Source organism: Photobacterium sp. HL06, from assembly GCF_059552575.1.
The window spans coordinates 3572289-3629959 of sequence record NZ_CM183914.1; the positions used below are offsets into that span (position 1 = coordinate 3572289).

Consider the following 57671-nt stretch of genomic DNA (forward strand, 5'->3'; position numbering starts at 1 on the left):
GCATCTGCTGCAGATCGCACAGAGCTAACCATGGTACCAAAGTTCTACCCTACCTTTGTTCGCAACTTTAACCCATTCCTTCAAACTCAGTTGGATACCGTTCAAGATTTTATTTATGAGCCACTAGTTGTATTCAATGAGCTGAAAGGCAACGAGCCTGTTATGCGTCTGGCGAAAGACTACTACATGTCCGATGACCTGATGAAGGTAACGTTCGAGATCCGGGACGGGGTAAAATGGTCTGACGGAAAGGCATTTACTGCCGAAGACGTCAAGTTCACTTTTGAACTACTCAAAAAACACCCAGAGCTAGATCGTACCGGTATCAACGCACGCCTTAAATCTATTAAGGCATCGGGTGATAAAGTGATCTTCTCACTAACCGAAGCGAACTCAAATGTTCCATATTTGATTTCCGAAGTGTCTGTCGTTGCAAAGCACGTCTGGAGCAAAGTTAAAGACCCAACACGTTACACCAATAAAAATCCGGTTGGTACCGGTCCGTTTACCGAAATCGATACCTTTACACCACAGCTATACACCCAGTGCCGTAATCCAAATTACTGGGATAACAGCAACCTGGATGTAGATTGCCTTCGCCTGCCTCAGATCGCAGGTAACGACCAGTTCCTCGGCCAGGTCTTGAGCGGTCAGTTCGACTGGACATACTCTTTCATTCCAGATGTTGACAGCACCTATGCGGCAGCCAGCCCGGATAATAAATACTGGTACCCAGCAGGTGGCAGCCAGGCATTCGTGTTGAACTACAATTCGCCAAAAGCCGGTAACAATGAAGCGATCAACAACATTGACTTCCGTCGTGCCTTCTCTATGGCGATTGACCGTCAAACAATCATCGATATTGCTTTCTACGGCGGCGGAGTGGTCAATGACTACGCTTCTGGCCTGGGTCAGGCATTTGCGTCTTGGTCAGATAATGCGGTCTATGAAAAATACAAGCCGTTCATGACCTACAACGTTGATAAAGCAAAAGCATTGCTGAAAAAAGCAGGTTTTAAAGACACCAACGGTGATGGTTTCGTAGAGACTCCAAGCGGCAAGGAAATTGCCTTTACCGTACAGTCACCAAACGGTTGGACCGACTTTAACAACACCGTTCAGCTAGGTGTTGAAATGCTTCAGGAAATCGGCATCCAGGCGAAAGCCAGCACGCCTGATTTCTCGGTCTACAACCAGGCAATGCTAGATGCAACCTATGATGTTGCCTATACCAACTACTTCCACGGCGCAGACCCATATACCTATTGGGATAGTGCTTACCACTCCCGCTTCCAGGCCAATGAAGGCATGCCACGCTTTGCGCTTCACTACTGGAAAAACGAGAAGCTAGATAACCTACTGGCAGGCTTCTACAAGACCGCGGATCGCGAAGAGCAGCTTAAGATGGCACACGCAATCCAGAAGATCATCGCAGAAAATCAGGTTACGATCCCTGTGATGTCTGGTGCGTATACGTCTCAGTACAACACTGCGCGCTTTACTGGCTGGTGGAACGAGAAGAATCCGAAGGGCCGTCCAATGCCTATCACCAATACTCAAGAGCGTCTGCTACAAGTACTTGACCTAAAACCTAAAGCATAATTAATGCGTTACTTGCGGTGCGCCCGTTGCGCATCGCCTCTTCTTCCTCCCCCTTTTTTGTCAATGATGGCCACAGGTCAGGGGAAGGTGTGTCTTAAATCTGGTCAACAATATGAACTGGATGATTAAGGTGTGAGTTATGGGATTTTTTCTACGACGTCTGAGTTTTTATTTTATTGCACTGCTGTTTGCAATAACAATCAACTTCATAATACCCCGGGCAATGCCAGGTGATCCCGTCACCATGATGTTCGCCAATGCTGCAATGCAGGTCACCCCTGAACGCATCGCAGCCATGAAGGAACTGCTGGGCTTTGTTGATGGCCCTATTTATCAACAATATTTTATCTACCTAAAAGGGATCCTGGCCTGGGATCTGGGAATTTCGATCCAAACCTTCCCCCAGACGGTAAATGAAATCATGGGCAATGCAGTCGGCTGGTCACTATTCCTTGCCGGTACAGCTGTTGTTCTGGCGTTCTGCATCGGCTCTCTGCTTGGTATCTTTGCCGCCTGGAAACGTGGCAGCCGATATGATGCCTTCATCTCGCCGGGCATGATGGTGGTGCAGGCCGTACCGCCAGTCGTGGTCGCGATGTTAGTCCTCTATACTTTCGCAATTGGTGCCAAGTGGTTCCCTTCAACCTATGCCTATACCGCAGGAACGACACCGGACTGGAGCAGCTGGGCATTCTACAAAGACATTGCCTATCACGCCGTGCTGCCACTGTTCTGTGCCACCATCATCCAGATAGGCGGCTTCCTGATCAACATGCGCAACAACATGATCAACCTGCTCAATGAAGACTATATCACGATGGCAAAAGGCAAGGGCCTGAGCGAAAACCGCGTCGTCTTCAAATATGCCGCCCGTAACGCCATGCTACCGAGTGTCACCGCACTATCGATGGCTATTGGTATGGCTATCGGTGGCCAGCTTATCATCGAAATGATCTTCAACTACCCGGGCCTAGGTACTGTACTTCTCAATGCCATCAATGCGCGTGACTACCAGGTTCTTCAGGGCCAGCTCCTGATTATGACTATCTTCATGCTGTTTTTTAACTTTTTGGCCGACATCCTTATCGTGGCACTGGATCCTCGCCTACGTAAGGGAGGGAAATAAGAATGAAAGGATTATTCAAACTACTACGCAATAACGGCAAGGCCCTGGCAGGACTAACGATTATCACCTCGTTCATCTTAGCAGCAATACTGGCACCTTTGCTGACCGAGTTTGCACCAAATAAAAGAACGGGCAATCCGCATGAATACCCGGCAATGATTGTTAAAGCTGCGCAGAACAATCCGGACGGCTGGATAGCGGAAAACCTGGCTGACAGCCGACGGACGCTGCTTATGTCCAAAAAAGCCGAGCATACCCTGGGCACAACCCGGATGGGACGGGACGTTTGGTCCCAGGTTGTCTATGGTGCCCGTACCTCTCTGGCTGTCGGTTTCGGTGCAGGCTTTATGGTGTGCTTCCTGGCAACAGTGATTGGGGTGTCTGCCGGTTACTTCGGCGGGCGTGTCGATGACATTTTATCAGCCGCTATGAACATCATGCTGGTGATCCCCCAGCTGCCACTGCTGTTTGTTATTGCGTTATTTATAGGTCAGACCGGCCCGCTAACTATTGCCATTGTCATTGGTATGACCTCCTGGGCCTGGGGGGCACGTGTTGTCAGGGCGCAGACCTTGTCGCTCAGGGAGAAGGAGTTTGTCAAAGCCGCCGAGGTGCTGGGCGAATCCTCATGGCGCATCATTATGGTCGAAATCCTGCCAAACCTGATCTCAATTGTGGGGGCCAGCTTCATCGGCTCGGTAATGCTTGCCATTGTGACAGAAGCCACCCTGTCCTTCCTGGGGCTAGGTGACCCCAATATCGTTAGCTGGGGGATCATGCTTTATAACGTCCAGACGTCATCGTCCATGCTGGTCGGCGCCTGGTGGGAACTGCTTACTCCTTGTCTCGCCCTGACATTCATCGCTATCGGCCTTTCACTGCTTAACTTTGCTGTCGACGAAATCGCTAACCCGCAGCTGCGCTCCCACAAAGGCATGCGCCGCTGGAAAAAGCTAGCCCAGCAAAACCAAAAACAAACCAAAGCGGTTGTGACACCACAGCCAGCCCTTGAAGGGGGAGAGAAATAATGACCCAGCCACAAATCTCCATTCGCAATCTGTGCGTCGACTATATTACCGATGCCGGTGATGTCCGGGCCGTTAACAACGTCAGCTTTGATATTGGCAAGGGCGAAATTTTCGGCCTGGCCGGTGAGTCGGGCTGCGGCAAGTCTACCGTTGCCTTCTCGCTCATGCGCCTGCACAAGCCGCCTGCATTTATTACCGGTGGTGAGGTTATCTTCGACGGTCACGGCGATATTCTCAAATTCAGCGAGTCACAGATGACAGCCTTTCGCTGGAGCGAGGTTTCCATGGTATTCCAGAGCGCCATGAACGCTCTGAACCCGGTACTGACCTTGGAAGAGCAATTTTGCGATGTCATTATGCGCCATACCAACCTGTCATACCAACAAGCCGTCAAACGCGCAAAAGGGTTGCTGGAAATCGTCGACATTCACCCAAGCCGCTTGCGTGATTACCCGCACCAATTTTCCGGCGGCATGCGCCAGCGCCTGGTTATCGCGATAGCCCTGGCCCTGAACCCGAAAATGATCATCATGGACGAGCCAACAACGGCACTGGACGTGGTGGTGCAGCGCGAAATTCTGCAGAAAATCTATGCCCTGAAGGAAGAGTTTGGCTTCTCGATCCTCTTCATCACTCATGACCTGTCGCTGATGGTCGAGTTCTCCGACCGCATCGGCATCATGTACTCCGGAGAGCTGGTCGAGGTCGCCCCATCAAAACAGATCCTCGAAACCCCGTACCACCCATACACCGATGGGCTCGGGAGCTCTTTTCCACCGTTAACGGGGCCAAAAACCCGGCTCACCGGTATTCCAGGCAATCCGTTGAATTTACTTGAAGTTCCACAGGGCTGTCGTTTCCAGGCCCGCTGCAGCAAAGCCCACGAGGCCTGCTTCAGCCAAGCAACCCAGCTACAACAGCTAGAACCCGGTCGTTTTTCCAACTGCCACCTTTTCACCCAAAGCAGTTAATAAATAAAAGAATATCGAGGAGGTAACTATGAGCATACCCGTTGGACAACCGATCATTGAAGGCAAGAACCTGATCAAGGACTTCCAGGTCAGCAGCAACTCGCTGAAGAAACCCATGATGCGCGCTATCAACGACGTATCATTCAAAATGTACAAAAGCCGCGGTTTGGCCGTGGTAGGCGAATCCGGTTCAGGGAAATCAACCACCGCAAAAATGATCGCCAAAATGTACCCCCCGACAGGCGGGAATATCGAATACTACGGCCGTGATATTGCTGATATCAGAAAGAAAAAAGACCTAATGACCTATCGTCAGGGGGTCCAGATGGTATGGCAGGATCCGTTTGGTTCACTGAACCCGACCCATACGATTTTCCACCACATTGCCCGTCCTTTGCTGATCCACAACAAAGTGGCCAAGGGCAACAAGAAAGAGCTTGAAGAAAAGGTATACAGCCTACTGGAACAGGTCGGCCTGATCCCCCCCAAGGAGACAGCAGCCAAGTTCCCCCACCAGCTATCCGGAGGCCAGCGCCAGCGTGTCAACCTGGCCCGCAACATTGCCGTCGGTGCCGAGGTTGTCCTGGCAGACGAGCCTACATCAATGCTTGATGTTTCTATTCGTGCCGGGGTGCTCAACCTAATGGAAGAGATGAAGTTCGAGCGCGAAATGGCCTTGCTGTATATCACCCACGACATCGCTACGGCCCGCTATATTGCCGAAGATCTGGCCGTGATGTATGTCGGCCACATGGTGGAATGGGGTGATACCGAGGAGATCATCCATGATCCCCAGCACCCTTATACCCAGCTACTGGTCTCAGCCGTGCCGGATCCTAGCAAGTCGATCCACGAGAAACTCAAGGGCAACAAAGGCGAGATCCCGCTCTGGACACCAGACAGCCTTGGCTGCCCATTTGCTGGCCGCTGCAGCCACGCGACAAACAAATGCCGTGAGCAGCTTCCGGCTGTAACCCAGCTGTCAGATAACCATTTCGTGCGCTGTTACCTGTACGAAAACTAATTGGAGGATAAATGCAGCTGTTAACGAACCACCTTGGGTATGAGCGTTTTGGTGCCAAGCAGGCCATCCTATTAGCAGAGCCAGAGCTGCCGGTTACCAGCGCAGAGGTTATTCGCTGCCATGATGCCCACCCCATGATGCAGCTGCCTCTCAAGGCCTGTGGTCCGGTTGCGCAATGGCATATTGGCAATACCTATTCGGTTGATTTCACTGCACTCACAGAGTGCGGTGAATTCCGTATCCGTATTGGTGATACCTTATCTTCGCCGTTTGCTGTGGCCGAGGGGCTATTAATGCAACGCACTTTCAGTGATGTTCTGCACTATTTCAAATCGCAACGGTGCGGCGGGATTTTTGAGCACGCCGATCAACACGTGCCGATCATTGGTAGCAGTGAAACTGTTGATGTACGGGGTGGCTGGTATGACGCCTCCGGTGATGTCAGTAAGTATCTCTCCCACCTGTCATACAGTAACTACCTCAACCCCCAGCAGACCCCTATGGTGGTCTGGAACATGCTCAAAGCCTTTGAAATCCTGGAAGATGAAGAGAGCATCACAGGCTTTACCCGTATCCGGCTGATGGAAGAAGCGGTGCACGGCGCAGACTTTTTGCTGCGGATGCAACATTCGCAGGGTTATTTTTATATAACGGTGTTCGACACCTGGAGCAAATCTACGGGGCAACGCGAGATTTGTTCGTATTCCACCCAGGGCGGTATCAAATCTGATGATTATCAGGCCGCGTTTCGTCAGGGCGGCGGCGTTTCGATTGCGGCCCTGGCAGCCGCGGCTCGCCAGCTAAAAGCAGAAACGGCAACCCTGCTGGGGCTAGATATTGACAGCAAAAGCGACGCCTACCTGCAAGCGGCAGAAAAAGGCTACTGGCACCTAGTCGATATGAACACCCAGTACCTCAATGACGGTACGGAAAATATTATTGACGAATACTGTGCGTTACTGGCGGCTGTAGAGCTTTTCCGGGCAACACACAGCAATCGCTATCTAGAAGAAGCCAGAAGCTGGGCAGGGCGCCTGGCTTCCCGGCAAATGTCTGATCATAGCCAACAGAATTTCTGGTCAGCCAACAAGAATGGTAGCCGACCTTACTATCATGCCTGTGAGGCTGGCCTACCGGCTATCAGCTTAATGCAATATGTTGCCATAGAAGCGGATCAAAAGCGGCAGCAAGAACTAACCCGAGTACTTACCAATGCCCTACAGTTCGAGCTCAGTATCACCCAAGAGGTCAACAACCCGTTTGGTTATCCGCGCCAGTATGTCAAACCCACAGATGACGAAAAGTTCAGCGCCTTCTTCGTCCCCCACAACAATGAGAGCGGCTATTGGTGGCAAGGTGAAAATGCCCGCTTGGCGTCTCTTGCAACCATGGCTTACCTGGCCCAAGAGCATGGCCTCGAGGCTTCACTCAAAGCCGAGCTGAAAAGCTATGCGCAGAAGCTAACCGATTGGCTACTGGGATTAAACCCCTTTGATATCTCGATGCTGGACGGGCATGGCCGAAATAACCCGGACTACCTCCCCGGTCTCGGCTTTGCCAATGCCAAAGGCGGGGTATGCAACGGTATTACTTCCGGCTTTGATAATGAGCAAGATATCGCCTTCAATCCCATTCCGTACAACGATGACATATTGCAAAACTGGCGCTGGGGCGAGCAGTGGATCCCTCATGGCGGTTGGTATTTGCTCGCGATAACGGCACAGTTTAAGGAGCGACACTTTGGCTAGAACAATCAAATATTTTGTCGGTGTTGATGGGGGCGGTACATCCTGCCGGGCCCGGATCTGCAATGTCGATGGCCATTGCCTGGGCGAGGCCAAAACAGGCAGCGCCAATATCTTGCTGGGTGGCAATGTTGCCATGGCATCCATTCAGGATGCCATTGCCACGGCGGCAGCCCAGGCACAGCTAACAGATACGGATTACGGCCACATGTCAGTCGGGTTGGCCTTGGCAGGTGCCGAGCAAAAGCAAGCCTGGTACGACTTCATGGCCCTCCCCCACCCCTATGCCGCCATCACCTTAAATACCGATGCCTATGGCGCATGCCTGGGCGCGTGGCAGGGTGAAGAAGGTGCCATTTTAATTGCCGGGACAGGATCATGCGGGATCTTGCTAAAAGACAATCACCAGCAGGTTATTGGCGGGCGAGAATTTCCAATCTCAGATCAGGGGGGCGGTGCCGTGATGGGACTTCGCCTGATCCAACAGGTACTGCTCAGTGTCGATGATATCGTGCCCCATACCCCATTGGCCCAGCATGTAATGAACCACTTCAACCACGATGTCGATGCCATCGTCAGCTGGTCTAAGACTGCCCGGCCTTGTGATTATGGCCAGTTCTCGCCGGCAATTTTTTCCCATGCCGCAGATGGAGACAGCCTAGCCGTTGACCTGCTAAAACAAACTGCAGACGACGTAGAAATGTTGCTCTCGGCCTTAATCAAACGGGGGGCAGAAAAGATTTGCCTGATGGGCAGTATCGGCGAACATATCCAGCCCTGGCTGGCACCTCCGCATAGAGCCCGGCTTGCCCTTCCTCAGGGGGATGCTATGGATGGCGCAATCACAATGGCGAAAGGTTGTCACAACCTTTACCCGCTTTAAGGGGTGATTATGAGCTACCGTCTCGATTTGACCGTAATCAGCAAAAGCGAACAACAATCACGCTTTGCCCTGACCTTGCACAACCTCAGTGATCAGGCGCTGGAAAAATGGTCGTTGCATTTCACGATTGGCCGCTGGATCCAGGCAGAGACGCTGTCTAATGGTCAGCTCAAACAACTGGGCAGCTACTGCACCCTTACACAAGGCAACTCAACGTCATTAAACCCAAACGCCCATTTCTACACCGAGTTCACCATTAACACCAAGCCTTTCACCCTATACGATGAAGGGATCCAGGAAGCCTTTTTGAACACATCACCAGACGGCTGCTTCATCAACCCCATACCGGTAAAAGTGACGACGATAAACCTCGATCAGCCTGCTACTGAGCAGCCGCTTGCGATGCTGTTGCCTGAAGCGAAATCAATAAACCTGATCCCGATGCCGGAATCACTCACCCGGCTACCAGGGGAATTTAAGTTAACCTCACATACGGCGATCACTCCCCCCACGGATAAAGCCTGCGGCAGTGCACGCTGGCTCCGGGCTGAGCTAAGCCGCCTGTTGCATGAAGATATTCCGCTCAACCAGGAGGGTAATATCAGCTATCAGCTCCATGAAGGCCTTGCTGATGGTGCCTATTGCATGTTGGTTGAACATAATCATATCTGGCTTCAGGCCAGCTCAGAATCAGGCTTTGTTCATGCAACCGCGACACTGCTGCAACTGATCCCGGCAAAACCAACCCACCAGGTACAGGCGGCATACACCATTCCGATGGTTGAGATCCAAGATCAGCCTAATTATCAATATCGGGGCATGATGCTCGACTGTGCCCGGCATTTTCATCCGGTGAAACGGCTAAAATACCTGCTCGATCACCTGGCCCGCTATAAATTCAACACCTTTCACTGGCACCTGACTGACGACGAAGGCTGGCGTATCGAGATCGACGCTTACCCAGAACTCACCCGGATAGGAGCCTGGCGCGGGCCGAACGAAGTTATACAGCCCCAATTTACAACCATCAGCCGACGTTATGGCGGCTACTACAGCAAACAAGAGGTGCGTGAGCTGATTGCCTACGCCAGCGACCGCGGCATTACAATCATTCCAGAGATTGATATCCCCGGCCACTGCCGAGCCGCAATAAAGTCACTGCCCGATTTGCTGGTTGACCCAGATGATCGTTCGCAATATCGCAGCATCCAGGGCTATCCGGACAACATCCTGTCCCCGGCACTAAAAGGCACCTATACCTTTATATCCAATGTATTAGATGAAATTTGCGAGCTGTTTCCTGCCCCCTACGTCCACATTGGAGGCGATGAGGTACCAAAAGGAGCATGGACTGACAGCCAAGCCTGCCAGACATTGATGGAACAACATGGCTATCAGGATCCTTCCGAACTACAAGGGCACTTATTGCATTTTGCCGAGGAGATATTGCAAGCCAAAGGCAAGCGGATGATGGGCTGGGAAGAGGCAACCGAAGGCAACAAAATCAGCAAAGATACCCTGATCTTTTCATGGCAAAACGAAGAGGCTGGCTTGGCCTGCGCCAGAGAAGGCTATGACGTCATCATGCAGCCAGCACAATATACCTACCTTGACATGGCACAGGGATACTCGGCCGATGAGCCCGGTACGGACTGGGCCTGCAAGCTTCCCCTTGATTCGGTCTATAGCTACAAGCCCTTGTCATCGCTGGAGGATGACGATCCGGCGCACCAGCATATTCTGGGTATCCAAGCCGCGCTGTGGTGTGAACAGGTCAACAGCCAGAGTCGTTTCGAATACATGATTTACCCGCGCTTACTGGCCGTCGCCGAATTGTGCTGGACCAAGCCAGAAAAAAGAAGCTGGAAAGACTTTAAGGCCCGCCTGAGCGGCCAACTTAAGTACCTAGATAAAGCCGGCATTAATTACCGTCGCTGTGAATAAGCACTCACAACAAGTAAAAAATATTTAAAAGGATTGAAGATAATGAAATACGGTTACTTTGATAACGACAACAGAGAGTATGTGATCACTCGCCCTGATGTCCCGGCGCCTTGGACCAACTATCTGGGTACAGAGAAATTCTGTACGGTTATTTCACATAATGCGGGTGGTTACTCATTTTACAACTCACCGGAGTATAATCGCGTAACGAAATTCCGGCCAAATTCATCCTTTGATCGCCCTGGCCACTATGCGTATCTTCGCGATGATGAAACGGGTGATTACTGGTCAATCTCATGGCAACCAGTAGCCAAAAGCCTTGATGAAGCCCGTTATGAAGTCCGTCACGGCCTTTCTTATTCTAAATTCAAATGTGAATACAACGGCATTAATGCATCAAAAACCTTATTCGTACCTAAAGGCGAAGATGCTGAGGTATGGGATGTTGTCATCAAAAATGATAGTGACAAGCCACGTACGATCAGTGCATTCTCCTTTGTTGAGTTCTCATTCAGCCACATTGAATCTGATAACCAAAACCATCAGATGAGTTTGTACTCCGCAGGTACATCTTATGAAAAAGGGGTGATTGAATACGACCTTTTCTACAATACCAATGAATTTGAAGGCTTCTACTACCTAGCCTCAACGTTTGAACCTGATAGCTATGATGGTCAGCGTGATTCATTCCTTGGTCTCTACCGAGATGAATCGAATCCTATTGCGGTTGAACAAGGTCAATGCTCAAATTCAGCGCAAACCTGTTATAACCATTGTGGCTCTCTGCACAAGCAATTTGTTATTCAGCCAGGGGAAGAAGTTCGCTTCGTTTACATTCTTGGCTTAGGTAAAGGTAATGGCGCGAGACTGCGTGAGAAATATCAAGATCACGCAAATGTCGATGCAGCTTTTACTGATATCAAAGCACACTGGGATGAGCGCTGTGCCAAATTCCAGGTGAAATCACCTAACGAAGGTTTAGATACCATGCTAAACACATGGACACTTTACCAAGCTGAAACGTGTGTTGTATGGTCTCGTTTTGCTTCCTTTATCGAAGTCGGCGGTCGTACCGGTCTTGGCTATCGCGATACCGCACAAGACGCAATGGCAGTCCCTCACAGTAATCCAGAAATGACCAGAAAACGTCTTGTTGATCTATTACGTGGCCAAGTAAAAGCAGGCTATGGTCTTCACCTCTTCGATCCGGACTGGTTTGATCCAGAAAAAGCCGACGTTGAACCCTCTAAATCACCCACGGTTGTGCCAACCCCGAGTGACGAAGATAAGATCCACGGTATCGAAGACACCTGCTCTGATGACCACTTATGGATCGTTCCAACGATTTGTCGCTATGTCATGGAAACGGGTGAGACCAGCTTCTTTGACGAAGTCATTCCTTTCGCTGATGGCGGTGAAGCAACTGTTTATGAGCATATGAAAGCTGCCCTTGATTTTACAGCGGAACATGTTGGTCGTACTGGTATCGCAAAAGGCTTACGTGCTGACTGGAATGACTGCTTAAACCTAGGTGGTGGCGAGTCTTCAATGGTTGCTTTCCTGCATTTCTGGGCTATCACTGAATTCATTGAGCTCGCTAAATTTCTAGGCAAAGAAGAAGATGTTGCACGCTACCAAGACATGGCAGGCGGAGTGAAGCATGCTTGTGAAACTCACCTATGGGACGAAGACGGCGGTTGGTACATTCGTGGTATTACTAAGAATGGCGACAAAGTAGGTACTAACGTACAAACCGAAGGTAAAGTTCACCTAGAATCTAACACTTGGGCTGTGGTTTCTGGAGCGGTAACTCAAGAGCGTGGTGAGAAAGCCATGAACGCTGTCGATGAGTACCTTTACTCTGATTTTGGCTTGCACCTAAACGCCCCATCGTTTGCGACACCGAATGATGATATTGGTTTTGTCACCCGTGTATACCAAGGCGTTAAAGAGAATGGCGCTATTTTCTCTCACCCGAATCCATGGGCATGGGTCGCTGAAGCGAAGCTAGGTCGTGGTGACCAGGCGATGAAATTCTACGATGCACTGAACCCATACAACCAAAACGACATGATTGAAACACGCGTCACAGAACCTTATTCGTACGTGCAGTTCATCATGGGCCGCGATCACCAAGATCACGGTCGTGCTAACCATCCATGGCTAACTGGCACATCTGGCTGGGCTTACATTGCGACCACTAACTACATTCTAGGCGTACGTTTAAGCTTTGATGGCTTGATTGTGGACCCATGTATTCCAAAAACATGGCCTGGCTTTGAGGTGACTCGTCAGTGGCGTGGAGCTACGTTCAATATCACAGTCGAAAACCCGGCCAACGTAAGCAAAGGAGTTGCTTCGATTACACTAAATGGTGAAATCATTACTGGCGCAATTCCAGCACAAGCGGAAGGCTCGGAGAATACAGTTACTGTGGTAATGGGTTAATACTTTTTTAGGGGAGACTTTCTCCCCTTATTTTGAGATTGAGAGAAATAGGAGTTCCACATGATCAAGTTTGGAACAGGCGGCTGGCGTGCCCTTATCGGTGAAGAATTCACCAAAGCCAACGTACAATTGGTAGCACAGGCTGTGGCCAATATCATGATTACAGAAAAGGTAACCGGTAACGGCTTTGTGATCGGTTACGACCGTCGCTTCTTATCCGACAAGGCCGCAGAATGGTTTTCAGAAGTACTGGCCGGCAATGGTATTCAGGTCAGCTTTATTGATAAGTACGTACCAACCCCAATCGTAATGTTTAAATCAAAACAAATCGGTGCCACTTATTCGGCGTGTATTACCGCATCCCACAACCCTGCAGACTACAACGGTATTAAGGTCTTTATTGAAGGCGGTCGTGATGCTGATGAAGTGATCACCCAAAAGATCGAGGCGCAAATAGCCAATCTTTCAGAGGCCGATATCCAGCAGGTTGAATTTGACAGTGCGCTGAATGACAAGCTAATACAGCTTATCAATCCGATGAACGAGTTTGTGGATTCAATCATCGACTTTATCGACGTAGAAGCCATCAAGCAAGCCAACTTACGCGTGCTGATCGACCCTATGTTCGGCGTCGCTAAAAATGCGTTGCAGACGGTATTGATCTCTGGCCGCTGTGATGTTGACGTGATCAACGATAGCCAAAACCCGGCCTTTGGTGGCCTAATGCCATCCCCAAATGCTGCCACCCTCTACCGCCTGAAGCACATGGTTGCTCATGAGGGCTATGATATTGGCATTGGTACCGATGGTGATGCTGACCGTCTAGGCATTATCGATGAGAAAGGTAACTTTATTCACCCAAATGAAGTACTGCTATTGCTCTACTACTACATGCTTGAGTACAAAGGTTGGAAAGGCTCCGTGGTTCGCAACATCGCCACCACCCACCTGCTTGATAAAGTGGCTGTAGCATACAAGGAGAAGTGCTTCGAGGTCCCCGTCGGCTTCAAGCATATCAGCTCGCAAATGGAAGCTGACGATTCCCTGATCGGCGGCGAAAGTTCTGGCGGCCTAACGATTCGTGGCCATATCAAAGGTAAGGATGGGGTCTTCGCATCCAGCCTGCTAGTTGAGATGATCAGTACCACAGGCAAAAAGCTGTCAGAAATGCTTGATGAGATCTACAGCAAGTATGGCTATGCCTACACCGCAGAAGGCGATTGCACTTTCAAGGCCTCCGAACGCCAACGCCTCTTTGATAAAATTTATGTTGAGAAAGAGTTACCTGCTTTCAACTATGAGATCGAGAAAGTTAGCTACGCCGACGGCGCCAAAGTTTATTTCAAAAATGGTGGCTGGGCACTGGCTCGGTTCTCGGGTACAGAACCTTTACTGCGCCTGTTTGCTGAAATGGAAAACCAAGAGCAGGCCGAGGCAATCATCCAGCAATTGAAGGATTTCTTGCAGCTATAGCAACCTTTCGGCCTTTCTTACCAGCCATACTCACTGCCGACATGCTGGTGTGAAATAGGAAATGTTGAGTTCATTGGTAACAAGCGGCATAGCTGTTATATTTCGCAAACCTATGGTTTCAGGTTTTCGCGGCAAGGGTAGCCAAGCTACCCTTTTTTCTTATTCTCTTGCAGCACACCCTTCTAGCCGGATACTGTCCCACTCCAACATAGCTTCATCACCCTTGGTATAAAGGTAGGTATTCCCCTCTAAATCTCGATACTGCGCCCCCGAAGCAGACCGCCGCCGATCTAACTCTCTTGTGTTATTCAAATAATGGACTATGGCTGACTCGGCTGTCGGATAGGTCAGGGTAAAATATTGCCCGGCCTGGCAATCATAAGTGATCTCAGCCGGAAAGTAGCTTTGGTCAGTCGTGCACGCAGTAAGTAAACCGATACTTACTGTCAAATATATCTTTCTCATCATGATATCCCTCGTCGGGTTTACTCATTGATAAGTCTAGCAATAAGAGCATAAATCAGAATGCAAAGGTGTACTAGAAGCGAGAAGTGTATGTCTATAACCTTTCAAAAAGTCAGGCTATCTCTAGTCTGAGATACCTTTAACGGAGTTCTGTTTTTTTTGAGCCATCGACAGCTAGCCATACTAAAAAGTATGAAAAACAGACTCAAACCTCTTACGGGGCACACATAGGGGACGACTAGTCGAGGCTTCTTAATAAGTGGCGGAACTGCGGGGACGCTCAGTCTGAGGTCGCAGACGACCGGGACTCATTTGCCCTTCGGGCAAACTTAAACCTACAGATGTAAAAAAGCCCAAGTCTTTCGTCGGGGACGCCTAGTCTTGGGCTTAATATAAGTGGCGGAGCGGCGGGGACGCCCAGTCCGGGCTTGCGTTCAAGCGGGACTCGAACCCGCGACCCCCGGCGTGACAGGCCGCTGCTTTCAAGGTAAATAGGCTAACCAACTGAACTACCACTCTTGTACTGACATACAAAAAATCCCCAGCATTTCTGCTAGGGACTTAATGATTGGCGGAGTGGACGGGACTCGAACCCGCGACCCCCGGCGTGACAGGCCGGTATTCTAACCAACTGAACTACCACTCCGCACTAAATTTAAAGCCTGGCGATGTCCTACTCTCACATGGGGAGACCCCACACTACCATCGGCGCTATTACGTTTCACTACTGAGTTCGGCATGGGATCAGGTGGGTCCATAATGCTATGGTCGCCAAGCAAATTCTGTTTTATCTACCGCCAAAAGGCGATAAATAGCAATCTGGGAAAGTTAACTAGCTGTTCTCAGCACCATTCAAGTGCTTCGTGGAGTCCATACCTACATGGATGTAGGCAATACTGATAATCGTCTTGGTCCGGCATTCCGGGAACGATTTCAGTGAAAAACCCCTTGGGTGTTGTATGGTTAAGCCTCACGGGCAATTAGTACAGGTTAGCTCAATGCCTCGCAGCACTTACACACCCTGCCTATCTACGTCGTAGTCTCCAACAACCCTTTAGGATACTTATAGTATCAGGGATGACTCATCTCAGGGCTCGCTTCGCGCTTAGATGCTTTCAGCGCTTATCGATTCCGAACTTAGCTACCGGGCAATGCCACTGGCGTGACAACCCGAACACCAGAGGTTCGTCCACTCCGGTCCTCTCGTACTAGGAGCAGCCCCCTTCAATCATCCAACGCCCACGGCAGATAGGGACCGAACTGTCTCACGACGTTCTAAACCCAGCTCGCGTACCACTTTAAATGGCGAACAGCCATACCCTTGGGACCGACTTCAGCCCCAGGATGTGATGAGCCGACATCGAGGTGCCAAACACCGCCGTCGATATGAACTCTTGGGCGGTATCAGCCTGTTATCCCCGGAGTACCTTTTATCCGTTGAGCGATGGCCCTTCCATTCAGAACCACCGGATCACTATGACCTGCTTTCGCACCTGCTCGAATTGTCATTCTCGCAGTCAAGCGGGCTTATGCCATTGCACTAACCTCACGATGTCCGACCGTGATTAGCCCACCTTCGTGCTCCTCCGTTACTCTTTGGGAGGAGACCGCCCCAGTCAAACTACCCACCAGGCACTGTCCGCACCCCCGATAAGGGGGCGACGTTAGAACATCAACACTACAAGGGTGGTATTTCAAGGACGGCTCCACCATATCTAGCGACATGGTTTCAAAGCCTCCCACCTATCCTACACATGTAGGGTCAATGTTCAGTGCCAAGCTGTAGTAAAGGTTCACGGGGTCTTTCCGTCTAGCCGCGGGTACACAGCATCTTCACTGCGATTTCAATTTCACTGAGTCTCGGGTGGAGACAGCGTGGCCATCATTACGCCATTCGTGCAGGTCGGAACTTACCCGACAAGGAATTTCGCTACCTTAGGACCGTTATAGTTACGGCCGCCGTTTACCGGGGCTTCGATCAAGAGCTTCGACCGAAGTCTAACCCCATCAATTAACCTTCCGGCACCGGGCAGGCGTCACACCGTATACGTCATCTTTCGATTTTGCACAGTGCTGTGTTTTTAATAAACAGTTGCAGCCACCTGGTATCTGCGACTCCCAGTAGCTCCATCCGCAAGGGACTTCACCGCCAGGAGCGTACCTTCTCCCGAAGTTACGGTACCATTTTGCCTAGTTCCTTCACCCGAGTTCTCTCAAGCGCCTTGGTATTCTCTACCTGATCACCTGTGTCGGTTTGGGGTACGATTGCTTACAACCTATCGCTTAGAGGCTTTTCCCGGAAGCATGGCATCAATGACTTCACCGCCGTAGCGGCTCGACATCGGGTCTCAGCCTTAAGTATTCCCGGATTTACCTAAGAATACAGCCTACACCCTTGAACCAGGACAACCGTCGCCTGGCCCACCTAGCCTTCTCCGTCCCCCCATCGCAGTTATAAGCAGTACAGGAATATTAACCTGTTTCCCATCGACTACGCCTTTCGGCCTCGCCTTAGGGGTCGACTTACCCTGCCCCGATTAACGTTGGACAGGAACCCTTGATCTTCCGGCGAGGGAGTTTTTCACTCCCTTTATCGTTACTCATGTCAGCATTCGCACTTCTGATACCTCCAGCAAACCTTACGATTCACCTTCAACGGCTTACAGAACGCTCCCCTACCCAATGCAGTAAACTGCATTGCCGCAGCTTCGGTGTATAGCTTAGCCCCGTTAAATCTTCCGCGCAGGCCGACTCGACCAGTGAGCTATTACGCTTTCTTTAAATGATGGCTGCTTCTAAGCCAACATCCTGGCTGTCTGAGCCTTCCCACATCGTTTCCCACTTAGCTATAACTTTGGGACCTTAGCTGGCGGTCTGGGTTGTTTCCCTCTCCACGACGGACGTTAGCACCCGCCGTGTGTCTCCCGGATAGTACTTACTGGTATTCGGAGTTTGCAAAGGGTTGGTAAGTCGGGATGACCCCCTAGCCTTAACAGTGCTCTACCCCCAGTAGTATTCGTCCGAGGCGCTACCTAAATAGCTTTCGGGGAGAACCAGCTATCTCCAGGTTTGATTGGCCTTTCACCCCTAGCCACAAGTCATCCGCTAATTTTTCAACATTAGTCGGTTCGGTCCTCCAGTAAGTGTTACCTCACCTTCAACCTGCCCATGGCTAGATCACCTGGTTTCGGGTCTAATCCTAGCAACTTATGCGCCCAGTTAAGACTCGGTTTCCCTACGGCTCCCCTATACGGTTAACCTTGCTACTAAAATTAAGTCGCTGACCCATTATACAAAAGGTACGCAGTCACACCACGAAGGTGCTCCTACTGCTTGTACGTACACGGTTTCAGGTTCTATTTCACTCCCCTCACAGGGGTTCTTTTCGCCTTTCCCTCACGGTACTGGTTCACTATCGGTCAGTCAGGAGTATTTAGCCTTGGAGGATGGTCCCCCCATGTTCAGACAGGATATCACGTGTCCCGTCCTACTCGATTTCACTAAAAGCGCGCTGTCGGCTACGGGGCTATCACCCTTTACTGCTGTGCTTTCCAGCACATTCGCCTAACATGCAACTAGCTTAAGGGCTAATCCGGTTTCGCTCGCCGCTACTGCCGGAATCTCGGTTGATTTCTATTCCTCGGGGTACTTAGATGTTTCAGTTCCCCCGGTTCGCCTCGCTACGCTATGTATTCACGTAGCGATACTGGCTTATGCCAGTGGGTTTCCCCATTCGGAAATCCCAGTCTCAAGTGGCTTTTACTGCCTAAACTGGGCTTATCGCAAGTTAATACGTCCTTCATCGCCTCTGACTGCCAAGGCATCCACCGTGTACGCTTAGTCACTTAACCATACAACCCCAAGAGGTTTCGTATGGTCAACAACCAAGGTTTGTGTGTCTGATAAGGACACAATTGGTTTTTCGCCGGACTCTACACAAGACACTTGAATGTGTTTGCTTGAGAACTCGTTCTTCATAAAGAAGAACATTTTTAATTCAACCTAATGGTTGAATTTACTAGTCAGCTTTCCAGATTGTTAAAGAGCATAACGCAAAAAGCGTTAATCAATAACCGGAGTCATTCATTAGCGCTTTCGCTGTTCTTTTACATATTAACCAAGCAATCTGTGTGGACACAGCATAAAACAGCAAGTCTTTAGGTAAGGAGGTGATCCAGCCCCAGGTTCCCCTAGGGCTACCTTGTTACGACTTCACCCCAGTCATGAACCACACCGTGGTAAACGCCCTCCCGAAGGTTAAGCTATCTACTTCTGGTGCAGCCCACTCCCATGGTGTGACGGGCGGTGTGTACAAGGCCCGGGAACGTATTCACCGTAGCATTCTGATCTACGATTACTAGCGATTCCGACTTCATGGAGTCGAGTTGCAGACTCCAATCCGGACTACGACGTACTTTGTGGGATTCGCTCACCATCGCTGGTTGGCAGCCCTCTGTATACGCCATTGTAGCACGTGTGTAGCCCTACTCGTAAGGGCCATGATGACTTGACGTCGTCCCCACCTTCCTCCGGTTTATCACCGGCAGTCTCCCTGGAGTTCCCGCCATTACGCGCTGGCAAACAAGGATAGGGGTTGCGCTCGTTGCGGGACTTAACCCAACATTTCACAACACGAGCTGACGACAGCCATGCAGCACCTGTCTCAGAGTTCCCGAAGGCACGAAACCATCTCTGGTAACTTCTCTGGATGTCAAGAGTAGGTAAGGTTCTTCGCGTTGCATCGAATTAAACCACATGCTCCACCGCTTGTGCGGGCCCCCGTCAATTCATTTGAGTTTTAATCTTGCGACCGTACTCCCCAGGCGGTCTACTTAACGCGTTAGCTCCGAAAGCCACGGCTCAAGGCCACAACCTCCAAGTAGACATCGTTTACGGCGTGGACTACCAGGGTATCTAATCCTGTTTGCTCCCCACGCTTTCGCATCTGAGCGTCAGTCTTTGTCCAGGGGGCCGCCTTCGCCACCGGTATTCCTTCAGATCTCTACGCATTTCACCGCTACACCTGAAATTCTACCCCCCTCTACAAGACTCTAGTCTGCCAGTTCAAAATGCTGTTCCGAGGTTGAGCCCCGGGCTTTCACATCTTGCTTAACAGACCGCCTGCATGCGCTTTACGCCCAGTAATTCCGATTAACGCTCGCACCCTCCGTATTACCGCGGCTGCTGGCACGGAGTTAGCCGGTGCTTCTTCTGTCGCTAACGTCAAGGCATGCAGCTATTAACTACACACCCTTCCTCACGACTGAAAGTACTTTACAACCCGAAGGCCTTCTTCATACACGCGGCATGGCTGCATCAGGGTTTCCCCCATTGTGCAATATTCCCCACTGCTGCCTCCCGTAGGAGTCTGGACCGTGTCTCAGTTCCAGTGTGGCTGATCATCCTCTCAGACCAGCTAGGGATCGTCGCCTTGGTGAGCCGTTACCCCACCAACAAGCTAATCCCACCTGGGCTAATCTTAGCGCGAGAGGCCCGAAGGTCCCCCTCTTTGGCCCGTAGGCATTATGCGGTATTAGCTATCGTTTCCAATAGTTATCCCCCACACTAAGGCATATTCCCAGGCATTACTCACCCGTCCGCCGCTCGCCGCCCAACAAATCCCCCGAAGGTTCAATGTTGTCGCTGCCGCTCGACTTGCATGTGTTAGGCCTGCCGCCAGCGTTCAATCTGAGCCATGATCAAACTCTTCAATTAAAGTTTTGTTGTTCCTTTCGGAACGGCTCAATGAATACTGATTGAGTTCCTAGTGACTAGAAGCTAGTTCCTAGAAGCTCGAATTGACTGTGCCGACTGCTCTTTATAAATAAAGAAACTATCGTTTTGGTCACTCAGTTCATTGATAAATCTTTCGACTTAACTTTTTCACGAGTGCCCACACAGATTGCATGGTCAAATTGTTAAAGAACAAACTGACTGGTTAGCGGCTTAAGTTGCCGTGCTCCGTGTCAGTGAGGTCGCATTATAGAGAGTTCGATCACATTGGCAAGGGGCATTTTGAAATAAAACCGTCACCTTCGCTCAAATGCTCAACTAACAAACAGAACCGAGTATTATGTCTAATTTTACCCCTTCAGCTGCACCTCTATTTCCTTTCACATTAACCTTTCCCAATAAAAAGTTAGTCTTGATGCTCTTTTACTATGGCAAAACGTATTGCCAACGCCCCAATTGCAAACAAAACAAAAGGAATGGCTGCTGCGGTATACTCAACCCAAACCTGCTCAGCTAGGCTTTTAGCTAGGATCAAGTGCCCTAGCACTAATAAAGCAGCACACAATACAGATACGACAAGCAACTTAACTTCTTGGCTAACGCTTCGATTTTGCATATTCCCGACTCCTTGTTCTACAGAGCCACCATAGGAACACAATGAAAGTAGACAGATGTAGAACAGTTAAGGCAATAAACAATTAGAACAGCCGTTTTTTCAACTACGATCACACCGCTCTGTTAAATACTGTGCCAGTTGATACAAAGCAGCTCTGTTTTGTTCGTTCCATGGATAGGCACAATTTATTCTCATACAGTGCTTATATCGATTGTCCCCTGAGAACAAAGTGCCCGGCGCAATGCTGATCCGATACTTATCCAGTAATTCGGTTAACAGCGCGGAGGTATCGATTTTCTTCGGTAATACAACCCACAAAAAATATCCGCCATCAGGCCTTGTTACTTTTGTGCCTGCAGGAAAGGACTGCTCGATAGCGTCCAGCATCTGCTGCTGACGCTGTTCAAGGGTACGCCGAAGACGGCGTAAATGATTGTCGTACCCTCCGTGCTGAATATACTGAGATAAAGCAAACTGATTGGGGGCACCGACAGATAAAGTCGACATAAACTGTAGCTCTTCAATCTGTCTGGCGTAGCGGCCTGCCGCTACCCACCCCACGCGGAAACCAGGTGCCAAGCACTTAGAAAAAGAAGAGCAGTGTAATACCAGCCCTTGGTCATCCATTGCCTTGATTGGCAATGGCTTGTTACTGCCAAAAAATAGCTCGGCATAAACATCATCTTCAATCAGGGGAATATTATGCTGTGCCAGTACGTTATAAACCGCTTGCTTTTGTTCAGCTGCCATTGTTGCACCGAGCGGATTCTGAAATTTGCTCATCAACCAACATGCCTTGACGTCATTTTCAGCAATAGCGGCCTCTAACGCAGCAGCTGATATACCATCCCGGGGATGGGTTGGGATCTCAACCGCTTTTAGTCTTAGCCTCTCTATGGCCTGAAGGGCACCGTAAAAAGCAGGAGATTCGATAGCTACCGTATCTCCCGGTTGAGTCACCGCCGCCAAACTCAGCCCTAGAGACTCCATCGCACCGGATGTAATAACGATGTCATCTAGGGAAACCTGAATGCCATCCCTTAAGTAGCGCTGGGCAATCACGCGCCGAAGTTCCAGGCTGCCTGGAGGCAAATCAACGATACCGCTATTCACCGGCATTGTCTTGATAGTCTGGCCAAGCGTCCGCCCCAACTGTTTTAACGGAAATAATTCAGGGTCAGGAAAAGCCGAACCGAAAGGGATCACATCCGGTTGCTTACAGGCCCTAAGCACTTCAAAGACATGTTTATTGATGTGTATTGAACGATTGGCCACCTGCGGGGTGATCTGCTCCGGCTCTGACAAGCGGTTAAAATGGGCAGCAACGTAATAACCAGCCTTCGCTTTTGCGTATATCCAGCCTTCTGCTTCCAGATACTCATACGCCTTCAATACCGTCATCACACTGACAGACTGCGCTTTGCTCATAACCCTGACCGAAGGTATACGCTCCCCGGGCAACCAGATCCTTTGCCGAATCTGTTTCTTCACATTTTCCACAATGCTGCCGTATCGGCTATTGGCTGATCGCGATGACAAAATCCCTATTCTCTTTTGTGCTACCAGGAAGCTGAAATACTAACGGCTTATAGGCAGGCTGTCAGAGTCTTATCCAATAGTTTATCTATTAAGTGTGATAGAGGGTTGAAAATCAAAGTCGAGGCTGGAGTGACAGGAGAAGTTCCAATACAACAAAGCCCCAGCTTTCGCTGAGGCTTTGTTATTGAATCTTGGTGCCCGAGGACGGACTTGAACCGTCACTCCCGAAGGAAACGGATTTTGAATCCGTCGTGTATACCAATTTCACCACTCGGGCAGATGCAGCTTATTATACGTATACACAATTGATACACAAACACTTTCCTTCAATTAGGCGGCACTATATTTTCAACTGGTCACTCTTTCGCCGGTTTGAGTCTCTCTATTTCCTGCTCTCGCATCCGAAATTTTTGTAGCTTTCCCGTCACAGTCATTGGAAAGGTCTCAACAAAGCGAAGGTATTTGGGCGTTTTGAAGTGTGCAAGTTGCCCTTGGCAGTATTGCCGAATGTCACTGTCAGTCATGCTCTCCCCGGCATGCAGTTGGATCCAGGCAACGATTTCCTCGCCATAAAATTCATTAGGAATACCAAACACCGCCACTTGCTCGATTTTTGGATGAGAAAACAAGCACTCTTCAATCTCTCTGGGGTAAATATTCTCCCCGCCACGTATGATCATCTCTTTAATACGCCCGGTAATTCTCACATACCCTTCACCATCCATTGTTCCCAAATCACCAGAGTGCAGCCAGCCATGTTGATCTATCGCCTCCCTGGTTCCTTGCTCATTACCATAATAGCCCTGCATCAAGTGATAACCACGAAAGCAGATTTCACCGATATCACCTAGCGGAACGGTTGCGCCAGTTTCAAGATCAACTACCTTCACTTCCTGATGGGCTAAGTTTTTGCCAACTGTTTGGGTTCTGCGTTCCAGGCTGTCATCGCGGTAGGTAAGGTGGGTCAACGGCGACGCTTCCGTTTCGCCATAGCCAATCAATATTTCGCGGCAGTGCATATCTTCCATTACCCGCATCATTAATGACGGCGGACACGGCGCACCTGCCATAATCCCCGTACGCAGGCTACGCATGTCATAACGGTGAAAGTCGGCATGCTCCAACTCAGCAATGAACATGGTTGGCACCCCATGTATTGCCGTACATTTCTCACTATCAATCGCTTGTAATACAGCCTCTGGATCAAAGTGCTCCGACGGGATCACAAGACAGCCCCCTACAGACAAGCACAGCAAATTTGCCAGTACCATGCCAAAACAATGATAAAAAGGAACAGGCACACATAATCGGTCCTGCTCACTAAAGTGCATTGCTTTGGCAGAAAAATAGGCATTATTCAAGATATTATGATGACTTAACACCACCGCCTTCGGAAAGCCCGTGGTACCCGAGGTATATTGAATATTGATGGCCTCATCGCAATCTAAGCTGGCGCTCACCTTGTCAATATCCTCCCCCCGCAAGGTACGTCCGCTTTTAATAACATCCGTCCAGACTTTAAAACCTGCCGCTGGGCGTACTGTTTGTTCCGGGCAATGAGGATCGTAGACAATCACCGAATGTAAATACGGGAAGGCTTCATTGTTTAATGGTACCTCGCTCTTCTCAAGCTCTGGAATAAGTTCTGTGAGCATCGATAGGTAATCGCTGCCCCGAAACGAAGGAATGACAAATAGCCCCTGAACTTCTGAACACTGCAGCGCATAAGCCAGCTCCCGTTGACGGTAGGCCGGATTAATATTCACCAACACAACCCCGAGCCTTGCTGTCGCCATTTGTAGCAGTAACCATTCCAGGTTATTGGTCGACCAAATACCGATCCGATCCCCTTTGTGAAAGCCAGAGCCGAGCAACCCTTTGGCCAGCGAATTGATCTCCCCGGATAATGCACGATAGGTTAACCGCTTGTGCTGAACCTGTGAGACAACGGCTTCTCGATCCGGATATTGACGCACAATATCCGCAAAATGCTCAGGAATGGTTTTACCCAAGAGTGGCTCGTCACCACCGCGATGAAAGTAACTCTTTGCCACCGGTGCCATAATACCTACCTCATACCAGCAACCTGCCACTCAAAGAAAATGAGGGGCAGTCGAAAACAGAGAATAACGTCGATATGACATGACTTTGGTTAAGCGCTCTTTGGCTAGTGCCACAGCAGCATCACGAGGCAGCATCGCTTGCTCGCCTACTCGCTTAAGCACCTGCTCGGTATTGCACCGAACTTTTTCCTCTATCGCCTGAAAGGCCGCAGCCTGTGTTGCGCCATGGTATTCCATCGCCGCGCAAATAACCCCTCCCGCATTGGCAATAAAATCAGGCACACATAACACGCCATGTTGATGCAGGTAGGTCTCAGCAGCCAATGTACAAGGAATATTCGCCCCCTGGATAACAGCCTTGGTATTCATACGATGCACATTGCCTTTATGGATCACATCAGGCCTGGCCGCCGGGATCCAAAAATCACACTCGATTTCAACCAGATCGTCGCTAGGTATTTGAACGGCATCACTATACTCGGCAACAGACTTACCTTCGCCCTTAAGGGTGATAAGCTGCTCTATATCCAGGCCATTTTCATTGCAAATCGCGCCCTGGGAATCGGATACTCCCACCAGCAACGCGCCTTTTTCGGCTAAAAAGCGGCTCACATGCTTACCAACGGCCCCAAATCCCTGAACAACAAACCGGGCACCTTCAACAGTAAAGCCACATTCATTAGCTGCAACACCAACAGCTTGAACCAAACCCCATCCGGTCGCCCCCAGCTCATCGAGAGGGATCCCGCCGAGCTCATGTGGCAGTCCTACTACCCGGCCGACTTCATCCCGGATCCAAGCCATACACTCTTCATCCACCCCCATATCAGGGGCAAAAATATAGCTTTCCTCATTACGAAGGCCTTGGGCAAAAGCCCGGATCAAGGCTTCCTTATCTTGTTTATTCATTTTGGGATCGGCACAGATCACTGCTTTTCCGCCACCGTGAGGCAAACCCGCCGCGGCATTCTTAAACGTCATCGCCCGGGCAAGACGCAAACACTCTTCTGTCGTCACATCAGCAGCCATCCGAATACCACCGATAGATGGCCCAAGAGCCACATTGTCAACAACCAAAACCGCCTTTAAATCAACGCTAGGCTCATATAAATGAATGATTTTAAATGGTCCAAATTGATCTGAGTATTGAAAGTTTGCGTCCACGATATATCCCGCCAAGGACAGTTTGCCATGTATAAAACATAGCTATAGTTGGCGTAATTGGGCGGTGTAATAATTAGAAAAGCCCCTGAGGTGGCTAGCCCCTGACAAGCTCAGCTTCTGTCACACTGTTGCGCACTCGTAACTCAGGTTCAAAATGACGCTTAACCTGACAAGCTTGATTGTTGATTTGGCAAATCAACAATTCAACAGCAGCCCGGGCCATATCGCTGATTGGGAAATGCACAGCAGACACTGTCGGATAAAAACTGGCACAACGATCGATACTATCAAAGCTAAACAGTGAAATTTGCTGCGGGACTTTCACATTATGTTCATAGAAAAACTGCAACGCCCCTACGGTCATCTCTTCACTACAGGAAAACAATGCCGTTATGTCGGGATCGGCTTGATACAGCTGCTTGGCTGCAATGTAACCACTTTCCCTTCCATAGTTACCTTCCGCGCTCAGTGTTGAGTCAATGGGTATACCGGCCTCTTGAAGTGCCTGTATATAGCCTTGATAACGCTGATGGCTGCTATTTCGGCTCATCGGGCCGGAAATACAAGCTATTTTCCGGTGTCCTCGCTCAATCAGGTGGCTAACTGCCATTTTTGCCGCCAGGCAATGATCGAAAGTAATACATCTGGACTCTAGCCCTTCAACGGTACGGTCAAGGAGGACAAACGGCGTAGGCTCCTGCGCCAGTTGCCGTAGCTCATCATCACTCAGGTAGCGGCTATTGAGGACATACCCTTCGCACCGGAGAGCATGAAAGCGCCGGATAGCTTCACGTTCACCATCCGCACAGTGGTGTCCCTGGGCAGTAATTAGAAATTTATTATGCAGATCAAGCTCAGCTTGTACCTGATCCATCATTTCACCAAAGAAACCACCGGTATAGAAAGTAACCAACAGACCCGTCATATTAGATGACGCTGTCGCGAGAGAACGCGCTATAGCACTAGGACGATAATTAAGATCCGCCATTGCCTGTTCGACTTTCCGCCTGGTATCTGACCGGAACGTACCTTCACCATTGATTATCCGTGATACGGTCGAACGGTGGACACCGGCCAAAGACGCAACATCTTTAATACTAGCCATGGCTTCTGTGCTACCTCCCTAACGATTTAATTAACATCACTTTTGTACACCAGCTGTTTTTCTACCCGACTATAGAGCGAAGCTTCGTAGACATAAAGCCGCCGACAGAAGATTTAGTAGTCAGGTCTCAGTTTATAGCAAGCTGCCAGTAGGCCGCATCGGTGATACAACAAGGGGGGAATGATGTGACACTGGCATCTGCTATTTTCATATTGGATAGAGGCCTATCTTCAGGGCGGCACTCAACCTAAGTGGTAATTTAATACTGGCTCATCCTACCTTTATTCAAGATAACAAGACTGAAAAATCACTGACAGCAACCCCCCATTTATCCAGAACTTCATAGAGCTTGTCATCGGTTAAGATATCAAGCTCTTTTGCTCTTGCCAGGTTATATGAACTTGCATCAATAAGGGGCTGATCAATATACGCCGGGTGAACCATGATCTCTAGCACATCACAATTGCCTTGATGTTTCTTGATGATCTGTAGCAACTTCTCCAAGCAAAGATCATTGCCGTAAAAACCGTCTTCGAAAACATACCGACAGTCATTGGCCGCCAGGCCGTGATAGCCATCCGCTCTCAATGGAACTTGGTAACCACGGGCTATTTCTTGTACGACAGGAAAAATCGCCGGGTGCGTATGGGCATGATGATGGCTATCAATGTGGCTAAGGTTAAGCCCCGTTGCAAGAAAACGATCAACTTGGGCAACAACTTCATCGGCAACCTGCTGCTGCGAGAACCCTTGCCTCTGCCAAAAACCTTCTTTGGGCAAAAACAGCCCATCGCCGCCCATCAGGCATGATGCTTCGGTCAACGGAGCACCTGCGGTCAACCGTAAATGCACTCCAACCTTCAGCAAGGGAGTCAAATTGGCCAAGTTAATGGCATGCTTTTCTGCCCCCATGCCCACCATTAATGTAGCTGAACGTACCACCCCAGACAGACAGGCCTCTACCGTTCCAAGGTTTACCCCAGGCGTCAAACCAAAATCATCGGCATTAAAAATCACATGCATAATATCACCTGAAAAAAGAGAACAATCATCCGGTTTTCCACTCGATGAACAGCTCTCTTGCTTGGTTGCTACTGGCTAAATTGAGGTAAATAGTCGTGGTTAGCTCGTAAGATATCGTCCAGGATGGCCTTGGCCCGTTTGATATCAGGTACCAGCGGGTTACTCGCCAACGCCATATAAGCCTTGTCATAGTCACCATGCACTGCAGCTTCAACCGCTAGCTGTTCATAGGCTTTGACCTGATGGATCAAACCGCTTACTGCTGGGCTTAAATACCCGACAACTAAAGGCCTAGCCCCCCAACTACCGACCACTGCACTACATTCGATCACAGCATCATCTGGCAGAGACGTAATGGTACCGTTGTTACGTACATTAACGACGTTAACCGTATTAAGGTTGTTGTAGATTGCGTCAACCAAGTTAAGTGAGGCATCGGAGTAATAAGCACCGCCGCGTTTTTCTAATTGCTCAGGTTTGCGATCAAGGTTGGTATCCTGATATAGATCAAACAGCTCTCGCTCGGTTTCCATAACTTGCTCTGCTCGCGTCCCGCCATGTTGTGCAGATTCCTTCTCTTCGGCAAGCATGGCATCTGCCTGATAAAAATATCGATGATACGGGCATGGAATCGCACCTAGCGCTTTAAGAAATGCAGGATCCCACGGCGCTTCAAAAATATTCTTCATACTGAAATTAGCCCCGTCACCGACTTTTTCCAGCACTTCCGCGGTAATATCCTTACCATCAAGCCAAGCTCGATGGGCCCATACCAAATGATTTAAGCCAGCACATTCCAACGATAGATCATCAGGCGAGCAATTCATCATCTCAGCAATCATCATCTTCATCGAGATAGGGACATTACACAGACCAATGGTTTTCACCTGGGTGTATTTCTGTACCGCTTCAGTCACCAGGCCTGCGGGGTTGGTAAAATTAAGCAGCCAAGCATTTGGAGCCAGCTCTTCTATATCTTTGCAGATATCAAGAATGACAGGAATAGTTCTGAGTGCCTTGGCAAAACCGCCAGGGCCTGTTGTCTCTTGCCCGATCACATCATGCTTGAGAGGGATACGCTCATCGTTAGCGCGAGCTTGCAGTCCACCAACCCGAAACTGAGTCATAACAAAGTCAGCATTTTTAATGGCCGCACGGCGATCCAATGAAGCTTTAATGGTGATTTCAGCTCCCACCTTCTCAACCATACGTCGCGCTAGAGCTTCGATGATATCTAGTTTTTTCTGGCCAGATTCGACATCGACAAAATGAATTTCATTTACCGGTAAGTGGTCTAGCCTTTTTAATACACCTTCAACCAGCTCGGGAGAATAGCTACTTCCCCCCCCGATAACAGCCAGTTTTAACGGAGATTTAGTCATAATCTAACCCTCCTTTTCTGACATTTTATCGTGAAGAGCAATCATCTCTGTCGCGAGTTCATGGGCCAAGATGGTCGTCATTAGGTGATCTTGTGCATGCACCATGACTAATGTCATTGGCACCTTACCTTCTCCTTGATCAGCTTCAATTAGTTGGGTTTGAGTTAGGTGAGCTCGATTAAGACACTCCTTAGCCTGTTTCAGCAGATCTTTAGCTTTTTCAGTGTCTTCTTTTCTGGCCTGAGCCAATGCTTCATAACATAAACTCCGCGCCTCACCAGCATTGACGATAATTTCCATAACAACCGCTTCTTGATCCACTTTTCTCTCCTTAGCTTAAAAAAACTGGGTTACGGATTAGCCCGCAACCCAGATAAAGAATTATGCAGTGACACCAGCGCCTTCAGGGGCTTTCGCTTTCTCTTCCGCCGCTGCGACTTCACCTTCTTGTTCAAGCAGTTGCTTTTCGAACATCCTGAAGAAAGGCAGATAAATAAACAGATCAATAATAAGAAGAGCAACAACCAAAATAACAGGACTTAAAGTCCAACCCGTGCCCCAAGAAGCACCGATAATGGCAGGTGTTGTCCATGGTGTAGTTGCAACCCCCATTCCTACGAAGCCCATATGTACCGCAGTGTAAGCAATAACAGCATTAACAACAGGCGCAAAGACGAAAGGAACAAATAGCATTGGGTTCATTACAATTGGGGCGCCAAAAATGATTGGCTCATTGATTTGGAAGAAGCCAGGTACCGCACTCATACGCCCTAGGCTGCGTAGGTGAACCGAGCGGCTGAATGCCATCAGAATAGCCAAAGCCAAAGTTGCACCCGAACCACCGATGAATATGTAGAAGTCCCAGAACGGCTGAGTGAAGATATTTGGAATTGGTTCACCTGCGACAAACGCATCAATGTTTGCGCCAATGTTAGTCAGGAAGATTGGCGACAACAAACCAACGACGATTGCGGCACCATGAATACCGGCAAACCATAGCAGCTGCGAAACTAGAAGCGCACCAATAATCGCAGGAAGACTGTTAGAGGCGCTTACTAGCGGCCTGAACAACTGCATAACCGCATCAGGGATCAGCATGTCGAACTGGCTCTGAATAAAAAGACTCAAAGGGTACAGAGTCATGAATACAATCAAAACAGGAATCAGCATTTCAAAACAACGGGCAATCGCCGGCGGTACCTGCTCAGGCATTCTGATGGTTATGTTGTGCTTTTTCAGGAAGCGGACAAGCTCCACGGAAAAAAATGCACTCAAGACTGCGGTAAAAATACCCGTTCCCCCCATATGCGCCGTCGATAGGCCGCCATCGCCAGCTGGAGCAGCAATCAAGAGGAAACTCATCAGCGACAAACAAGCACAGGTTATGCCATCCATCTTGTAAGCACGAGCCAAACTGTAGGCCACACCCAGAGAGACAAATATCGTCATTATCCCCATGGACATATTGAAAGGCATCATTATTGTGTCGAAATTATTACTCGCGAAGTCTAACCATGCCCGGGCAAATCCATTTTGCGTATCTTCGGCAAAGGGGGGAAAAGCAAATATTAAAATAAAACTACCCACGATAATAAATGGCATGGCAGTAATAAAACCATCTCGCATTGCACGAACATGCTTTTGGGAGCCTATTTTAGCTGCCATCGGTGCAATATGCTTTTCGACAACACTCATAACTCCATCGTAAAGCTTCATATAACTAATCCTTTTATGAAATATAAAATCTCTGTCCCCACATCAATAATGCAGAGAAATACGACACTCTTATTTAAAATAAAAACAAATCAACCTTATATATCAGTTGATCTCTATGAAATTTATTCTGATATTAATGATAGAGCCTGATCAAGGACTTCATCACCTTTCATCATCCCGTATGCCATAGGAGAGATAGCATCAATCTGCTTTCCGTACTGACTGGCTGTTTGCCGTAACTCTTCAAGCTGGAAACGCACTTGAGGCCCCAGTAAACAGACATCAAACTCTTGTATTGCATCTTCAAACACAGTGACAGCATGCGCTTCAATCTTGCAATCGATGCCGCGCGCTTCCGCCGCCTTAACCATTTTCTGTACCAACATGCTTGTTGACATACCTGCACTACAGCACAATAGAATTTTTTTCATCCCACTCTCCGCTTTTATTTATTACGTTTTATAACGATAAGAAAATATTAACTTAGCCCATGAAAAGTTAATAGCGCAACCGGTTGCATTGATCGTGAACAGGCTCTCACTTTATTGAGTAAATCATACTAGTCATTTTCATAAGAATAAAAACAACCTAATAAATTAACACCAAGTAATGATACCAACTTTTTCTAATTATACTTTTTGACTAATAAAAATAGATATGGCTCTAAATTTTAGTGAGAAGGAATATAAGCGACATTAATTAAAAGCCACACCAGGCACAGGTATTAATTACGCCGTTCCTTCATCGCATGTGTTGGATGATCTATCAAAATGTAACTAAAGAAGGGAGTAATAATCTGGGTTATGCTCCACCTGGTGCTTGTTGGTGGTACCTAAGGAAAACGATAAGGCGTAAGCTGGGTGTGGGTATGTGCTTGGACCGGCTCCAGATACAACAAAGCCCCAGCGTAAGCTGAGGCTTTGTTATTTTATCTGGTGCCCGAGGACGGACTTGAACCGTCACTCCCGAAGGAAACGGATTTTGAATCCGTCGTGTATACCAATTTCACCACTCGGGCAGATGCAGGTCATTATACGTATCGCGACTGGAGGCGCAAGCATTTATTCGAGACATATTACGTATTCTTGAGTGCCTGGTTTATATTTGACCAACAAGCACTTGTGGCGGTTAGTCATTGAGCAATAACAGGCTTATTTGAAGTAGAAACGGAGAAAGCGGACACTTTCACGAAGCCAGAGCTTTTTATTAGCAAATGCAAACTGATGATGCCATAGGGATGAAATGAACCCATCACGGCGCTTTATTTGCAAGACTGTATCCTGCCCAACATTAATGGTGATCTCAGGACAAATCGCTGTCAGCTGGGAAAGTGAGGCCTTTTGACCAATAGCCCGAGGCAAATGAGAGAGTACTCGCGCAGCAGCGGCAAGCGTTGTGAGCTGAGTCAGGGTCAATAGGATCTGATCTCCCTGAGCCACTAGGTGGATGAGCTCGCCATCCACCTCGATATTCATCTCACCCTGAATTGACAGATCCATCGGGCTAATCCAAGTTTCGTCCCCGGATACTGATACTGCCATTGAACTTCCAGATTGAGTGCTCCGACTTCTCACCCGCCCCGCTGGGTACACTGACCTCGACGTTATTAAAATCATAAGTCAGCTCGGCGTGGCGCTCAGTCAACTTATCATAGAGTGCACCCGCTAGATCCGGCCAGTTGGTCGTGTTTTTGCTTTCTTCAGCCATCATGTTCTCCTCATCAACTCACAGGGGCCTGAAAATTAAGAATAGCTGCAAAAACCTGATCCAGTAGCCTTTTCCCGTCGCATTTCCGGCAGAACGAAGATTCACGTTATCGGCGTTAGTTGTTACACTGCGCTCGGATGTCAGTTCTGCCGTCAACCGTGCCGGTATTTCAATCGAAGAGACATAGTTTCATGACAGCGCATTCAATAGAACAGACAAGCAACTTAGACGTGGTGAATTGATGAAACAGAAAAAACAGCAGGACGTTAAACTGACCAAACAATACCCGGGGCTTTTTCGCCGTCTAGGGGCGTGGCTTTACGACTCGTTGGCCGTTGCTGCCGTATTGATGCTTGCTGGCGGGGTAGCGATGGCATGCGCCGCTCTCTTGCTTCAAGTAGGATTGCTTAGACTCGGAGATTATCAAGATGTCAGCGCCTATCTGACCGAGCATCCGGTTGTGAGCCTGGTATACACCGCTTACCTGGCCTTGGTTATTGTGGGCTTCTTTGCCTACTTCTGGTGCAAAGGTGGACAAACAATAGGGATGCGGGCCTGGAAGTTACGCCTGCAAAACAAAGACGGCTCCAATATCCGCCTGACTCAGGCTCTGATCAGAATGGGCACCTCAGCCTTTGGCCTCGGCAACCTGCTCGCTCCCTTTAGCAAAGAGAAGCAGTCCTTTCAGGATATAATGGCAGAGTGCGAAATGGTCATGCTGCCAAAGCCAAACTAACCAGACAACAAAAAAGGAGCCAAGCGGCTCCTTTTTTATTTCCTATAACTTGCGTCTTAGCAGGTATATCGTGATAAACAGGAATACCAAGCTCGGCCCCAATGCCCCTATCACCGGGTGGAGGCGATAAACAATACTCATCGGCCCAAACACTTCATTAGAGATATAAAAGGCAAAACCAAAGATCACCCCGGACAGCACCCTGGCCCCCATGGTCACGGAACGTAACGGCCCAAACACAAATGACAATGCCAACAGCATCATAACCGCAATCGACACCGGCTGGAGCGCCTTGCGCCAGAATGCCAGCTCATAACGGGCAGCATCCTGTTTTGACTCCTTTAGGTACGACACATACTCATACACCCCGGTCAGAGCCAACTCTTCCGGCTTCACCGTCACAACCGCCAGCTTATCTGGTGTCAGTGTCGTTTGCCAGGGCAGTGTGGCATAGTCGGTATTGGTTTGCTGTACATCAGTAATGTTGGTGACGGTTACTCCCTCCAGCAACCACCCTTCTTGCTCGTCAAAGGAAGCGGTTCTCGCAAACACGGTTTGTGTCAGCTGATCTTGCTCATCAAACTGCCAGACATTGATCGCATCCAGGTTGCTCTTTTCGTGAACCCGGCCAATATAGATAAAGTCATTGCCGTCTTTGGTCCAGACCCCGCGCTGGACCGAGAGCATGCTCCCACCAGATGTCCACAGCGCGCGCAGTTCGCGGGCCGCCTTTTGTGCCTCCGGCGCCCCCCACTGACCCAGTAAAGTAACAATCAGCATCAGCGGCACCGCCGTTTTAAGCACCGACAAGCCGATATCCAGCTTAGAGAAACCAGCGGCCTGCATGACGACCAGCTCGGAGCTTGATGCCAGTGCACCCAGGCCAATCAAGGCCCCCAGCAACACTGCCATCGGGAAAAACATCTCGATATCACGAGGAACACTGAGCAGCACATAAACCAGCGCTTTCCAGAGATCATAAGTCCCATCCCCAACCTTACGCAGCTGCTCAACATATTTAATGATCGCCGACAGCCCCACCAACGTGGAGAGCGTCAGTGTCGTAGTCGCAATAATTGTTCGGCCAATGTACAAATCCAAAATCTTAAACATTAACCGCGTCTCCGTAGTTTCTCTCTCAGCTGCCTCACCGGCAGGGTATCCCAGGAATTTAACCCTACTGCGATTAAAAATATTGCAAAATTAATACTCCAGAGGCCAATCGTAGTAGGTAAAGCACCATCTTCAATCCCAGACTTTCCGGCACTGATCGCCAAAAAGTAGGTCAGGTAAATCAATACCGCCGGAAATAATTTAGCAAAGCGCCCCTGACGCGGGTTCACCGCAGACAACGGCACCACAACCATGGTCAGCAACGGTATACACAGAAATAGCGACACTCGCCACTGGAACTCAGCTTTCGCCGCCAATTCCGGCCGCTTCATCAGTTCCAGTGTTGGCAGTGCATCCCAATCGCGGCGTTTTTCACGCACAGCCCGCTGGCCAATCAGCGCCTGGTAGCTTTCAAATTCTGTAATGGAGTAGTCTAGCCGGGTCGGAAAACCTTCATAACGCATACCTGCTTGCAGATCCAGAATTTGGCGACCGTCTTCCAGTTCACTGACATAGCCACGCTCAGACACCATCACACTTGGACGCATGGTATCGCGAGCCACAACCTGGGCGACAAACACGTTATGCAGCCGGGTGCCACTGTCGGTGATGTCATTGACAAAGACGACTCCTTTGCCATCGGGGGCAGGATTAAACTGCCCCTTCACCAGCAACTCTAATCCAGAGCTGGCTTCAACCTGTTCTGTGAGCTGGGTTTGTTTTTCCACTGTCCAAGGCGCTAACCACAACGAGTTAAAAGCAGCAATGGTACCTGTAATAACGGCCAGCCACAGCGCCGCCTGGATCAAAAACTTGTTACCGATCCCCGTTGCATTCATCACGGTGATTTCGCTTTCGGCATACAAACGGCCAAAAGTCAGCAAAATCCCGATATAAAGGCTCAGCGGCAACATCAATAATGCCATTGATGGTATATACAACCCCAACATGGTCAAAATTAGATCACTGGGGATCGAACCATCAGTAGCTTGAGCCAGAATACGAATAAACCTCTGGCTGATAAAGACAAGAAAAAGGACAAAAAGTACCGCAAATTGGCTCTTTAATGTCTCACGTGTCAAATACCGAACAATAATCACGCTTTATATACCCATAGAAAACTTGTTTTTTTGCTGGAATCACTATAGTTTTTCGGTTAAGTAGTTATTTTTTAATCTTTCGGTTAATTGTTAACCTGCACTTTAATCCTATTCCGAAACTGCGGTCCAGCAAGTAAGTGCGGTATTATCTAACATTTAGCTTTAATTGTCTTTATAGGATGTAGGAGTACGCATGGAGTTCAGTGTAAAAAGTGGTAGCCCCGAGAAACAGCGAAGTGCCTGTATTGTCGTCGGCGTCTTCGAACCACGTCGCCTCTCTCCAATTGCCGAGCAACTCGATAAAATCAGCGACGGCTATATCAGCTCCTTGCTGCGCCGTGGTGATTTAGAAGGTAAGCCGGGCCAAATGCTGCTGCTTCACCATGTACCAAACGTATTATCAGAGCGTGTATTACTGGTTGGTTGTGGTAAAGAGCGTGAGCTTGATGAGCGCCAGTACAAGCAAATCATCAAGAAAACCATCAGCACCCTGAACGAAACGGGATCAATGGAAGCAGTGTGCTTCCTGACCGAGTTACACGTCAAAGGCCGTGATACCTACTGGAAGGTACGCCAGGCTGTCGAAACAACCAAAGACAGCCTCTATACTTTTAACCAGTTCAAGAGCAACAAGCCAGAAACCCGTCGCCCGCTGCGCAAGCTGGTATTCAATGTGCCGACCCGCCGTGAACTCTCTTTGGGCGAACGCGCCATCGCGCACGGCCTGGCAGTGGCCTCTGGTGTGAAAGCAGGTAAAGATCTGGGTAATATGCCGCCAAACGTAGCAAACCCGGCTTACCTGGCTTCCCAGGCCCGTCGCCTGGCTGATGATTTTGAAACCGTGAATACCAAGATCATTGGCGAGCAAGAAATGAAAGAGCTCGGCATGACATCTTACCTGGCCGTTGGCCAAGGTTCGAAAAACGAAGCCATGATGTCGGTGATCGAGTACAAGGGCAGCCAGGATCCAAATGCCAAGCCGATCGTACTGGTAGGTAAAGGCCTGACATTCGATTCAGGCGGTATTTCTATCAAACCATCTGCCCAGATGGATGAGATGAAGTATGACATGTGTGGTGCCGCGACCGTATTCGGCGCAATGAAGTCACTGGCCAAGCTAAACCTGCCTATCAATGTTGTTGGTATCTTGGCGGGTTGTGAAAACATGCCTGGCGGCAATGCATACCGTCCGGGGGATATCCTGACAACCATGTCTGGCCAGACCGTTGAAGTATTGAATACCGATGCCGAAGGCCGTCTAGTTCTTTGTGACGCACTCACCTATGTTGAACGCTTCGAACCAGATTGCGTGGTGGATGTTGCAACCCTGACCGGTGCCTGTGTTGTTGCCCTTGGTAACCACATCAGCGGCCTGATTGCCAACCACAACCCGCTTGCCCATGAGCTGATCAATGCCTCAGAGCAGGCTGGCGACCGTGCATGGCGCCTGCCGATGTCTGATGAGTACCAAGAGCAGCTGGCTAGTCCGTTTGCTGATATGGCAAACTTAGGCTCGCCGGGCGCAGGTACCATTACTGCAGGCTGTTTCCTGTCTCGCTTCACCAAGAAGTATAACTGGGCTCACCTGGATATCGCAGGTACCGCTTGGGTCGGCGGTAAGAACAAGGGTTCTACCGGACGACCTGTCCCATTGCTGGTCCAGTTCTTACTCAACCGTGCCGGCCAGGAAAACGTCGAATAAATCAGACAATAGAGGGGCCGCAAGGCCCCTTTCTTTTTGAGAACAATAACTATGACTCATGCTACTTTTTATATTATCGATGACAAACAGATCGAAGCCGATAGCGACTATCAGCTTCACTTTGCCTGCCATCAAGCAGCATTGAGTTATAAGCAAGGCCACAAAGTCTACCTGCTAGCTAGCAGTAAAGAGCAAGCAGAACAAATAGATGAGTACCTGTGGCAGCAAGAACCGGATAACTTCGTTCCGCATAACCTGATAGGTGAAGGCCCCCGCGGCGGTTCACCGGTTGAGGTTGGCTGGCCAGGTCTGCGTCATAGCGGACGCCGGGGGGTGCTGATTAATTTGAGTCAAGATGCACCAAATTTTGCTGTTACCTTCTCACAAGTGGTAGACTTCGTCCCTTGCGATGAAAAGCTCAAGCAGCTGGCCCGTGAGCGCTACAAGGTATACCGCCTTGCTGGCATTCAATTACAGACCGCCGCTGCCCCTGAGACGCCCTAATTCCCGTATAGATCCTTCTAAGAGCGCTATGGAAAAGACATACAACCCACAATCAATCGAACAGGCGCTATATCAGCGCTGGGAAGAGGCTGGTTACTTCAAGCCTCATGGTGACACATCTAAAGATGCCTACAGCATCATGATCCCGCCACCAAACGTCACAGGCAGCCTGCATATGGGCCACGCGTTCCAGGATACCATCATGGATACCCTGATCCGCTGTGAGCGTATGAAAGGCAAAAACACCCTTTGGCAAGTTGGTACCGACCACGCAGGTATCGCCACCCAAATGGTTGTGGAGCGTAAGATTGCAGCCGAAGAAGGCAAAACCAAGCACGACTACGGCCGTGATGCATTCATTGACAAAATCTGGGAATGGAAAGGCGAATCTGGTGGCACGATCACCAAGCAGCTTCGTCGCCTAGGTGCATCAGTAGACTGGGATCGCGAGCGCTTTACGATGGACGACGGTCTGTCTAACGCCGTTCAGGAAGTTTTCGTTCGTCTATATGAAGACGATCTGATCTACCGCGGCAAGCGCCTGGTTAACTGGGATCCAAAACTACACACGGCGATCTCAGATCTAGAAGTTGAAAACAAAGACAAGAAAGGCCACATGTGGCACTTCCGCTACCCGCTTGCGGATGGCGTGAAAACAGCCGAAGGCAAAGATTACATCGTTGTCGCAACTACCCGTCCAGAAACCATGCTGGGCGATACCGGTGTGGCAGTGAACCCTGAAGATCCTCGTTACAAAGATCTGATCGGCAAAGAAATCCTGCTTCCTGTCGTTGACCGTCGTATCCCTATCGTGGGCGATGAGCATGCGGATATGGAAAAAGGCACAGGTTGTGTGAAAATCACCCCTGCCCACGACTTCAATGACTACGAAGTGGGCAAGCGTCACAGCCTACCAATGATCAATATCCTGACCTTCAATGCTGACATCCGTGACAGCGCTGAAGTCTTCACCACCAACGGTGAACCAAGCGATGCCTACAGCACAGAGCTTCCAGCTAAATACCAGGGCATGGAACGTTTCGCTGCGCGTAAAGCTATCGTGGCAGAATTCGATGAGCTTGGCCTGCTAGAAGAAATTAAAGATCACGATCTGACCGTCCCTTACGGCGACCGTGGTGGCGTAGTTATCGAACCAATGCTGACTGACCAATGGTACGTACGTGCTGCACCTCTTGCAGAAACGGCAACCAAAGCAGTTGAAGATGGTGAAATCCAGTTCGTACCTAAGCAGTACGAAAACATGTACTTCTCTTGGATGCGTGACATCCAGGATTGGTGTATCTCTCGTCAGCTATGGTGGGGTCACCGTATCCCGGCTTGGTATGACAACGATGGCAACGTCTATGTTGGCCGTACTGAAGAAGAAGTACGTGCAAACCACAATCTTGCACCTGTTGTCGTTCTTAACCAAGACAATGACGTACTGGATACCTGGTTCTCTTCTGCACTATGGACATTCGGTACGCAAGGCTGGCCTGAACAAACAGACGATCTGAAAACCTTCCACCCTTCAGATGTACTGGTTACCGGCTTCGACATCATCTTCTTCTGGGTTGCCCGCATGATCATGATGACCATGCACTTCTGTAAAGATGAAAACGGCAAACCACAGGTTCCATTCAAGACGGTTTACGTAACGGGTCTGATCCGTGACGAGAACGGCGACAAGATGTCGAAATCTAAGGGTAACGTTATCGACCCTATCGACATGATCGATGGTATTGGTCTTGAAGAGCTGGTTGAAAAGCGTTGTGGCAACATGATGCAGCCTCAGCTGGCAGCGAAGATCGAGAAGAACACCCGCAAGACATTCGAAAACGGTATCGAAGCCTATGGTACGGATGCACTGCGCTTCACGCTTGCAGCAATGGCATCAACAGGCCGTGATATCAACTGGGACATGAAGCGCCTGGAAGGTTACCGTAACTTCTGTAACAAGCTATGGAACGCAAGCCGTTACGTACTGATGAACACAGAAGATCAAGATTGCGGCATGAAGGGCGGTGAGATGGAATTCTCATTGGCTGACAAGTGGATCGAATCTCAGTTCGAGCTGGCGGCGAAAGATTTCAATGCCCATATCGAAAACTTCCGTCTGGATATGGCGGCAGGTACGATTTATGAGTTCATCTGGAACCAGTTCTGTGACTGGTACCTAGAGCTAACCAAGCCTGTCCTTTGGAAAGGTACCGAAGCACAGCAGCGTGCAACTCGTCATACGCTAATCACCGTGCTTGAGAAGACACTGCGTCTTGCTCACCCAGTGCTACCTTACATCACTGAATCTATCTGGCAGAGCGTGAAGCCGCTGGTAGACGGTGTTGAGGGTCCTGATTCTGAAGAAAGAACTATCATGACTCAGGCGCTGCCTCAGTTTAACGAAGCTAACTTCGATGAAGCTGTTATTGCCGACATCGAGTGGGTGAAGGCATTTATCACCAGCATCCGTAACCTACGTGCCGAGTACGACATCGCGCCAAGCAAAGCACTAGATGTAATGCTGAAAGTTGCTGACGAGAAAGACGCTGCACGCATTGAAGCAAACCGTACCGTTCTGATGTCACTGGCCAAGCTGGAAGGCATCAAGGTGCTGGCTGACGGCGAACTTCTTGATGGTAAAGAATTGCCGGCATGTGCAACGGCACTGGTTGGTAAGTCTGAGCTAATGATCCCAATGGCTGGCCTGATCGACAAAGATGCTGAGCTTGCGCGACTAGCTGGTGAAGTGAAAAAGACTCAAGGCGAAATCAAGCGTATCGAAGGCAAACTAGGTAACGAAGGTTTTGTTGCGAAAGCACCAGAAGCGGTTGTTGCCAAAGAGCGTGAGAAGCTTGAAGGCTACAAAGAAACGCTCATTAAGCTAGAAGAGCAGAAAGCAACTATCGCAGCGCTGTAAGTGCCGATAGTAACGAGTCTCTAGTTTCGAGAGTCGAGTAAAATCAAAAGGCTGACGAGAAATCGTCAGCCTTTTTTGTTTTTGAGTCCTGGGTCCTGGGTCCTATGGTCCTATGGTCCTATGGTCCTATGGTCCTATGGTCCTATGGTCCTATGGTCCTATGGTCCTATGGTCCTATGGTCCTATGGTCCTATGGTCCTATGGTCCTATGGTCCTGCACAATCTCCGAGCCTCAGAGAAATACAAGCTTTTTGCTCTACCTAGGAACCTGGAACTCTTATCTTTATTGCCATAGGGGGCCTTAGGGCCATAGAACCACTCTTCCCCCCGCTTCCCGAAGCGCAGCGTCACTCGCTTCTTAGGTGCATCCTATCAATACAATAACAACAATCGACTTTAATTATTGATAACCATTCGCAATAATAAAGGCATTGATTGAGAGGAAACCCAAGATGAAAAAGACTATCAGCTTTGCCGCCATCCATTTTACTGTCGCTTTCAGTGTGGCTTACCTGTTAACTGGCGATATTCTGATAGGTAGCTTGATCGCGATGATCGAACCTATGGTCAATACCGTTGCGTTTTATTTCCATGAGAAAGCCTGGCAGACGAAACCGCTGGAGCAATCCCAATACAGCACTCCCGCTAGCAAAACCATCAGCTTCGCTGCCGTTCACTTTACGGTTGCCTTTACCGTCGTCTACCTACTAACTGGTGATGTGCTTATCGGCAGCGTAATGGCCATGATAGAGCCTGCCATCAATACCATGGCGTATTACTGCCATGAACGTGTTTGGCAGCGTAAAGAGCAGGAAAAAGGCCATACTCGCCACAACGTGCTCGATATGATGGTCTGCCACCACTAAGGAAACACTGAAACAGAACCTGATATGAAATTGACTCTTGACTTTGTTGCGGTGCGCAATTAAATATAGTTGTACATCGCAACCGAAAAGGGCCGAACAACATGGACGCCAAAGCACTACGACAATTATCCCGCCAACTGGTCCGCCAGCTCGGTATGCTAGACAACCAGTGTGGCAGCATGGCCCTCACTCCGGTACAGGCCCATTCCCTTATCGAGCTTGAGCAAAGCGCTGCTACCGTCAATGAGATGGCTCACCGCCTCAATGTCGATAAATCCAATGCCAGCCGCACCCTGGCAGTTCTGCTCAACCAGGGGCTGGTAAAGTCGGTCCCCAATCCACTTGATAAGCGCAGCCAGATCTTTCAGCTCACAACAATAGGAAGAGAAAAGCTGACAGCGCTCCACCAGCAACTGAATACACAAGTTGATAGCTGGCTGGCCCAGATGGATCACGATGAGATCGATCAGCTGGAGTGCAGCCTCGCGCGTTACACCAAATCAATGCAGGCTGCCTCGCGCCAGGAAGGCTATGTGATCCGCCCTCTGACACCGCTCGATAACGCCTCGGTTGCCGCAGTAGTCCGCCGTGTCTCGGCCGAATACGGCCTGACCGCCGACGGGGGGTATGGGGTTGCCGACCCAACACTGGACGTTATGAGTGAGGTTTATCAACATGACGGTAGCCGCTATTGGGTTATTGAACATAACAACCGAATTCTAGGCGGCGGTGGAATTGCCCCCTTGGCAGGCGAAGATAAGGTATGCGAACTGCAGAAAATGTATTTCCTGCCAGAGCTGCGGGGCCGGGGGCTGGCACGGAAACTGGCGGTAACCGCGCTCGATTTTGCCCGCGGCCAAGGTTACACAGGCTGCTACCTCGAAACGACAGCTAACCTCATCGAGGCAATTGCCCTCTACCAGTCACTCGGCTTTGTTAAAATCCCCCATACAATGGGCAGCACTGGCCATGATGCCTGCGAGGTGCGGATGCTAAAGACATTCTGAACACCATCCAGATAATATAAAAGCAGACAATAGCCAGCTTTTATATCGGATTGCCGCAAAGTACGAGGTTGATTAGAGCTTATTGCGAAATCGCTTCAATTCTCGACTCTAACTCCGGGTGAGTGCTGAGCCACTCTGGCAACTCACCATTTGCGCCCAAGTTATTCAATAATCGAAACATCTGTTGCATTGGGAGCACTGTGCCATATAGACGCTCTATCTGGTACGCTGCATACTCGTCGGCTTCCTGCTCTGCAGATCGTGAGTAGCCCTGGGTCACCAAGAACACCCCAGCCCCACTAAACGTATCAATCAAACCGGTGCTCTCGCCGGTCAATACCGCGACAGAGGCTGAAAGCAGCGTAGAACGCACCAAGGATTTCATCACGTGCTGATGCTGAATATGTCCCAGTTCATGCAGTAAAATGCTATCAAGCTGTTCCGGCGTTTCAGCCAGATCAACCAATGCATCAAATACAATAATAGAGCCATCACTGAGTGCCATTGCATTCGGTCCACTTCCCCAGCTACGAAAAATCAGCTTAGGTTGCACCGGTATCGGCGGCAGCTTGGCGGTCATTTCGACAAATCGTTGGTTAATCGACGTTTGCTGGCCCAAACTAAGTTCACTGGGCTCCAAAAGATGCTCATCCAGCGTGGCCAGAACATGATCCCCAACAACAAGCGGCACCTGCGTCGGTATCACCCGAACCAATGCCCCGGTCAACCAAGGTATCCCGTGGGTAAAAAACAACACGAACACCATGACCATCGCCGCCAGACTACCTGCAATCATCGGCAAGTTTCGCTCTGCTCGGTGCAATCGAGACAGTTTGTGAGAATGCAGGACACGCTCGAGCAAGCGCGAATCATGCGGAATGAATTGCATCCCATCCGGAAAAACCACCTTAATCGGCAAATCACCCAGCGGCTCACTGATCTCGAGTTCAGTCAAGGACAACTCTTGTTGCCCCTGTTCCGTTATCAGTCGCAACCGGCCCGCCTGCAGTAACTCCATGCTGGCATTGTGCTTTTCCGAACTTCGGGCTGGATGGCAAAAGCCACTGACAATCATCCGATCCCCATATTCAGATCAAAGGCATTCGCCACCTCGTCTGCCACCGCTGAGTCAGTTGTCATATCGGCACCTTCAACAGCCAACTTATCAAGTTCGCCATTCACGACCGTGACATCGGCAACATAGTTAGCACTTCTTACCATTACCCATGGACGGGCAAAACCTAATGTAACCACCATCAGCAGGAAGTTGGTAACCATCAGCGACACCAGCCCCCAAGCCGTCATCCGGGAACCAAAACCATATTCAGGCTCACCGTTAGTTTTGATCTGACCAAACAAATAGTTACGTAACCTTGCTTGCACGAAGCCCATAACGACAAGCATGGTGAAAATCATACCGGCATAGCCAACCAACATGGTGAGAACCATCCCCATTGACGTGCCCTGATCTGCAAACTGACCTGTTGAACCGAACTCTGCCAGCAAAGAAAATCCTCCCAATATCCCCCCGATAACAGCCATGGCCAGACTGAGTCCAGCCCCTAGCAGGCCGCCTAACAGATAGGTTTTGATATAGACTTTAAGTTCAACGTTTCCACTGAAGGCTCTGTCACCATAGCGGTAACCATTAATAAAATATGAAGCTACCTGTGCCGACACCCATGCGTAGATAACAAACCCTAGGGCAAAGGTCAGGAGCCCCAGCACCACTCCGACAACTGGGTAATTCATACCAACCGTCACAGTAAAAAAGAAACATAAAGCGATCAACAGATAGGAAATGGCGGGCCAACCAAGGAAAACACCATAGGCCCCTTTCAGCGTCCCAGAAAAATCAAAACGGACATTGCGAAAACTCGTCACCCTAGCATCGAAACGGGTATTGTTACGAACCAACCACGGCATCAGCAGGATAAAAGTACTGAACAAGATAACCGAGATCACCGGAAAGAAGTTGCTCGAGATAAACCAAGCACCAACACAAAGCATGGCTATGATGCGCCCTTTGAGGATCTGAATCGGTTTGGCATGATAATCAAACCTGTCACCAGCCAAATCCGTATTACCGTAAAAATACTTCTTAGTCCTGACCTTCGCCCATGCAGAATAGACTCCAAAGGTGACAATACTTAGTAAAAGATTAACAATCCAAATACCAAAGAACTCACGCCCTCGGCCATAAAACCTAACCTGATTTTCCATTTCTAAATTCCATTATTATTGTTAATTACATAACGATATAACATAACCCGCCCATAGACAGATACGTCAACAGCCATATATTCAGCAGAACCATAAACACGAACCCCAAACAATACATCAATAAGCAACAGCGGAATGATAGACCGATATCATAATGATGTTTATTTTTCATTAATAAACATATAGATAAGAACTTAAAACAGTGGGGGTAACAACTAGAGAATGCGCAATGGCAAGATAACGACACAGCCTGGAGGAGGGGAAAGAAAATAGAAGAGAGAGATACGGCAGGCAGCAAAAAGAGCGACAAAAAAAGCTGACCTCGGCCAGCTTTCTCTTTGTCAATAGCAAGGCTTATTCTTCGCCTTCACCCTCGACCTCTTCTTCGTCGTCTTCGCCCGACTCGAAGTAAGTCCCCCAGCCATCGTAATCAATGTTGTGCTTTTCAGCTAGCTTGATTAACTTTTCAGTTTGCTCGTCAATCAGCTCAGCTTTCAGGGCAGACTCCATAACCGCGTCAAAGCAGACGACCTTGCCGCCGCCGTCTTCCGGTGCCAGCTCCAGCTCTTCTGCCTCTAGTACTTCAAAACCCATTTTGAAGGCTTCTACCGCAGCACCTTCTAGCTCTTCAAACGTATCCGCCGAAAAGTGGTGCTCAATGGTATAAAGGGCTTCAGGCTCACTGCCATCTTCCAGCAATGCCGCAATAATATCGCGGGTTTCTTCCTTCTGCTCTTCAATCAGTTCTGCATAAGACATCGGGTAACTCCAGCTGTGGAATAAATTTTCCCGCAAATATCGCATGGATCGTGTGTAATTACCATGCTCTAGGGCCTGTTTATCTTTCACCGCCTTTCCTGCTGGAGGCGATTTTTTCTGATAACAAGGCGAAGGGATTCAATCATAGCCATCTATATTGACATTCCGACAACGCAGTTAGCGGAAAAAATAGCCCCAGCCCTTCGGGGAGAGGCTAAAAAGGCTTCATTCTGCGTTACTCAGAATTCAATTAGGAGACTAAACTTCATTCTTCGTGCCTTGCCTGAAGGCCTTTTTAGGCTCTACAGGTGTGGCGCTGAAAGTAAACAGGCCCTAGACAAAATTGATATTTATCAAACTAAGGTTCGATTTTGGCTAGCTGATAGCCGCAAGGCAAAGTGCATAATATTCCCCATTATGCGCTCCCGCTGAATGAAACCAGTGCGACTTTATATAATGAAAAGCGCATAACCAAACAATCCCCAGAAGTCACCAATCAGTTCAAGTACCATTATTTATAGGCTTACTAGCCTAAAGGGGTATATTCTCATGCATAAACCCCTTTAATGTCTTTAATATCTATAAGCATATCCATCCATTTATTGATGAAAAATACCCTCTGAGCCAGATTGGGTGATTCTTTCGCTGCATAATCACCCCCAAAAAATGTGAACGAAACCAAAGTTAAACCCCGCAGGTAAGCATAAAATCACCCCGCAAAACAAAAAAACAGACTCGCAGCATAGACTGCCGGGCTAATAAAATACGAGAGATACGATCATGAGTAAGTTCTACCCCGGCTCCGAGCCTGGGCGCCGACGGCGCACCTTGCAACGCCGCCTCAGAGGAGCGCTCACTTATCAGACCTTGGCAACCGGTGATACCAGCCAAAGCGAAACGCTAACGGCCCATCACCGCCACAGGCCAGGTAATGAGCGCGACAACCAGACGCCAGACCCACATCACTCTTTTGCGACGACGTCCAACCTGCATATTCTGCAGGAGCTGGATGATCAACTCGCACTCAGCAGCCGTTTTCGCTAATTAACCACGCGAACGCTGAAACAACTTTTCACTGAACATCTTGTTCAGGGAGCACCGTCATGCCAAACAAAACGTTTGGTACACAGAATGACCCTTTTATGCTGGCGACAGCAATAAAGGCAAGGAGACAACAATGACGACGCAAACCGTAAACAAAGAAGAAAAAGGTGGCTTCTTCGCCAACTTCAAATTCCCTTCAGCCTATACCATACTATTTGCTCTTATCGCCGTCGTGGCGTTACTCACCTGGATCGTTCCCGCTGGTCAATACGACCGAGTGATGAATGAAGAACTCGGTAAAGAAGTACCCGTTACAGGCACTTACCAATCAGTAGAAAACAACCCGCAAGGGGTGGTAGATGTCCTACTTGCACCTATCGATGGTTTCTATGACCATAACTCGTATGAAGCAGCGGCGATTGATGTTTCATTATTCATTCTGGTCATTGGTGGCTTCCTTGGCCTAGTCACCAAAACAGGGGCTATCGATGCGGGTATCGAACGTGTAACAGCGCGTTTGAAGGGCCGTGAAGAAATGATGATCCCTATATTGATGGCGCTTTTTGCTGCAGGCGGTACCATTTACGGTATGGCCGAAGAGTCACTCCCTTTTTACACGCTGTTAGTACCTGTAATGATGGCTGCTCGCTTTGACCCTCTGGTTGCGGCAGCAACGGTCTTGCTCGGTGCTGGTATCGGTACACTCGGCTCAACCATCAACCCATTCGCTACCGTTATTGCAGCTAACGCGGCAGGCATTCCTTTTACTGACGGTATCGTACTGCGTGTTGGCATGCTGGTTGTTGGCTGGCTGATCTGTGTTGCCTATGTCATGCGTTATGCAAAAATGGTTCGTGCAGACAAAACCAAATCTATCGTTTACGACAAGTACGAAGAGAACAAAGCACATTTCCTTGGCAACCAATCTGGTGAAATGCTGGAGTTCACCACGACCCGTAAAATCATCCTAGCTATCTTCGCTGCTTCTTTCGGCATCATGATCTACGGTGTAGCGGTTGCAGGTTGGTGGATGGCTGAAATCTCAGGTATGTTCCTGGCATCGACTATCATCATCGGCCTTATCGCCCGCATGAGTGAAGAAGAGCTAACCTCAAGCTTTATCGACGGTGCCCGTGACCTATTAGGGGTAGCACTGATCATCGGTATTGCCCGCGGTATCGTAGTTATCATGGACCGCGGTATGATCACCGACTCCATCCTCTTCTCTGCCGAACAAGCCGTAACAGGTCTGTCATCCGTTGTGTTCATCAACGTAATGTACTGGCTGGAAATTCTACTATCGTTCTTGGTTCCATCGTCTTCTGGCCTTGCCGTGCTGACGATGCCTATCATGGCACCACTGGCTGACTTTGCTGGCGTAGGCCGTGACCTGGTAGTAACAGCCTATCAGTCTGCATCAGGTATCGTGAACTTGATGACACCAACCTCAGCTGTAGTAATGGGTGGCTTGGCGATTGCCCGTGTACCATACGTTCGCTGGGTGAAGTGGGTAGCTCCACTGCTAGGTATCCTAACTGTTCTCATCATGGCAATGCTAAGTGTCGGTGCAATGATGTAATTCACCGTATAACACACTACGCACCCCCTAAAGCCGCCTTCGGGCGGTTTTTTTTCGTTACAATCTCGCCGACCCGGTTGCCCTGCCTGTACCTTCCAAACGAGCCATTGCCATATTCTCCATTGCTTTGGGGTCTACAGAGGCTCCTTATTCATCAATTAGCCATCTGCTTTTATATCCATTGTAATAGCGCCACATTCATATTGTAGGCATCTTCATCACCAATAAAGCAAATATACAAAACAGCTCTTTACAAAAAGATCCACCATATAAGATAAATTTTAAAAATCAGGAGCCAATTTTTATTAAATGCATGAGTGGTTATTAAAACTAAAATCAAAAACCGTATAAAGCCGAACTAAGCACAACTAATACAAGTGAAAAACGGCCATCATAAAAATGACTAATTGCATTAATTACCCACTGTATTAAAACTACAAAATGGGCCTTCATCAAAATAAAAGGAAAAATATTTGTTATCAGATAAGTAACAAACACCATTTATTTAGATAGACAACCGAATAAACTGCATAAGATTAGTATTTCCACAAGGCATCAATACGACAGCAATATGCATAAACTTCCCACCAGAAACAAAAAATACTTTAAAAACAACACAATGAGACAATAAAAGATGTGCATAACCCATAAATAGCACATAAATACCCATGGCTGAAAACAAGCTACAAATGCATGAATTATGTTAATGAAATCGATGAGTTAAGTTGCCTTATTAATAATTAAAGTGTGACAAATGTCTAAGACTGTAATTAACGAAAGAGTAGAATCAATTACAGAAACGACGCGAAGGATTAAATAATTCATTTAAGACCATCGCTAAAAAACAAATAAAGCCGGCGATGTTACGCTGGCATAAAAATAGAGAGATACGATCATGAGTAAGTTCTATGTAGGTTCTGAAGTAGGTCAATTACGTCGCGTACTTCTTCATCGTCCAGAGCGTGCGTTAACTCACCTAACTCCTTCAAACTGTCATGAGTTATTATTTGATGATGTATTAGCAGTTGAGCGCGCTGGTGAAGAGCATGATGTATTTGCTAATACTCTTCGCGAGCAAGGTGTTGAAGTATTCCTTCTTCGTGACATGCTAGCTGAAACTCTTGCAGTACCAGAAGCAAAAGATTGGCTACTAGGTACTCAAATCTCTGATTACCGCTTTGGCCCGACATTCGCTAACGATGTGCGCTGCTTCCTGGCTGACCTGCCTAACCAAGAGCTAGCATCTATTCTACTTGGTGGCCTAAGCTACTCAGAGCTGCCTGTTCAGTCATCTTCAATGATGCAGGGCATGCACGCACCAACAGATTTCATTATCGAACCACTGCCAAACCACCTATTCACCCGCGACACATCTTGCTGGGTATACGGCGGTGTTTCTATCAACCCAATGGCTAAAGAAGCTCGTCAACGTGAAACAAACCATGTTCGCGCTATTTACCGCTGGCACCCAACCTTCGCTGGCGAAGACTTCATCAAGTACTTCGGTGATGAAGAGAAGAGCTACGACAACTCGACTATCGAAGGCGGCGACGTATTAGTTATCGGTAAAGGTGCGGTACTAATCGGTATGTCCGAGCGCACAACCCCACAGGGTGTTGAGCAGCTAGCATCAAACCTATTCAAGCACGGCGAAGCGAAGCAAGTGATTGCAATGCAGCTACCTAAGCACCGCTCTTGCATGCACCTAGATACTGTTATGACGCACATGCGTGAAGATACCTTCTCTGTTTACCCTGAAGTTGTGCGTAAAGACGTACAGTGCTGGAGCCTAACAGGTGATGAATCTGGCGCAGTAAACGTGAAAGAAGAAGGCTACTTCGTAACGGCTATCGAAAAAGCACTGGGTGTTGGCCAGCTTAACCTTATCACAACGGGTGGCGACAGCTTCGAAGCAGAACGTGAGCAGTGGAACGATGCCAACAACGTACTGACAGTGAAACCAGGCGTGGTTGTCGGTTACGAGCGCAACGTTTACACCAACGAGAAATACGACAAAGCTGGCATCACTGTACTACCAATCCCAGGTGATGAGCTAGGCCGTGGCCGCGGTGGTGCACGCTGCATGAGCTGCCCAATCGAACGTGACGGCATCTAAACCTTAGGCAATAAAAGCTTAAGTGCGAAGCGAAAACGCTAAGCAAAAACAATATGGCCGGTACCTACGAATGCCGGCCAACAAAGAACAAAACCAAGAGAGACGATCCCATGACCAAGCAAACTGTTGTTGTTGCACTTGGTGGTAATGCCCTGCTACGCCGCGGCGAGCCACTAGAAGCAGATATCCAGCGCCAGAACATTGCTACGGCTGCAAAAACCATCGCGGAAATCGCTAAAGAATATAATGTCGTGCTGGTACACGGTAATGGCCCACAGGTTGGCCTGCTGGCACTACAAGGTTTGGAATACAAGAAAGTAAGTCCATACCCACTTGATGTACTGGGTTCAGAAACCCAAGGCATGATTGGCTACATCCTAATGCAAGAGCTGAAGAACCTGCTTCCTGAACAGCACGTCTCTTGCATGCTTACGCAAATGAGCGTGGATCCAAACGATCCGGCATTTGCTGACCCAACAAAACCTATTGGCCCGGTTTACGATGAAGCTGAAGCCCGTGAACTGGCAGAAAAATACCACTGGACAGTGAAACCGGATGGCCAGTACTTCCGCCGTGTCGTACCAAGCCCACAACCTACCGGTATTATTGAAGATGACGCAATTGCCGCACTGATCAACCAGCAGCACCTGGTGATCTGTACTGGTGGTGGCGGTATCCCAGTGAAGAAAGAAAACGGCAAGCTGGTTGGTGTCGAAGCAGTTATCGACAAAGACATGTCAGCGGCATTCCTGGCCAAACAGCTTGATGCAGACGCTCTGCTCATCCTAACCGATGCAGATGCAGTATTCCTAGATTGGGGCAAGCCAACGCAAAAAGCATTGCGTAGCACTACCCCTCGTGAACTAGCACAATACGCCTTTGACGCAGGCTCTATGGGACCAAAAATTGATGCCTCTTGCGAGTTCATCAAACAAGGCGGCAAATTGGTTGGCATCGGCTCACTGGAAGCGGGGCTGCGCATCCTTAAAGGTGAAGCCGGCACAAATATTGTTGCAGAATAACAGAATAGTTATTCACAAAAGCTCCATAATACGATAAACAATACATAATACAGGCCGACACACTGCCAAACATAACCCGAGGCAGCGTCAGTCGGCCAGAGAGATACAGATTCTTAAGAGGAAAACATCATGGCTTTTAATCTTCGCAACCGTAACTTCCTAAAACTTCTAGACTTCACTCCTCGTGAAATTCAGCACCTGCTAGAGCTATCTGCCGAGCTGAAAAAAGCGAAGTACAACGGTTACGAGCAGCCACGCCTAACTGGCAAGAACATCGCGCTGATCTTTGAGAAAAGCTCAACTCGTACTCGCTGTGCTTTCGAAGTTGCCGCTTACGACCAAGGCGCTAAAGTTTCTTACCTAGGCCCATCTGGCTCTCAAATTGGCCACAAAGAATCAATGAAAGATACTGCACGTGTTCTTGGCCGCATGTATGACGGCATCGAATACCGCGGTTTCGGTCAGGAAATCGTTGAAGAGCTAGGCGCACACGCTGGTGTCCCAGTATGGAACGGCCTAACAGACGAATTCCACCCAACTCAAATCCTTGCTGACTTCCTGACTATGCAAGAGCATGGCCGCGGCAAACAGCTACACGAAATGACATTTGCCTACCTAGGCGATGCGCGCAACAACATGGGTAACTCTCTAATGGTTGGTGCAGCGAAAATGGGCATGGACATCCGCCTAGTTGCTCCTAAAGCATTCTGGCCTGAAGAAGAGCTAGTTGCTCAGTGCCGCGAAATCGCAGAGACAACCGGTGCTAAAATCACCATGACTGAAGATGTACAGGAAGGCGTTCAGGGCTGTGATTTCCTATACACTGACGTTTGGGTATCTATGGGCGAGTCTAAAGATGCTTGGGACGAGCGTGTTAAGATGATGACGCCATACCAAATCAACATGGACATGATCAAAGCAACTGGCAACCCACATGTGAAATTCATGCACTGCCTACCAGCATTCCACAACGACGAAACGACTGTTGGTGCTGAAGTTGCTGAGAAGTACAACATGAAAGGCCTAGAAGTTACGGAAGACGTATTCGAATCAGACCACTCAATCGTGTTCGATGAAGCTGAAAACCGTATGCACACTATCAAAGCTATCATGGTAGCAACGCTAGGTCAGTAATCGGCTCTCTTGAGTTTTAACGTTCTGCCTAGAATGAATAAGCTCTTATAATTAATGCCGTCCTTCGGGGCGGCATTTGCATTTTCCTTCACCCGCCTTTTTACTACCACCCTCGCAAACCGCCTTTTTTTCAGCAAGTTATTCTCTGTTTAACGACATATTCCAACCCCCAAAAACATGCATAAATTCCCACAAAATGAATAGTTTACGCAAACGCTTGCGCTCACAAAAAATGGGCGTATAATCCTTCGCAATTTGTCAAAACAGAGTTGAAAAATGAACCAGTTAGTTAAGCACAACCTAACTTACTTCCGCCGAAAATCGGCGTTGGTTTTATTTTTCTGTTTTTTCAATTTTTTAAAAAGAGCCTCCTTTATTTAGGGGGCTTTTTTTTGTCTGTTTTTTGCCTAAGAGCAGACACTTCATCAGTTATCTATCATAGGGAAGAGAAGCCATGGCGAACTCGTTGTTTCAAAAGCACATCATCTCCATTCCGGAACTAAACCGAAGTGAACTTGAACTTATTGTTGAAACTGCTGGAAAACTAAAAGCAGAGCCAAATCCTGAACTCCTTAAAAATAAAGTTGTGGCGAGCTGCTTCTTTGAGCCATCAACGCGGACACGCCTGTCTTTCGAGACGGCAATACAGCGCCTTGGCGGCACGGTTATCGGCTTTGATAACGGCGGTAATACGTCGCTGGCGAAGAAAGGTGAAACGCTGGCTGACTCGGTGCAGGTTATCTCTTCTTACGTTGACGCCTTTGTCATGCGCCATCCACAGGAAGGGGCGGCACGCCTGGCCTCTGAATTCTCAAAAGGTGTACCTGTTGTGAACGGCGGTGACGGTGCAAACCAGCACCCAACTCAAACCCTGCTGGATCTCTTCAGCATCTTCGAAACACAAGGTCATTTAGATAACCTGAATGTCGCTTTTGTCGGTGACTTGAAATATGGCCGTACGGTTCACTCTCTAACGCAGGCTCTCTCGAAATTCAACAATGTGAACTTCTTCTTTGTTGCCCCGGAAGTACTGGCAATGCCGGACTACATCTGTGAGGAGCTGGACGAAGCCGGTATCAACTACAGCCTTCACACCAACATGGAAGAAGTCATTCCGCAACTGGACGTTCTGTATATGACACGAGTCCAGAAAGAGCGTTTTGATGAATCTGAATACGCCCACATGAAAGCCGCTTATATCCTAACCGCAGACATGCTGTCGGAAGCCCGTGACAACCTGAAGGTACTGCACCCTCTACCACGTGTCGATGAAATCACCGTCGACGTAGACAAAACCAAACACGCTTACTACTTCCAGCAAGCAGAAAACGGTGTATACGCACGCGAAGCCCTACTGGCCCTTGTACTGAACGAAGAACTTTAAGCAGGAGATGACAGCTATGACTAAGGAAACTCAACTACAGGTTGAAGCAATTAAGAACGGTTCTGTTATCGACCACATTCCAGCGAATGTGGGGATCAAAGTACTCAAACTGTTTAAAATGCACAAAACCAACCAGCGTGTCACCGTGGGCCTGAACTTACCTTCATCGGCGCTTGGCGCTAAAGATCTGATCAAGATTGAAAACATCTTCATCAGCGAAGATCAGGCTAACCAGCTGGCACTGTATGCACCGAAAGCGACCGTCAACCAGATTGAAAACTACGAAGTGGTGAAAAAGCTCACTCTGTCACTGCCCGAGCAAATCAACGCCATTTTCAAATGCCCAAACACCAACTGTATCACCCACGGTGAGCCAGTCGACAGCAGCTTTAACGTCCGTACCAAAAATGACGATGTGCAGCTGAAATGTAAATATTGCGAGAAAGTCTTCTCTCGTGAAATCGTGACCGAGCATAACTAAACGCCTTCCGATAGCGATTTTCCTGCTTCAAGACTAAGAATACCGGCTCAACCCTGAGCCGGTTTTTTTATTCTCACTTCTAGGGCGTCCCACGCCAGGCGATACCTCTACCTTTGAAAAATCACAACTAAAAACCGACAGGGCTCACGATGGCATGCTTGCCGCTGCCGGACTCGTCGACGTTCAAAGGACAGTGGCATGAAGTTTATTGCTCGTTGTTTTATCTTTCGCTCCTCCCGTCAGCTAAGCCGGATAAGCGGCTGGGCACTGATCCTGGCCCTGTTCTCCGGCTGTATCATGAGCAACGGTCCGGTCAGCCAGGCCCCCGGCAATCAAGCCAACCAAATGGTCGTTGTTGGCGTCCCCCTACTGTTTGGCGGGTTTGGCTCAGCCGTCCCTGTCAACGAGCAGTATATGATCACCGCCAAGCACGTTGCCCAACTGTCCTGGGACTTCGATGTCATACATCACCCTTACTGCGATCTCTCACTGATCCGCCGCACTTCGAACTACACCCCGACCTGGGGGCTGATTTACCCTGATCAGGCAGTTTCTCACCATGGCCATTCATTATTCGGTAACAACATCAAAGGCGACGGCAAGTACCTCCAAGATGTCATCGACACCAACACCGATTGTCTCTATTCGCTCAGCGATGCGCCTGTCATGTCAGGAATGAGCGGCGGCCCGGTCTTTAATCCCTATGGTGAAATTGCGGGGATCACGGTCGCAATCGTTCACAACCCGGAAGATCTTCGTAACCTGCGACCCGCCATGCGTTACAGTCAGTTCGTCCCTGCTACCTTGATTTTTGACTGGCTTGACGCGCTCGGTATCGAGACGTCATCGGCTAGCCCGGATCTCGCCTCGATCCAAGTTTCCGAGTATGTAACCAACCTAAACCGTCCAAACCGCCCCAACCAGCCAGTTACCCGCATCGCCAGTACACCGCCCGACTCTAGCGGGCTCCAGGAAACGGATATCAACCAGCTAACCCCTGTTAATAACGAGAGCAATACCGCGGCTGCCACCGATCGAACTCCAATTGCTTCTACTTTCTTGTCACCATCAATGCGAGTAACCCCGGAAAACAGTGCAGAAGAGCTGTCAGGGCTCAGAAGTGAACCCGAAACTGAGCCGCAGCTCACCTCGAAGCAACAGAAAACCCCACCTATCAAGCAGCAGAAGCTACTCAACCAGTCGGGATATAATTCCTCATATTAAGGATAGGATCGGCTTATTATTTTGGTGATTAGGGTCAATAAAACATTTTTGCATTATTGCTATGATGCTTATGCAAGATTATGCAAAGGCTTCTTTATATCTTGTGACCATTGCCAGCAGCAAAAGTAATCACATTTATGACTGCCGAAGTATCCGCTTCCCAATCAAAATAAAGCTGGTAACCAAAGAGATACGATCTTAATACCCTATAAAATAACAAAGGAGTTGCCCGTGAATGGATCCAATGTACACGGCGCGATTGATGCATTTTCAAATGATGAGAACATCACCACAGCCTGCAAACGTCTGCTTCAGCAGCAAAGCTTTTCGACCCAGGATGATATCCGCCAACGTTTAATCGACATGGGGTTTGATGATGTCAGTCAGTCGACTGTCTCACGCCTGCTATCCCGACTGGGAGTGGCCAAGGTTCCCAATGCCTATGGCAAGAAAGTCTATTGCCTAACGGTCGAAAATGAGCCAGTGCAAGTCGGCTCATCAATTTCTTCACAAATCGAGTTCATTACCCACAACCAATTAGTGGTGGTCGTCAAAACTCACCCCGGAGGTGCACAGCTCGTTGCCCGCCTGATTGATATCCAACCCCATGCCGAAATCCTGGGGACAGTTGGCGGTAATGATACGGTGATGGTCGCTCCTAAGGACATTAACCGCATTGATCACTGTGAGCGTGTCGTTAAAGCGCGATTAGGGATCCCTGTGTAACTCAATAACCGTGCTACAGGTAACAGGAAATGCTTTGACCTAAACAGTTTTGGGTTGCAAACTAGTGCACTCAATGTAGGTTGTGAATGACTTAATAAGGATAATCAATGACTCAAGTACTACACACAGATCAGGCTCCAGCAGCTATCGGCCCTTATGTGCAAGGTGTTGACCTAGGCAATATGATTCTGACATCAGGTCAGATCCCTGTGAACCCAGTAACAGGTGAAGTTTCAGAAGATATCGCTGAGCAGGCACGCCAGTCTCTGGAAAATGTAAAAGCCGTGGTTGAATCTTCCGGCCTGAAAGTGGCAGACATTGTAAAAATGACTGTTTTTGTAAAAGATCTGAACGACTTCGCAACCGTCAATGACGTTTACGGTAAATTCTTCGACGAGCACAACGCACCTTACCCAGCACGTTCTTGTGTTGAAGTGGCACGTTTGCCGAAAGATGTGAAGATTGAAATCGAAGCGATTGCAGTACGCAAATAATCGTTTTTGATGAAAAAAGCTGTCTGCTGACAGCTTTTTTAGCTCTGACCCCATGCCTCTGGCTAGTGTTAGCCTCCAGAAATCAATATTGGATAGTATGATCCAATACCTGCGGGAACCAAGCCGTAAACAGCTCGGGATCAGATACCACGGCCTGCTCTAGTTCAGCCTGTGGCCACCAGCGATAGCTCATCACCTCGCTGATATTCGGCTCAATACCCAGATCCGAAACACAAGCAACCAACACATGATCCAGCTCGTGCTCAACCAACTGGTTATCCAGTTCGGCACGATACAGAAAGGTCGCAATGTCTTCCAGCTGGCTAACCCCGGAGATCCCCATTTCCTCTCCAAGCCTGCGTATCCCAGCCTGTTCCATGGTTTCACCCTGTCGCGGGTGAGAGCAACAGGTATTGGTCCACAAACCACCACTGTGGTATTTTCCCATCGCGCGCTGCTGCATGAGGTATTCCCGGTCTTCACCGTTTTCACGGTACAACAGCACAGAAAAGGCCAGGTGCAGAGCTCCTTCTCGATGCGCCTGCATTTTTTCCTGCAATCCCAGCTCCCTGCCCTGCGGATCCACTAAAACAACCTGTTCTTCAATCATGATATCTACGTCTATAAAATACCAAACTGAATAATAATCTGGCCTATCAGCGAGAGTGAAAAGGCACAAATACAAGGCACTTGATTGTAGGTGTATTCATATCCATCAAAATCAAGTAACACTGTAGTTGTGCCTTTTAAACTCGCCCTTCAGGAGCGTTCCAGCCGCTCGAT

At 48.9% G+C, this 57671-nt stretch carries 45 protein-coding genes, 3 tRNA genes and 3 rRNA genes (1 of these 51 only partly in view); 26 read left to right on the forward strand and 25 right to left on the reverse strand.

Going from position 1 to position 57671, the window contains the following annotated elements; all coding sequences use genetic code 11:
• From AC51G0_RS16105 to AC51G0_RS16150, 10 genes are all read left to right on the forward strand, one after another.
• Positions 1-1602, forward strand: the 3' portion of a protein-coding gene (locus AC51G0_RS16105) for an ABC transporter substrate-binding protein (protein ID WP_496299731.1). The gene continues 78 nt to the left of window position 1, outside the view; the window shows 1602 of its 1680 coding nt (coding positions 79-1680); the start codon falls outside the window, past its left edge; its stop codon occupies positions 1600-1602.
• A gap of 139 nt (positions 1603-1741) precedes the next feature.
• Positions 1742-2728, forward strand: coding sequence for an ABC transporter permease (locus tag AC51G0_RS16110; protein WP_496299733.1), 987 nt, complete (start codon positions 1742-1744; stop codon positions 2726-2728).
• Between the two features lie 2 nt (positions 2729-2730).
• Positions 2731-3756, forward strand: coding sequence for an ABC transporter permease (locus tag AC51G0_RS16115; RefSeq protein ID WP_496299735.1), 1026 nt, complete (start codon positions 2731-2733; stop codon positions 3754-3756).
• On the forward strand, positions 3756-4727 hold the full coding sequence (locus tag AC51G0_RS16120; protein ID WP_496299736.1) for an ABC transporter ATP-binding protein: 972 nt from the start codon (positions 3756-3758) through the stop codon (positions 4725-4727). The genes AC51G0_RS16115 and AC51G0_RS16120 overlap by 1 nt, the downstream gene beginning before the upstream one ends.
• Positions 4728-4755: 28 nt before the next feature.
• Positions 4756-5751 carry an ABC transporter ATP-binding protein gene (locus AC51G0_RS16125; RefSeq protein ID WP_496299737.1) on the forward strand — a complete coding sequence of 332 codons (996 nt, stop codon included), beginning with the start codon at positions 4756-4758 and terminating at the stop codon, positions 5749-5751.
• An 11-nt stretch (positions 5752-5762) separates the two neighbouring features.
• Positions 5763-7499 (forward strand): glycoside hydrolase family 9 protein, encoded by a 1737-nt coding sequence (locus AC51G0_RS16130; protein ID WP_496299738.1) that lies wholly within the window; start codon positions 5763-5765, stop codon positions 7497-7499.
• A gap of 4 nt (positions 7500-7503) precedes the next feature.
• The gene (locus AC51G0_RS16135; protein WP_496301982.1) at positions 7504-8379 is read left to right on the forward strand and encodes a glucosamine kinase nucleotide-binding domain-containing protein; all 876 of its coding nucleotides are present in this window, start codon (positions 7504-7506) and stop codon (positions 8377-8379) included.
• A gap of 9 nt (positions 8380-8388) precedes the next feature.
• Positions 8389-10323 (forward strand): beta-N-acetylhexosaminidase, encoded by a 1935-nt coding sequence (locus tag AC51G0_RS16140; RefSeq protein WP_496299740.1) that lies wholly within the window; start codon positions 8389-8391, stop codon positions 10321-10323.
• Positions 10324-10365: 42 nt separating this feature from the next.
• Positions 10366-12771, forward strand: a complete 2406-nt coding sequence (locus AC51G0_RS16145; protein WP_496299742.1) for a glycoside hydrolase family 94 protein — start codon at positions 10366-10368, stop codon at positions 12769-12771.
• A 60-nt stretch (positions 12772-12831) separates the two neighbouring features.
• The gene (locus tag AC51G0_RS16150; RefSeq protein WP_496299744.1) at positions 12832-14244 is read left to right on the forward strand and encodes a phosphoglucomutase/phosphomannomutase family protein; all 1413 of its coding nucleotides are present in this window, start codon (positions 12832-12834) and stop codon (positions 14242-14244) included.
• Between the two features lie 159 nt (positions 14245-14403).
• Here AC51G0_RS16150 and AC51G0_RS16155 read toward each other — a convergent pair whose 3' ends face one another.
• The 19 genes from AC51G0_RS16155 to AC51G0_RS16245 all read right to left on the reverse strand — a co-directional run bounded on the left by AC51G0_RS16155 (position 14404) and on the right by AC51G0_RS16245 (position 32760).
• Positions 14404-14712 (reverse strand): MliC family protein, encoded by a 309-nt coding sequence (locus AC51G0_RS16155; RefSeq protein WP_496299746.1) that lies wholly within the window; start codon positions 14710-14712, stop codon positions 14404-14406.
• A 566-nt stretch (positions 14713-15278) separates the two neighbouring features.
• Positions 15279-15355, reverse strand: a tRNA-Asp gene (locus AC51G0_RS16160).
• Positions 15356-15369: 14 nt separating this feature from the next.
• A 5S ribosomal RNA gene (rrf, locus tag AC51G0_RS16165) occupies positions 15370-15485 on the reverse strand.
• A 183-nt stretch (positions 15486-15668) separates the two neighbouring features.
• Positions 15669-18560: ribosomal RNA gene (locus AC51G0_RS16170) — 23S ribosomal RNA — on the reverse strand.
• 311 nt (positions 18561-18871) lie between these two features.
• Positions 18872-20424, reverse strand: a 16S ribosomal RNA gene (locus AC51G0_RS16175).
• The 16S, 23S and 5S rRNA genes sit together here with 1 tRNA gene alongside, the layout of an rRNA operon.
• A 424-nt stretch (positions 20425-20848) precedes the next feature.
• The gene (locus tag AC51G0_RS16180) at positions 20849-21058 is read right to left on the reverse strand and encodes a hypothetical protein (protein WP_496299748.1); all 210 of its coding nucleotides are present in this window, start codon (positions 21056-21058) and stop codon (positions 20849-20851) included.
• 99 nt (positions 21059-21157) lie between these two features.
• The gene (locus tag AC51G0_RS16185; protein WP_496301984.1) at positions 21158-22558 is read right to left on the reverse strand and encodes an aminotransferase-like domain-containing protein; all 1401 of its coding nucleotides are present in this window, start codon (positions 22556-22558) and stop codon (positions 21158-21160) included.
• Between the two features lie 231 nt (positions 22559-22789).
• Positions 22790-22874, reverse strand: a tRNA-Leu gene (locus AC51G0_RS16190).
• Between the two features lie 79 nt (positions 22875-22953).
• Positions 22954-24660, reverse strand: coding sequence for an AMP-binding protein (locus tag AC51G0_RS16195; RefSeq protein WP_496299750.1), 1707 nt, complete (start codon positions 24658-24660; stop codon positions 22954-22956).
• A 30-nt stretch (positions 24661-24690) separates the two neighbouring features.
• Entirely contained in the window at positions 24691-25824 is a 1134-nt protein-coding gene (locus AC51G0_RS16200; protein ID WP_496299752.1) for a Glu/Leu/Phe/Val family dehydrogenase, read from the reverse strand.
• A gap of 94 nt (positions 25825-25918) precedes the next feature.
• Positions 25919-26929 carry a LacI family DNA-binding transcriptional regulator gene (locus tag AC51G0_RS16205; RefSeq protein WP_496299754.1) on the reverse strand — a complete coding sequence of 337 codons (1011 nt, stop codon included), beginning with the start codon at positions 26927-26929 and terminating at the stop codon, positions 25919-25921.
• Positions 26930-27214: 285 nt separating this feature from the next.
• The gene (gene chbG / locus AC51G0_RS16210; protein ID WP_496299756.1) at positions 27215-27952 is read right to left on the reverse strand and encodes a chitin disaccharide deacetylase; all 738 of its coding nucleotides are present in this window, start codon (positions 27950-27952) and stop codon (positions 27215-27217) included.
• A 68-nt stretch (positions 27953-28020) separates the two neighbouring features.
• Positions 28021-29334, reverse strand: a complete 1314-nt coding sequence (locus AC51G0_RS16215; RefSeq protein ID WP_496299758.1) for a 6-phospho-beta-glucosidase — start codon at positions 29332-29334, stop codon at positions 28021-28023.
• A gap of 3 nt (positions 29335-29337) precedes the next feature.
• Positions 29338-29655 (reverse strand): PTS lactose/cellobiose transporter subunit IIA, encoded by a 318-nt coding sequence (locus tag AC51G0_RS16220; protein WP_496299760.1) that lies wholly within the window; start codon positions 29653-29655, stop codon positions 29338-29340.
• Positions 29656-29715: 60 nt separating this feature from the next.
• Positions 29716-31050: a PTS sugar transporter subunit IIC gene (locus tag AC51G0_RS16225; RefSeq protein ID WP_496299762.1), complete on the reverse strand. Its 1335-nt coding sequence runs from the start codon at positions 31048-31050 to the stop codon at positions 29716-29718.
• A gap of 122 nt (positions 31051-31172) precedes the next feature.
• Positions 31173-31481: a PTS sugar transporter subunit IIB gene (locus tag AC51G0_RS16230; RefSeq protein ID WP_496299764.1), complete on the reverse strand. Its 309-nt coding sequence runs from the start codon at positions 31479-31481 to the stop codon at positions 31173-31175.
• A 502-nt stretch (positions 31482-31983) separates the two neighbouring features.
• Positions 31984-32068: transfer RNA gene (locus AC51G0_RS16235), tRNA-Leu, on the reverse strand.
• 133 nt (positions 32069-32201) lie between these two features.
• Positions 32202-32591, reverse strand: coding sequence for a hypothetical protein (locus tag AC51G0_RS16240; protein ID WP_496299766.1), 390 nt, complete (start codon positions 32589-32591; stop codon positions 32202-32204).
• Entirely contained in the window at positions 32554-32760 is a 207-nt protein-coding gene (locus tag AC51G0_RS16245) for a hypothetical protein (protein WP_496299768.1), read from the reverse strand. The genes AC51G0_RS16240 and AC51G0_RS16245 overlap by 38 nt, the downstream gene beginning before the upstream one ends.
• 238 nt (positions 32761-32998) lie before the next feature.
• Between AC51G0_RS16245 and AC51G0_RS16250 the strand changes: the two genes are divergently transcribed.
• Complete coding sequence (locus tag AC51G0_RS16250) at positions 32999-33493, forward strand: RDD family protein (protein WP_496299770.1); 495 nt, start codon at positions 32999-33001, stop codon at positions 33491-33493.
• Between the two features lie 42 nt (positions 33494-33535).
• Here the strand turns inward: AC51G0_RS16250 and lptG are convergent, their stop codons facing one another.
• Together lptG and lptF are read right to left on the reverse strand one after the other, a co-directional pair.
• On the reverse strand, positions 33536-34606 hold the full coding sequence (lptG, locus tag AC51G0_RS16255; RefSeq protein ID WP_496299772.1) for an LPS export ABC transporter permease LptG: 1071 nt from the start codon (positions 34604-34606) through the stop codon (positions 33536-33538).
• Positions 34606-35706, reverse strand: coding sequence for an LPS export ABC transporter permease LptF (lptF, locus tag AC51G0_RS16260; protein ID WP_496299773.1), 1101 nt, complete (start codon positions 35704-35706; stop codon positions 34606-34608). The genes lptG and lptF overlap by 1 nt, the downstream gene beginning before the upstream one ends.
• Positions 35707-35899: 193 nt before the next feature.
• On the opposite strand from lptF, the gene pepA reads away from it, so the two are divergent.
• The 5 genes from pepA (at position 35900) to AC51G0_RS16285 (ending at position 42702) form a co-directional block, all read left to right on the forward strand.
• Positions 35900-37408 carry a leucyl aminopeptidase gene (gene pepA, locus AC51G0_RS16265; RefSeq protein WP_496299775.1) on the forward strand — a complete coding sequence of 503 codons (1509 nt, stop codon included), beginning with the start codon at positions 35900-35902 and terminating at the stop codon, positions 37406-37408.
• Positions 37409-37459: 51 nt separating this feature from the next.
• Positions 37460-37912 carry a DNA polymerase III subunit chi gene (locus AC51G0_RS16270; RefSeq protein WP_496299777.1) on the forward strand — a complete coding sequence of 151 codons (453 nt, stop codon included), beginning with the start codon at positions 37460-37462 and terminating at the stop codon, positions 37910-37912.
• A 28-nt stretch (positions 37913-37940) separates the two neighbouring features.
• Positions 37941-40829, forward strand: a complete 2889-nt coding sequence (locus AC51G0_RS16275) for a valine--tRNA ligase (protein ID WP_496299779.1) — start codon at positions 37941-37943, stop codon at positions 40827-40829.
• A gap of 452 nt (positions 40830-41281) precedes the next feature.
• On the forward strand, positions 41282-41695 hold the full coding sequence (locus tag AC51G0_RS16280; RefSeq protein ID WP_496299780.1) for a DUF2061 domain-containing protein: 414 nt from the start codon (positions 41282-41284) through the stop codon (positions 41693-41695).
• A 101-nt stretch (positions 41696-41796) separates the two neighbouring features.
• Positions 41797-42702, forward strand: a complete 906-nt coding sequence (locus AC51G0_RS16285) for a bifunctional helix-turn-helix transcriptional regulator/GNAT family N-acetyltransferase (RefSeq protein WP_496299782.1) — start codon at positions 41797-41799, stop codon at positions 42700-42702.
• A 79-nt stretch (positions 42703-42781) separates the two neighbouring features.
• On the opposite strand, the gene AC51G0_RS16290 is transcribed toward AC51G0_RS16285, so the two are convergent.
• The 3 genes from AC51G0_RS16290 to rraB form a co-directional block, all read right to left on the reverse strand.
• Positions 42782-43777 carry a M48 family metallopeptidase gene (locus AC51G0_RS16290; RefSeq protein WP_496299784.1) on the reverse strand — a complete coding sequence of 332 codons (996 nt, stop codon included), beginning with the start codon at positions 43775-43777 and terminating at the stop codon, positions 42782-42784.
• Positions 43774-44925, reverse strand: a complete 1152-nt coding sequence (locus AC51G0_RS16295) for a YjgN family protein (RefSeq protein ID WP_496299785.1) — start codon at positions 44923-44925, stop codon at positions 43774-43776. Before AC51G0_RS16295 ends, AC51G0_RS16290 begins: the two co-directional genes overlap by 4 nt.
• Before the next feature lie 354 nt (positions 44926-45279).
• A complete protein-coding gene (rraB, locus tag AC51G0_RS16300; protein ID WP_496299787.1) occupies positions 45280-45684 on the reverse strand; it encodes a ribonuclease E inhibitor RraB in 405 nt (134 codons plus the stop codon).
• Positions 45685-46512: 828 nt separating this feature from the next.
• Here rraB and AC51G0_RS16305 point away from each other — a divergent pair.
• From AC51G0_RS16305 to AC51G0_RS16350, 10 genes are all read left to right on the forward strand, one after another.
• Positions 46513-46728: a hypothetical protein gene (locus AC51G0_RS16305; protein WP_496299789.1), complete on the forward strand. Its 216-nt coding sequence runs from the start codon at positions 46513-46515 to the stop codon at positions 46726-46728.
• Between the two features lie 133 nt (positions 46729-46861).
• Positions 46862-48307 carry a YfcC family protein gene (locus AC51G0_RS16310; RefSeq protein ID WP_496299791.1) on the forward strand — a complete coding sequence of 482 codons (1446 nt, stop codon included), beginning with the start codon at positions 46862-46864 and terminating at the stop codon, positions 48305-48307.
• An 895-nt stretch (positions 48308-49202) separates the two neighbouring features.
• Entirely contained in the window at positions 49203-50423 is a 1221-nt protein-coding gene (arcA, locus tag AC51G0_RS16315) for an arginine deiminase (protein WP_496299793.1), read from the forward strand.
• Positions 50424-50533: 110 nt separating this feature from the next.
• The gene (gene arcC / locus AC51G0_RS16320) at positions 50534-51445 is read left to right on the forward strand and encodes a carbamate kinase (protein WP_496299795.1); all 912 of its coding nucleotides are present in this window, start codon (positions 50534-50536) and stop codon (positions 51443-51445) included.
• Between the two features lie 129 nt (positions 51446-51574).
• Positions 51575-52579 carry an ornithine carbamoyltransferase gene (gene argF, locus AC51G0_RS16325; RefSeq protein WP_496299797.1) on the forward strand — a complete coding sequence of 335 codons (1005 nt, stop codon included), beginning with the start codon at positions 51575-51577 and terminating at the stop codon, positions 52577-52579.
• 454 nt (positions 52580-53033) lie between these two features.
• Positions 53034-53963 (forward strand): aspartate carbamoyltransferase, encoded by a 930-nt coding sequence (gene pyrB, locus AC51G0_RS16330; RefSeq protein ID WP_496299799.1) that lies wholly within the window; start codon positions 53034-53036, stop codon positions 53961-53963.
• Positions 53964-53979: 16 nt separating this feature from the next.
• Positions 53980-54444: an aspartate carbamoyltransferase regulatory subunit gene (gene pyrI, locus AC51G0_RS16335; RefSeq protein ID WP_496299801.1), complete on the forward strand. Its 465-nt coding sequence runs from the start codon at positions 53980-53982 to the stop codon at positions 54442-54444.
• 198 nt (positions 54445-54642) lie between these two features.
• Positions 54643-55668: a S1 family peptidase gene (locus AC51G0_RS16340; RefSeq protein WP_496299803.1), complete on the forward strand. Its 1026-nt coding sequence runs from the start codon at positions 54643-54645 to the stop codon at positions 55666-55668.
• A gap of 231 nt (positions 55669-55899) precedes the next feature.
• On the forward strand, positions 55900-56394 hold the full coding sequence (locus tag AC51G0_RS16345) for an arginine repressor (RefSeq protein ID WP_496299804.1): 495 nt from the start codon (positions 55900-55902) through the stop codon (positions 56392-56394).
• A 107-nt stretch (positions 56395-56501) separates the two neighbouring features.
• Positions 56502-56888, forward strand: a complete 387-nt coding sequence (locus AC51G0_RS16350) for a RidA family protein (protein ID WP_496299806.1) — start codon at positions 56502-56504, stop codon at positions 56886-56888.
• Between the two features lie 82 nt (positions 56889-56970).
• Here AC51G0_RS16350 and idi read toward each other — a convergent pair whose 3' ends face one another.
• On the reverse strand, positions 56971-57498 hold the full coding sequence (idi, locus tag AC51G0_RS16355) for an isopentenyl-diphosphate Delta-isomerase (protein ID WP_496299808.1): 528 nt from the start codon (positions 57496-57498) through the stop codon (positions 56971-56973).
• Positions 57499-57671: the final 173 nt, after the last annotated feature.

Bases quoted from the DNA above. Each gene is read 5' to 3' on its own strand.
- AC51G0_RS16110 (WP_496299733.1), top strand. From the start codon at position 1,742: ATGGGATTTTTTCTACGACGTCTGAGTTTTTATTTTATTGCACTGCTG.
- AC51G0_RS16115 (WP_496299735.1), top strand. From the start codon at position 2,731: ATGAAAGGATTATTCAAACTACTACGCAATAACGGCAAGGCCCTGGCA.
- AC51G0_RS16120 (WP_496299736.1), top strand. From the start codon at position 3,756: ATGACCCAGCCACAAATCTCCATTCGCAATCTGTGCGTCGACTATATT.
- AC51G0_RS16125 (WP_496299737.1), top strand. From the start codon at position 4,756: ATGAGCATACCCGTTGGACAACCGATCATTGAAGGCAAGAACCTGATC.
- AC51G0_RS16130 (WP_496299738.1), top strand. From the start codon at position 5,763: ATGCAGCTGTTAACGAACCACCTTGGGTATGAGCGTTTTGGTGCCAAG.
- AC51G0_RS16140 (WP_496299740.1), top strand. From the start codon at position 8,389: ATGAGCTACCGTCTCGATTTGACCGTAATCAGCAAAAGCGAACAACAA.
- AC51G0_RS16145 (WP_496299742.1), top strand. From the start codon at position 10,366: ATGAAATACGGTTACTTTGATAACGACAACAGAGAGTATGTGATCACT.
- AC51G0_RS16150 (WP_496299744.1), top strand. From the start codon at position 12,832: ATGATCAAGTTTGGAACAGGCGGCTGGCGTGCCCTTATCGGTGAAGAA.
- AC51G0_RS16155 (WP_496299746.1), bottom strand. From the start codon at position 14,712: ATGATGAGAAAGATATATTTGACAGTAAGTATCGGTTTACTTACTGCG.
- AC51G0_RS16180 (WP_496299748.1), bottom strand. From the start codon at position 21,058: ATGCAAAATCGAAGCGTTAGCCAAGAAGTTAAGTTGCTTGTCGTATCT.
- AC51G0_RS16195 (WP_496299750.1), bottom strand. From the start codon at position 24,660: ATGGCACCGGTGGCAAAGAGTTACTTTCATCGCGGTGGTGACGAGCCA.
- AC51G0_RS16205 (WP_496299754.1), bottom strand. From the start codon at position 26,929: ATGGCTAGTATTAAAGATGTTGCGTCTTTGGCCGGTGTCCACCGTTCG.
- chbG (WP_496299756.1), bottom strand. From the start codon at position 27,952: ATGCATGTGATTTTTAATGCCGATGATTTTGGTTTGACGCCTGGGGTA.
- AC51G0_RS16215 (WP_496299758.1), bottom strand. From the start codon at position 29,334: ATGACTAAATCTCCGTTAAAACTGGCTGTTATCGGGGGGGGAAGTAGC.
- AC51G0_RS16225 (WP_496299762.1), bottom strand. From the start codon at position 31,050: ATGAAGCTTTACGATGGAGTTATGAGTGTTGTCGAAAAGCATATTGCA.
- AC51G0_RS16230 (WP_496299764.1), bottom strand. From the start codon at position 31,481: ATGAAAAAAATTCTATTGTGCTGTAGTGCAGGTATGTCAACAAGCATG.
- AC51G0_RS16240 (WP_496299766.1), bottom strand. From the start codon at position 32,591: ATGGCAGTATCAGTATCCGGGGACGAAACTTGGATTAGCCCGATGGAT.
- AC51G0_RS16245 (WP_496299768.1), bottom strand. From the start codon at position 32,760: ATGATGGCTGAAGAAAGCAAAAACACGACCAACTGGCCGGATCTAGCG.
- AC51G0_RS16250 (WP_496299770.1), top strand. From the start codon at position 32,999: ATGAAACAGAAAAAACAGCAGGACGTTAAACTGACCAAACAATACCCG.
- lptG (WP_496299772.1), bottom strand. From the start codon at position 34,606: ATGTTTAAGATTTTGGATTTGTACATTGGCCGAACAATTATTGCGACT.
- pepA (WP_496299775.1), top strand. From the start codon at position 35,900: ATGGAGTTCAGTGTAAAAAGTGGTAGCCCCGAGAAACAGCGAAGTGCC.
- AC51G0_RS16270 (WP_496299777.1), top strand. From the start codon at position 37,460: ATGACTCATGCTACTTTTTATATTATCGATGACAAACAGATCGAAGCC.
- AC51G0_RS16275 (WP_496299779.1), top strand. From the start codon at position 37,941: ATGGAAAAGACATACAACCCACAATCAATCGAACAGGCGCTATATCAG.
- AC51G0_RS16280 (WP_496299780.1), top strand. From the start codon at position 41,282: ATGAAAAAGACTATCAGCTTTGCCGCCATCCATTTTACTGTCGCTTTC.
- AC51G0_RS16285 (WP_496299782.1), top strand. From the start codon at position 41,797: ATGGACGCCAAAGCACTACGACAATTATCCCGCCAACTGGTCCGCCAG.
- AC51G0_RS16290 (WP_496299784.1), bottom strand. From the start codon at position 43,777: ATGATTGTCAGTGGCTTTTGCCATCCAGCCCGAAGTTCGGAAAAGCAC.
- AC51G0_RS16295 (WP_496299785.1), bottom strand. From the start codon at position 44,925: ATGGAAAATCAGGTTAGGTTTTATGGCCGAGGGCGTGAGTTCTTTGGT.
- rraB (WP_496299787.1), bottom strand. From the start codon at position 45,684: ATGTCTTATGCAGAACTGATTGAAGAGCAGAAGGAAGAAACCCGCGAT.
- AC51G0_RS16310 (WP_496299791.1), top strand. From the start codon at position 46,862: ATGACGACGCAAACCGTAAACAAAGAAGAAAAAGGTGGCTTCTTCGCC.
- arcA (WP_496299793.1), top strand. From the start codon at position 49,203: ATGAGTAAGTTCTATGTAGGTTCTGAAGTAGGTCAATTACGTCGCGTA.
- arcC (WP_496299795.1), top strand. From the start codon at position 50,534: ATGACCAAGCAAACTGTTGTTGTTGCACTTGGTGGTAATGCCCTGCTA.
- argF (WP_496299797.1), top strand. From the start codon at position 51,575: ATGGCTTTTAATCTTCGCAACCGTAACTTCCTAAAACTTCTAGACTTC.
- pyrB (WP_496299799.1), top strand. From the start codon at position 53,034: ATGGCGAACTCGTTGTTTCAAAAGCACATCATCTCCATTCCGGAACTA.
- pyrI (WP_496299801.1), top strand. From the start codon at position 53,980: ATGACTAAGGAAACTCAACTACAGGTTGAAGCAATTAAGAACGGTTCT.
- AC51G0_RS16340 (WP_496299803.1), top strand. From the start codon at position 54,643: ATGAAGTTTATTGCTCGTTGTTTTATCTTTCGCTCCTCCCGTCAGCTA.
- AC51G0_RS16350 (WP_496299806.1), top strand. From the start codon at position 56,502: ATGACTCAAGTACTACACACAGATCAGGCTCCAGCAGCTATCGGCCCT.
- idi (WP_496299808.1), bottom strand. From the start codon at position 57,498: ATGATTGAAGAACAGGTTGTTTTAGTGGATCCGCAGGGCAGGGAGCTG.